General features: G+C 71.5%; 44 protein-coding genes and 1 pseudogene (1 of these 45 running past the window's edge). 18 read left to right on the top strand and 27 right to left on the bottom strand.

The annotated features are described in order from the left end of the window. On the bottom strand, window positions 1–1,450 hold the 5' portion of the coding sequence (locus A3IC_RS0118110) for an ATP-binding SpoIIE family protein phosphatase (protein ID WP_020551459.1). The gene continues 632 nt to the left of window position 1, outside the view; 1,450 of the gene's 2,082 nt are visible here — the first part of the coding sequence; it begins with the start codon at window positions 1,448–1,450; its stop codon lies beyond the left edge, outside the window. A gap of 397 nt (window positions 1,451–1,847) precedes the next feature. After that, window positions 1,848–3,983 carry an MMPL family transporter gene (locus tag A3IC_RS55115; protein WP_020551457.1) on the bottom strand — a complete coding sequence of 712 codons (2,136 nt, stop codon included), beginning with the start codon at window positions 3,981–3,983 and terminating at the stop codon, window positions 1,848–1,850. 233 nt (window positions 3,984–4,216) lie between these two features. On the opposite strand from A3IC_RS55115, the gene A3IC_RS0118095 reads away from it, so the two are divergent. Further along, a complete protein-coding gene (locus tag A3IC_RS0118095; protein ID WP_020551456.1) occupies window positions 4,217–4,435 on the top strand; it encodes a hypothetical protein in 219 nt (72 codons plus the stop codon). Window positions 4,436–4,476: 41 nt separating this feature from the next. Here the strand turns inward: A3IC_RS0118095 and A3IC_RS66760 are convergent, their stop codons facing one another. Next, window positions 4,477–5,724, bottom strand: coding sequence for an SgcJ/EcaC family oxidoreductase (locus tag A3IC_RS66760; RefSeq protein WP_020551455.1), 1,248 nt, complete (start codon window positions 5,722–5,724; stop codon window positions 4,477–4,479). A 449-nt stretch (window positions 5,725–6,173) separates the two neighbouring features. Here A3IC_RS66760 and A3IC_RS0118085 point away from each other — a divergent pair, with 449 nt between their 5' ends. Both A3IC_RS0118085 and A3IC_RS0118080 read left to right on the top strand, forming a co-directional pair. After that, a complete protein-coding gene (locus A3IC_RS0118085; protein ID WP_020551454.1) occupies window positions 6,174–7,109 on the top strand; it encodes a LysR family transcriptional regulator in 936 nt (311 codons plus the stop codon). Window positions 7,110–7,369: 260 nt separating this feature from the next. Beyond that, window positions 7,370–7,726, top strand: coding sequence for a hypothetical protein (locus A3IC_RS0118080; RefSeq protein WP_158695993.1), 357 nt, complete (start codon window positions 7,370–7,372; stop codon window positions 7,724–7,726). Window positions 7,727–7,788: 62 nt separating this feature from the next. Here A3IC_RS0118080 and A3IC_RS0118075 read toward each other — a convergent pair whose 3' ends face one another. Continuing rightward, a complete protein-coding gene (locus tag A3IC_RS0118075; protein ID WP_020551452.1) occupies window positions 7,789–8,979 on the bottom strand; it encodes a serine hydrolase domain-containing protein in 1,191 nt (396 codons plus the stop codon). 418 nt (window positions 8,980–9,397) lie between these two features. On the opposite strand from A3IC_RS0118075, the gene A3IC_RS0118065 reads away from it, so the two are divergent. Next, window positions 9,398–10,573: an epoxide hydrolase family protein gene (locus tag A3IC_RS0118065; RefSeq protein ID WP_020551451.1), complete on the top strand. Its 1,176-nt coding sequence runs from the start codon at window positions 9,398–9,400 to the stop codon at window positions 10,571–10,573. Between the two features lie 643 nt (window positions 10,574–11,216). Here A3IC_RS0118065 and A3IC_RS0118055 read toward each other — a convergent pair. From A3IC_RS0118055 to A3IC_RS0118045, 3 genes are all read right to left on the bottom strand, one after another. Next, window positions 11,217–12,413 carry a M48 family metalloprotease gene (locus A3IC_RS0118055; protein WP_158695992.1) on the bottom strand — a complete coding sequence of 399 codons (1,197 nt, stop codon included), beginning with the start codon at window positions 12,411–12,413 and terminating at the stop codon, window positions 11,217–11,219. A gap of 77 nt (window positions 12,414–12,490) precedes the next feature. Next, entirely contained in the window at window positions 12,491–13,015 is a 525-nt protein-coding gene (locus A3IC_RS0118050; protein ID WP_158695991.1) for a hypothetical protein, read from the bottom strand. Window positions 13,016–13,074: 59 nt separating this feature from the next. Then, on the bottom strand, window positions 13,075–13,545 hold the full coding sequence (locus A3IC_RS0118045; protein ID WP_158695990.1) for a hypothetical protein: 471 nt from the start codon (window positions 13,543–13,545) through the stop codon (window positions 13,075–13,077). 239 nt (window positions 13,546–13,784) lie between these two features. Between A3IC_RS0118045 and A3IC_RS0118040 the strand changes: the two genes are divergently transcribed. After that, window positions 13,785–16,148, top strand: coding sequence for a phosphoketolase family protein (locus A3IC_RS0118040; RefSeq protein WP_020551447.1), 2,364 nt, complete (start codon window positions 13,785–13,787; stop codon window positions 16,146–16,148). An 83-nt stretch (window positions 16,149–16,231) separates the two neighbouring features. Here A3IC_RS0118040 and A3IC_RS0118035 read toward each other — a convergent pair whose 3' ends face one another. After that, window positions 16,232–17,359 carry an acetate/propionate family kinase gene (locus A3IC_RS0118035; protein ID WP_052173581.1) on the bottom strand — a complete coding sequence of 376 codons (1,128 nt, stop codon included), beginning with the start codon at window positions 17,357–17,359 and terminating at the stop codon, window positions 16,232–16,234. 543 nt (window positions 17,360–17,902) lie between these two features. Between A3IC_RS0118035 and A3IC_RS55105 the strand changes: the two genes are divergently transcribed. Further along, entirely contained in the window at window positions 17,903–18,385 is a 483-nt protein-coding gene (locus A3IC_RS55105; protein ID WP_020551445.1) for a pyridoxamine 5'-phosphate oxidase family protein, read from the top strand. Between the two features lie 116 nt (window positions 18,386–18,501). On the opposite strand, the gene A3IC_RS0118025 is transcribed toward A3IC_RS55105, so the two are convergent. Then, a complete protein-coding gene (locus A3IC_RS0118025; protein WP_020551444.1) occupies window positions 18,502–19,353 on the bottom strand; it encodes a hypothetical protein in 852 nt (283 codons plus the stop codon). A gap of 849 nt (window positions 19,354–20,202) precedes the next feature. Here A3IC_RS0118025 and A3IC_RS0118015 point away from each other — a divergent pair. After that, the gene (locus A3IC_RS0118015; protein WP_245599342.1) at window positions 20,203–22,527 is read left to right on the top strand and encodes a HelD family protein; all 2,325 of its coding nucleotides are present in this window, start codon (window positions 20,203–20,205) and stop codon (window positions 22,525–22,527) included. A 314-nt stretch (window positions 22,528–22,841) separates the two neighbouring features. Here the strand turns inward: A3IC_RS0118015 and fxsT are convergent, their stop codons facing one another. From fxsT to A3IC_RS62395, 6 genes are all read right to left on the bottom strand, one after another. Next, window positions 22,842–26,834, bottom strand: a complete 3,993-nt coding sequence (gene fxsT, locus A3IC_RS0118010; protein ID WP_020551441.1) for an FxSxx-COOH system tetratricopeptide repeat protein — start codon at window positions 26,832–26,834, stop codon at window positions 22,842–22,844. After that, window positions 26,831–28,033, bottom strand: a complete 1,203-nt coding sequence (gene fsxC / locus A3IC_RS55100; protein WP_020551440.1) for an FxsC protein — start codon at window positions 28,031–28,033, stop codon at window positions 26,831–26,833. Before fsxC ends, fxsT begins: the two co-directional genes overlap by 4 nt. A 33-nt stretch (window positions 28,034–28,066) precedes the next feature. Next, complete coding sequence (locus tag A3IC_RS64925) at window positions 28,067–30,193, bottom strand: AAC(3) family N-acetyltransferase (RefSeq protein ID WP_020551439.1); 2,127 nt, start codon at window positions 30,191–30,193, stop codon at window positions 28,067–28,069. Further along, on the bottom strand, window positions 30,190–31,338 hold the full coding sequence (locus A3IC_RS0117990) for an FxsB family cyclophane-forming radical SAM/SPASM peptide maturase (RefSeq protein WP_040876779.1): 1,149 nt from the start codon (window positions 31,336–31,338) through the stop codon (window positions 30,190–30,192). The genes A3IC_RS64925 and A3IC_RS0117990 overlap by 4 nt, the downstream gene beginning before the upstream one ends. A 41-nt stretch (window positions 31,339–31,379) precedes the next feature. Next, window positions 31,380–31,568, bottom strand: a complete 189-nt coding sequence (gene fxsA, locus A3IC_RS55090) for an FxSxx-COOH cyclophane-containing RiPP peptide (protein ID WP_020551437.1) — start codon at window positions 31,566–31,568, stop codon at window positions 31,380–31,382. A 126-nt stretch (window positions 31,569–31,694) separates the two neighbouring features. Then, a complete protein-coding gene (locus A3IC_RS62395; RefSeq protein ID WP_158695989.1) occupies window positions 31,695–33,863 on the bottom strand; it encodes a tetratricopeptide repeat protein in 2,169 nt (722 codons plus the stop codon). 222 nt (window positions 33,864–34,085) lie between these two features. Here A3IC_RS62395 and A3IC_RS0117975 point away from each other — a divergent pair, with 222 nt between their 5' ends. Further along, window positions 34,086–34,382: a hypothetical protein gene (locus A3IC_RS0117975; RefSeq protein WP_020551436.1), complete on the top strand. Its 297-nt coding sequence runs from the start codon at window positions 34,086–34,088 to the stop codon at window positions 34,380–34,382. Between the two features lie 173 nt (window positions 34,383–34,555). Here A3IC_RS0117975 and A3IC_RS0117965 read toward each other — a convergent pair whose 3' ends face one another. Next, window positions 34,556–34,942, bottom strand: coding sequence for a pyridoxamine 5'-phosphate oxidase family protein (locus A3IC_RS0117965; protein WP_020551435.1), 387 nt, complete (start codon window positions 34,940–34,942; stop codon window positions 34,556–34,558). After that, window positions 34,939–35,643 carry an NAD(P)-dependent oxidoreductase gene (locus A3IC_RS0117960; protein WP_020551434.1) on the bottom strand — a complete coding sequence of 235 codons (705 nt, stop codon included), beginning with the start codon at window positions 35,641–35,643 and terminating at the stop codon, window positions 34,939–34,941. The genes A3IC_RS0117965 and A3IC_RS0117960 overlap by 4 nt, the downstream gene beginning before the upstream one ends. An 87-nt stretch (window positions 35,644–35,730) precedes the next feature. Here A3IC_RS0117960 and A3IC_RS0117955 point away from each other — a divergent pair, with 87 nt between their 5' ends. Beyond that, window positions 35,731–36,333, top strand: coding sequence for a TetR/AcrR family transcriptional regulator (locus A3IC_RS0117955; RefSeq protein WP_020551433.1), 603 nt, complete (start codon window positions 35,731–35,733; stop codon window positions 36,331–36,333). Between the two features lie 160 nt (window positions 36,334–36,493). Then, the gene (locus A3IC_RS0117950; RefSeq protein WP_020551432.1) at window positions 36,494–37,135 is read left to right on the top strand and encodes a TetR/AcrR family transcriptional regulator; all 642 of its coding nucleotides are present in this window, start codon (window positions 36,494–36,496) and stop codon (window positions 37,133–37,135) included. A gap of 501 nt (window positions 37,136–37,636) precedes the next feature. Here the strand turns inward: A3IC_RS0117950 and A3IC_RS0117940 are convergent. From A3IC_RS0117940 to A3IC_RS68730, 3 genes and pseudogenes are all read right to left on the bottom strand, one after another. Then, the gene (locus tag A3IC_RS0117940) at window positions 37,637–37,978 is read right to left on the bottom strand and encodes a thioredoxin family protein (protein WP_020551430.1); all 342 of its coding nucleotides are present in this window, start codon (window positions 37,976–37,978) and stop codon (window positions 37,637–37,639) included. 266 nt (window positions 37,979–38,244) lie between these two features. Further along, on the bottom strand, window positions 38,245–39,246 hold the full coding sequence (locus A3IC_RS55080) for an NAD(P)/FAD-dependent oxidoreductase (protein WP_052173604.1): 1,002 nt from the start codon (window positions 39,244–39,246) through the stop codon (window positions 38,245–38,247). An 851-nt stretch (window positions 39,247–40,097) separates the two neighbouring features. Continuing rightward, window positions 40,098–40,577: pseudogene (locus A3IC_RS68730) on the bottom strand (TetR/AcrR family transcriptional regulator); the annotation flags it as partial. 142 nt (window positions 40,578–40,719) lie between these two features. Here A3IC_RS68730 and A3IC_RS0117925 point away from each other — a divergent pair. Then, the gene (locus tag A3IC_RS0117925) at window positions 40,720–41,034 is read left to right on the top strand and encodes an Rv3488 family transcriptional regulator (RefSeq protein ID WP_020551427.1); all 315 of its coding nucleotides are present in this window, start codon (window positions 40,720–40,722) and stop codon (window positions 41,032–41,034) included. Between the two features lie 113 nt (window positions 41,035–41,147). On the opposite strand, the gene A3IC_RS0117920 is transcribed toward A3IC_RS0117925, so the two are convergent. Together A3IC_RS0117920 and A3IC_RS0117915 are read right to left on the bottom strand one after the other, a co-directional pair. Continuing rightward, complete coding sequence (locus tag A3IC_RS0117920) at window positions 41,148–42,431, bottom strand: APC family permease (RefSeq protein WP_020551426.1); 1,284 nt, start codon at window positions 42,429–42,431, stop codon at window positions 41,148–41,150. A gap of 114 nt (window positions 42,432–42,545) precedes the next feature. Beyond that, entirely contained in the window at window positions 42,546–42,950 is a 405-nt protein-coding gene (locus A3IC_RS0117915; protein WP_052173603.1) for an SSI family serine proteinase inhibitor, read from the bottom strand. A gap of 787 nt (window positions 42,951–43,737) precedes the next feature. On the opposite strand from A3IC_RS0117915, the gene A3IC_RS0117910 reads away from it, so the two are divergent. From A3IC_RS0117910 to A3IC_RS0117885, 6 genes are all read left to right on the top strand, one after another. Further along, a complete protein-coding gene (locus tag A3IC_RS0117910; protein ID WP_020551424.1) occupies window positions 43,738–45,357 on the top strand; it encodes an ABC transporter substrate-binding protein in 1,620 nt (539 codons plus the stop codon). Continuing rightward, the gene (locus tag A3IC_RS0117905; RefSeq protein WP_020551423.1) at window positions 45,357–46,316 is read left to right on the top strand and encodes an ABC transporter permease; all 960 of its coding nucleotides are present in this window, start codon (window positions 45,357–45,359) and stop codon (window positions 46,314–46,316) included. The genes A3IC_RS0117910 and A3IC_RS0117905 overlap by 1 nt, the downstream gene beginning before the upstream one ends. Beyond that, window positions 46,313–47,212, top strand: a complete 900-nt coding sequence (locus A3IC_RS0117900) for an ABC transporter permease (RefSeq protein ID WP_020551422.1) — start codon at window positions 46,313–46,315, stop codon at window positions 47,210–47,212. The genes A3IC_RS0117905 and A3IC_RS0117900 overlap by 4 nt, the downstream gene beginning before the upstream one ends. Continuing rightward, window positions 47,209–48,258: an ABC transporter ATP-binding protein gene (locus tag A3IC_RS0117895; protein WP_020551421.1), complete on the top strand. Its 1,050-nt coding sequence runs from the start codon at window positions 47,209–47,211 to the stop codon at window positions 48,256–48,258. The genes A3IC_RS0117900 and A3IC_RS0117895 overlap by 4 nt, the downstream gene beginning before the upstream one ends. After that, the gene (locus A3IC_RS0117890; protein ID WP_020551420.1) at window positions 48,255–49,094 is read left to right on the top strand and encodes an ABC transporter ATP-binding protein; all 840 of its coding nucleotides are present in this window, start codon (window positions 48,255–48,257) and stop codon (window positions 49,092–49,094) included. Before A3IC_RS0117895 ends, A3IC_RS0117890 begins: the two co-directional genes overlap by 4 nt. 104 nt (window positions 49,095–49,198) lie before the next feature. Beyond that, window positions 49,199–50,647, top strand: a complete 1,449-nt coding sequence (locus A3IC_RS0117885) for an amidase (protein ID WP_020551419.1) — start codon at window positions 49,199–49,201, stop codon at window positions 50,645–50,647. 25 nt (window positions 50,648–50,672) lie between these two features. Here the strand turns inward: A3IC_RS0117885 and A3IC_RS0117880 are convergent, their stop codons facing one another. The 4 genes from A3IC_RS0117880 to A3IC_RS0117865 form a co-directional block, all read right to left on the bottom strand. Further along, window positions 50,673–51,263 carry a TetR/AcrR family transcriptional regulator gene (locus A3IC_RS0117880; protein WP_020551418.1) on the bottom strand — a complete coding sequence of 197 codons (591 nt, stop codon included), beginning with the start codon at window positions 51,261–51,263 and terminating at the stop codon, window positions 50,673–50,675. A gap of 127 nt (window positions 51,264–51,390) precedes the next feature. Continuing rightward, window positions 51,391–52,743 (bottom strand): MFS transporter, encoded by a 1,353-nt coding sequence (locus A3IC_RS0117875; RefSeq protein WP_020551417.1) that lies wholly within the window; start codon window positions 52,741–52,743, stop codon window positions 51,391–51,393. An 80-nt stretch (window positions 52,744–52,823) separates the two neighbouring features. After that, window positions 52,824–53,423: a maleylpyruvate isomerase N-terminal domain-containing protein gene (locus tag A3IC_RS0117870; protein WP_026218401.1), complete on the bottom strand. Its 600-nt coding sequence runs from the start codon at window positions 53,421–53,423 to the stop codon at window positions 52,824–52,826. Between the two features lie 129 nt (window positions 53,424–53,552). Next, window positions 53,553–55,211, bottom strand: a complete 1,659-nt coding sequence (locus tag A3IC_RS0117865; protein WP_245599340.1) for an alpha/beta hydrolase — start codon at window positions 55,209–55,211, stop codon at window positions 53,553–53,555. A gap of 243 nt (window positions 55,212–55,454) precedes the next feature. Between A3IC_RS0117865 and A3IC_RS0117860 the strand changes: the two genes are divergently transcribed. Continuing rightward, complete coding sequence (locus tag A3IC_RS0117860) at window positions 55,455–56,795, top strand: type III PLP-dependent enzyme domain-containing protein (protein ID WP_040876811.1); 1,341 nt, start codon at window positions 55,455–55,457, stop codon at window positions 56,793–56,795. Between the two features lie 39 nt (window positions 56,796–56,834). On the opposite strand, the gene A3IC_RS0117855 is transcribed toward A3IC_RS0117860, so the two are convergent. Beyond that, window positions 56,835–57,416 carry an NUDIX domain-containing protein gene (locus A3IC_RS0117855; protein WP_245599339.1) on the bottom strand — a complete coding sequence of 194 codons (582 nt, stop codon included), beginning with the start codon at window positions 57,414–57,416 and terminating at the stop codon, window positions 56,835–56,837. Between the last annotated feature and the right edge of the window lie 255 nt (window positions 57,417–57,671).

The following is a 57,671-nucleotide window of genomic DNA, read 5'->3' as shown; positions in this document are numbered from 1 at the left end:
CGGCGATCTCGAACGGCATGCCGCCGACCCCCAGCGGCGGGCCGGCCTCCAACTCCACGAAGCGGGCGCGTCCGTCCGGTCCCAGGACCGCCGGCGGCGGATGACCGGCGGAGGCGATCCGGCAGCGGCTGGTGACGGGGTCGTATTCCGCGTACAGGCACGTGGCGCCGGCCACGTCGGCGGCGGCGCCCGATCGGTTCGGGAAGCGCTGGACCAGGTCGTCCACATGGGTCAGCAGCTCGTCCGGGGGCAGGTCCATGTCGGCGAGCGCCTGAACGGCGGTGCGCAGGCGGCCCATCGTCGCGCTGGCCTGTAGGCCGTGCCCGGCCACGTCGCCGAGCACGAAGGCCAGGCGCAGCGAGGACAGCGGGATCATGTCGTACCAGTCGCCGCCGATGCCGGCCGAGGAGGAGGTGGGCACATAGGCGGCGAAGGTCTCGGCGGCCGGTTCGTCGGCGCCCTCCTCGGGCAGGAGGCTGCGTTGCAGGGCGAGCGCGAGGCTGCGTTCGCGGGTGTAGCGGCGGGCGTTGTCCACGCTCAGCGCGGCGCGCGAGGCGATCTCCTCGAGCAGGCGGGCATCGCCCTCGTCGAAGGGTTCCCGGCGGTCGGTGCGCCACAGTTGCACGCTGCCGAGCACGTGGCCGCGCGCGAACAGCGGTACGGCCAGCAGGCTGTGCGCGCTCTCCGGCACGACGCTCGCGTCCACGGCGTCGGCGGGGAGCACCGCCAGTCGCGGGATCAGCAGCGTGGCTCCGCTCTCCATGGCCCGGATCTCCGGGATGTCGGGTGGGGCGGGCAGCCGTTCGCCGACCTGGGCCAGTGCCGCGGGCCATGCCTCGCTCGTGTGCGCCACCCCGGCACGAACCTCGGGCGTATAGCCGCTCGTCGGGTCCACCCCGGGTTCCTCGCCGAGCAGAACCGTCTCGGCCAGGTGCACGGCGGCCAGGTCCGCCAGGCGCGGCACGACCAGGTCCGCGAGTTGTTGTGCGGTTTCCGCGACGTCCAGGGACGCGCCGATGCTCCGGGCCGCTTCGCGGACCACGTCGAAGCGGGATTCGGCGCGCACCAGCTCGGTCGTGTCGTTCATCGTGACGAGCAGGCCGAGCGTGCGTCCCGCCACGCGCTCGACACGCAGGATGCCGAGGCCCAGGTGCAGGGGTTTGCCGTTCGCGGCCCGCGCGGTGAGCAGTTGCCACCAGCGCAGGGCCGGGACCACCGGGGACAGCGCCCCTTCGAGTGCGGACACCAGATGGTCGAGGCCGAGGGCGGTGAACACGGCCCTCATGTCGTCCCCTCGGCCCATCGGGGTGCGCGGGAAGTGTTCGGCGGACGCGTTGGTGGCGACGATCCGAAGGTCGGCGTCGACGGCCGCGAGGAGCATCGTGCCCTGGTCGAAGACGGCGTGCGCCAGCGGGCCCGTCCACTCCGCGGGCAGTTCGAAGTCGGACACGCCGTGACCGTCTTGCGTCACCCTTGATCCCTCCGCACCACATGGCAGATTTGCCCAGTATCTACCACTTGGGGCAGTTGTCCACACGGGTCCGGATCGAACCGGATCACGCTCCCGTCCCGGGCGCGTCGAGGCGGCGAGCCGCGGGATCGCACTCGGTCGAGCGGCCGAGTGCGGCGTCCCCGCCGCGCGGGCCGCCGAGGGCGAACCGGCCGCCCTGGTCCACGACTTGGGCATGAACTCGACCCGCCCTCGGCACGCCGCCCCGGCCGTCACCGAACTGAGCCTCGGCACAGGGCCCGCTGTCGCGCCCCGTGCCGAGGCTCCCGCCGGGAACACCCCCGCGCGACTTCCCGCAGAGCTCGGGCCGGCTGAGGACCACCCGCCCCGTTCGTCCTCACCGGCGCCGGTGGGTCGGCGGCGCTTCCGCGGTCCGGGTGCCTCTGCGCCACAGGGCGCTCGGCCACCACGTGCGCTCGCGCAGGTCGAGGATCAGGGCGGTGACGACCACCGAGCGGACCACCAGGGTGTCCAGCAGGACACCGAGCGCCACCGCGAATCCGATTTCGGCGAATCCGACGATCGGCAACGTGGCCAGTGCCGCGAAGGTGCCGGCGAGGACCAGGCCGGCCGAGGTGATCACCCCGCCGGTCGCCGCGAGCCCGGTCAGCGCGCCGGTGCGGGTGTCGGTGCGGATGCTCTCCTCGCGCACCCGGGTGGTCAGGAAGATGTTGTAGTCGATGCCCAGGGCGACCAGGAAGACGAAGACGAGCAGCGGGAACGAGGTGTCCTCGGCGGCGAAGTCGAACACGTGCCGAAATGCCAGTGCGCTGATGCCCAGCGCCGCGGTGAAGGACAACACCACGGTGGCGATCAGCACGACCGGTGCGACCACGGCGCGCAGGAGCAGCGCCAGGATGACCAGCACGACCGCCAGGATGACCGGGATCAGCAGTTTCTCGTCGCGTACCGAGGCCCGGTTGCTGTCGAGTTGGGCCGCGGTGCCGCCGCCCACGAGCGCGTCGGCCTGCGGCACCGCGTGCACGGCGGTACGGGCGTCGTCGACGGTGTCCCGAGCCGCGCTGCTGTCGGCGGCGTCGACCAGGGTCGCCTCCAGGTACGACCGCCCGGCACGCTCCGCCGGCACGCCCGGTGGCACCAGCACGCTGTCGGGCACCACACCGGGCACCGTCGCCAGCGACGCGCGGACCGCGTCCACCGAACGGGCGTTCGCGACCACCTGGAGCGGTTGCCCGGTACCCGCCGGGAAGTAGCGGGCCTGGACCTCCTGGCCGACCACCGAGTCGGGCTTGTCGGTGAAGCTCTCGGCGGTGGTGAGCCCGGTGGCGTTCAGGGCCAACAGACCCAGGGACACGGCGGCCAGGATCGCCGAGGTGCCGATCCACACGGCGCGCGGCCGGCGGGCGATGCGCCGGCCGATCCGGGCCCACCGGCCGGTCTCGGTCGGTTCGGGCGAGCCCAGGTGCGGAATGACGGGCCAGAAGATCCACCGCCCGACGATGAGCAGCACCGCCGGGAACAGGGTCAGCATCGCCAACAGGGCCACCGCGACACCGATCGCGGCGACCGGCCCGAGGCCGTTGGTGGAGTTCATCTCGGCGGCGAGCAGGCAGAGCATGCTGAGGATCACCGTCGAGGCGCTGGCGATCACTGCGGGGCCGGCCCGGTGCAGGGCGAGCGCCATCGCCTCGTGTCGGTCCTCGTGTCGGCGCAGTTCCTCCCGGTAGCGGGCGACGAGCAGCAGCGCGTAGTCCGTGCCGGCGCCGAACACCAGGACGGTCAGGATGCCCGCGCTCTGCGCGTTGACCACCAGGGAAGCGTGCCGGGCCAGTACGTAGATCACCGCTTGGGCGGCGAACAGTGCGCCGACCACGCAGAAGACCGGGACCAGGAGCAGCGTCGGGCTGCGATAGGTGAGCAGCAGGATCACCACGACCACGCCCAGCGCCGCGAACAGCAGGGTGCCGTCGATGCCCGCGAAGGCGTCGCTGCTGTCGGCGGCGACGCCGCCCGGTCCGGTGATGTGGGTTTCCAGTCCGGTGTCGGGGTGGGCGTCCACGATCGCGCGGATGTCGTCCACGCCATCGGCGATGCTGTTCCAACCGTTGTCGCCGAACGTGATCGGCACCAGGACCAGTGCGGCGCGCGGGGCGGCGGCGCGGTCGGGGACGGGGCCCTGCACCTGGGCGCCGACGACCCCGTGCTCGGTGAGGGTTCGCATCCGCGCGACGTCGGCGGCGATCGTCGCCTCGTCGGCCGGGGTCAGGCCCGACGCGCGGGCGTACACCACGACGGCCGTGACGTTTTGCGGCAGGAATGCCTTCGACTGGTCGACGACTTTGGTCGACTCGGCGTTGCCGGGCAACCACGCGGCGGCGTCGTTCTTCTCCGCGTCCATCAACTTGCTCGCCGCCGGCACGGCCACGGCCAGAACCAGGATCCAGAGCACGAGAATGATCCACTTCGCACGCCTGCCGCAGACCAGTCGCGCGGCTCGCCCCGCTCCGCCCATCCCCGACACCTCCACCGCTCGAACGTGTTCTGCCGTCGCCCGGAGCACTCTCCTCAGGATGGCATCGGGCATCGCATCACGCGTCCGCTGAAGCGCCGCCGGGCAGCGCGTGCATGGCCACCGGGCCCGCGTCGACGGCCCCTTTCGGACCATGCGCGCGGGCCGCCTCGGACGTCCCGGATCGGGTGTCGGCGGGGTGGCCGAATCCGCCCCGGTGCGCAACCGTGGAAGCCATGAGCGACAAGGCGCACGGCCGCTTCGACCTCGTGGTCGAGGCGTATCGTCCGGGTGATTCGTATCGGCTGGTGATGCTCGCCGACGGCACCTACCGACAACTGCACGACCGCCGCGAGTTGGACGAACTCGCCGCCCGACTCGGCCTCGACCCGGCCGATCGGGATCGGGTGGCCTGGGAGGGCGGCGACGAATGGCCGGCGGGCGAGGCGGGGTGACGGTACGAACACGACACGGCGGGTGGCCGCACGTGCGGGGCTCAGATCGCCATCAGTGTGGTCTGGGCACTGCTGATCAGCCACCCGGACTCCGCCTCCGGCTCACCCCCCGCACCGGGCGTCCGGTCGGCGCCGGCGCCGGGCCGGCGGGCCAGGACGTAGGTCACTTGTCCCGTCCGGGCGGGCAGTCGGGTGTCCGGGCCCTCTCGCAGCGGCGCGTACCGGTTGTCGAAGACGTGCTCGACGCAGGCCACGATCGCCACGTCGGAGCCGATGAAACGGATGTCGTGGATCGAGGTGCGGCTCGACACGTCCGCCGGTGGCGAGGTTGATGCCCGGGTCATGGTGCGCTCCAGCGTCACCCGGTCCCCCACACGCCGTCCGTTGAAGTTGACGACGCTCACGTCGGGTGTGTGCAGCGGGATGAACCGGGCCGGATCGTTTCGGTACTCCTCGACCCGGGCGACCAGGCGCCGGATGGCGGCCACGTCGCGCCGTCGTTGCGGGTCGTCGTCCACCTGGTGTCTTCCTGTTCGGGGTGCCGAGAGGTGCGTCGGCGGGTCGGGTGTCACCGGGTCGATCGGTGCGTGGCGGGCCGGTTCCGGGAGCGAGCGCCGAGGCGGCCTCGTCGAGTCGGTGCGGCCGGTCCCCGCGGGCGCGGTGGCCGCGGGTTTCGCCGGCGCTCGTCCGCTCCAGCGGTCCAGTGCCGCGTACGCCGCCTGCCACTGCCGGTATGCCCGGCGCGCGGACCGAGGCAGCGCCGCCAGCAGCGCGGTGGCGGTGTGCTCGTCGGCGTCGTCCAGGAGCCAGGGCAGGATGCGGCACGCGTCCGGGGCGATGCGCTCGGCGTGGGCCCGCGCGAAGCGCGCCCGTTGTCGACCGCTCATCGCGGCCCGGATCAGCGGAAGCGCGGCCTCCTCCTCGTGCCGCAGATGTCCCCGAAGTCCCGCCACCAGCGCGCCGACGAGGTCGACCAGCAGGTCCGGACCGCTGTCGTCGGCGGTGGCCTCGTCGATGGCCGCGAGGAGCGGATCGAGCCCGGCGTGCTCCGCCTCCAGCGCCTCCAACACCGCCAGGTCGTACGGCCTGCCCGCCAGCGCCGTGCGCAGGACCGGCCACAACGCGGCGTCCTCGGCCTGCTGGTGGGCACGCAGCGCCGTCTTGAACAGATCCCACCCGGGCGCCGTACGCAGGATCTCCCGGGGGTCGCCGTCGGCGCGGGCGGCGGTGTCGGCGATGTGTCGCAATTCCCGGCGCAGCGCGTCGTGCATGGCGTACATCGCCGTCATGTCCAGGCTGTGGCTCAGGATCTTCCTCTCCTTTCGCTTCGTTGTGTCCCGTCCCGGTGTCCCGGTGCCCCCGGTCGGCCCGCGGGCGCAGCGCGCGGTGGCCGCGCCGCTCCCCTTCGGGCGAGGGGGAGCGGCGCGGCCACCGCGCGGGTCACCCGGGCGGCGGCGATCTGGTCCCACCGCACGTGGGGTACCTCGGCGTGTGGCGGGGTGCCGGCGACGGTCGGCACCGGGGCGGAGTCTGCGCACGGACGGGCATGGTCGTCCTCGGTGGGTCGGTTCGGGCGCCTGCTCGGGGTGCCCTGCTCGGGGTGGGTCTCGCGTGTCCGAGGGCCCGGACCCGGGCCTCGTTCGGACGGTTCCACCCTCCACCCGGCGGTGCGCGCCGATCAACGTAAGCTTCGCGGGCTGATCGATAACTGTGGAGTTATCGCACGGGAGGGACGGCCGTGGAACTGCGTGACATCGAGATCTTCCTGGCCTTGGCCGAGGAACTGCACTTCGGCCGGACCGCCGAGCGACTGCGCATCTCCCAGGCCCGGGTCAGTCAGGCGATCAAGAAGCAGGAACGCAGGATCGGTGCCCCGCTGTTCGAGCGCACCAGCCGGAGCGTGACCCTGACCCCGGTCGGGCAGGTCCTGCGCGGTGAACTCCAGCAGGCGTACGACCTCATCAACAGCGGGCTCGCCCGCGCGAGCGACGCCGCGGCGGGTGTGGCCGGGGTGTTGCGCCTCGGGGTGATGGGCGTACTCGGCAACGAGATGCGTCCGGTCATCGACGCCTTCCGGACCCGGTATCCCGGATGCGACGTCGAGGTCGTGGAGTACCACTTCGGCGCCCCGTTCAGCCGACTGCGCACCGGCGCGGTGGATTTGCAACTGATGTGGCTGCCCATCCACGAACCCGACCTGACGGTGGGCCCCGTCACGCTGACCGAGGGCCGCGTCCTCGCGGTCGCGACAGGCTCGGCACCCGCCGGGCGGAACGGCGTGTCGCTGGAGGACCTCGGGGACGTCACGGTCTTCGACCCCGGTCCCGATGTGCCCGACTACTGGTTCGAGGCCATGGTGCCCCGGCGGACGCCCGGCGGACGGCGCATCGCGCGCGGTCCGGCCGGGCGTACCTTCCACGAGATCCTGGCCCTGATCGCCGCGGGTCGGGCGGTCAGCCCGGTCAACGCCCATGTGCGTCGGTACTACACGCCTCCCGGCATCACGTTCCTGCCGATCCACGACGCGCCGCCCACCGAATGGGCGCTGGTGTGGGCCACCGCCGGCGACAACGCCCGGATACGCGCGTTCGCCCGAACGGCACGCTCGCTCGGCACCCGAGCGATCGAGGACGGTACCCCTGCGCAACCCGCGGAGCCTCGCCCGGCCGGGTGATCGCTCGGGCGCCTCCCGAGAGGCCGATTTCACCCGCCCGGACCGGAATTCGTGGTCCACTCGCGTGGCGATGTGATCCGCCTCCGGCTACGCTTCGGCGGCCGTCGCAGGTGTCGGTGTGGGCCGACCGGCCGCCGCCGAACCCGGTGATGCCCTCGTTTTCGTCTCGTTTGCGTATCGGACCGTACGGGGACTCCCGGCGTGCGGTGGACTCGGGAAAGCGGAACGGCCCGTCTACGGGCGTGTTCTTCGACGTGGGGATGGGGGAGGCAGTGACCGACACCTGGAACTGTGAGTGTCTGGTGGAGCAGGGCCGTGCGCGGGTGATGGTGCCGAGGGTCGTGGACGCCTCCGTCGCGCACCGCCTGCGCAAGGACCTCGTGGCGCGGATCAACGCCCTGAGCGACGACGTCGGTGAGGTGACGTTCGACCTGATGGACACGGAGGTACTGGACGAGGCGGGCGCGACGGCGATCGCATCCGCGTACCGGCACGCCTTCCTGCTCGGCCTGCGCCCCACCTGGCGGGCCGCGGCACCGGGCACACGCGCCGCCCTGCTCGGGGCGGACGGCGAACTCCGCACCGGTGAACACGCGTTGGACGCCCACCCCGGGTAGCCGGGTGCGCTCCGCCACGCGCACCCGGCCCACCGCCGTGCCGAGGTCGGAGTCGGGGTCGGCTACGAAGGCGACCCGGAGAAGACCTTCGCGAGGATGAGCTTGGTGAGTTCGTCGGCCGGGGCGTTGCCGTCGGGTGACTGATTGAGGTTGGCCAGGACCACGATGGTCGCGCCCGACTGCGGGTTGTACCCCACGAAGCTGTTGTAGCCGGGCAACTGGCCGTCGTGGCCGAGGAAACCGGAGAAGTCGGCGATGGCGAGACCGTAGCCGGGCGCGCCGGGTCGGTCGGAGGTGGGCACGAAGGTCAGCCGCTCGCGCTGGATCTCGGGGCTGAGCAGGGTGCCGGTGGCCAGTGCCGGGGCCCAGCGCAGCAGGTCGTCGACGGTGGAGACCGCGGCGCCGGCCGCCCAGGCCCACGAGGGGTTCGCGTCGGTGACGTCCTTGGGGTTGCCGGCCGACCAGTCGGCCCAGGCCGCGTCCTTGTCGGTGAGCACAGGTGCGGTCAGGCTCTCGACGTTGCCGATGAACTCGTAGCCGTGCGCGTGCGGCAGGGGCAGCCGGGTGTCGTCCGCCAGGCTGCTCTCGGACATGCCGAGCGGGCCGAAGATCTGTTGTTGGAAAAGCTCGGCGAGCGGGCGGCCGGTGAGCTTCTCGGCGATCAGGCCGAGCAGGACGGTGTTCGTGTTGGAGTAGTGGAACCCCCCTCCGGGCGGGAAGTACGACGGATGCTTGAACGCGATCGCCGGCAATTCGTCGGGGGTCCACGGGGCCTGCGGGTGCTCGTCCAGCGCGCGGTTGAAGTCGGGATCCTCGGTGTAGTTGTACAGCCCGCTGGTCATCTGGAGCAGCTGACGGATGGTGATGTGCTCCCCGTCGGGCACGTCCGGCCGGAACTCGGCCACCGGGTCGTCCAGCGACAACTCTCCCGCCTGGACGAGTCGCAGGATGATCGTCCCGGTGAAGGTCTTCGTGATGCTCCCGACCCGCATGTGGTCCTCGGTCCGCATGGGTGTCCCGTCGGCCAGGTTGCCGGTGCCCAGGGCCGTGGTCCACGTACCCCATTCGGGGGTGCGGATGGAGACGATCGCACCGGGCACCCGCAGCCGCTGCATCAGGGCGATCAGCTCGGGGGTCAGGGTCTCGGCGAAGGGCGGCACCGACTGCTCGGATTCGGCGGGTGCGTCCGATCGCACCGAGGTGGCCGGCGCCGGCGCGGCGGCCGTCAGGCTCAGCAGTAACGCCGCCGGCACCGCGACGAGTCGGACACGACGCCGAGGCGACCCGGTGTGGCGCGCGCGTCGTTCGGGAATCGGGAGCGGACGCGGCAGTCGGGTTCGCACAAGGGGTCCGTTTCGTTCGGGAACGAGGGGTCCCACAGATACCTCGCTCATCCGGCTCGCGGCCGATGTTGCGCCACCGGTGGGCGTGTTCGCGCCCGGTCCGCCCGGCGTCGGGAGGCGGGAGCGCACGGGTCGTGGCCGCGATCCGGTCGTCGTCGCCGTCCACGATCCCACCCGCCCGGTCGGCCGGCGGCCGGCCCGATGAGCGCATCGGCCCGCGCGTCGAGCAACCGAGCCGCCCCGGGCGCGCCTTCGTCGGCCGCGCCGGCGCGCACGCCGAGCGCGTCGCTTGCGATCCGGTGGTTGGCGCCGCGCTAGCATCCGTGCCATGTCGGATGACCCGCCTCGTCCCGAGCCGTTCACCTCACGGACGGCGCCCGCCGCGCTGGAGGATCTGCGGCAGCGGCTGCGTGCGACACGCTGGCCGGACTCGCCCGAGGAGGCCGGGTGGTCGCTCGGGACCGACCTCGACTACCTCCGCGAACTCGTCGCCTACTGGGCGGACGGGTTCGACTGGCCCGCACAGGAGGCGGCGCTCGCCCGGCTCCCGCGCTTTCGTGTCCCGCTCGGCGGCCTCGGGATCCACTTCGTGCACGCCCGGGCCGTCGCGCCGACCGGGCCCGTGCTGCCGCTGGTGCTCGGACACGGCTGGCCGGACTCGTTCTGGCGCTACACGAAGGTCGTTCCGCTCCTCACCGACCCCGGCGCGCACGGCGCCGATCCCGCCGACGCGTTCGACGTGGTCGTACCCGACATGCCGGGCTACGGGTTTTCCGATCGTCCCACCGGTGCCGCGCTCGACTCGATCGCCGTCGCCGGCCTGTGGGCCGAACTCATGGGTGTCCTCGGCTATTCGCGCTTCGGCGCGGCGGGCGGCGACATCGGCAGCCATGTGAGCCGCTACCTCGCCCTCGACCACCCGGACCGGGTCGTGGCCGTCCACCGTACGGACGCGGGCGTTCCCGTGTTCACCGGCGATCCGGCGGACCTGGCACCCGAGGAGCGCGCCTGGCTCGACGACGCCGTGGCCTGGGGCGGTACGGAAGGCGCCTACGCCGCCATGCACCGCACCAAGCCGCAGACCGCCGCCGTCGGGCTCAACGACTCGCCGGCCGGTCTCGCCGCGTGGATCGTCGAGAAACTCCGGGCCTGGAGCGACTGCGACGGCGATGTGGAGCGATCCTTCACGAAGGACGAGATCCTCACCAACCTCACCCTGTACTGGTTCACCGGGACGATCGGCTCGTCGATGCGTATGTACCGCGCGAACGCCGCGATCCCACTCACGCAGCTTGCCCGCCGGGTGGAAGTTCCCTCCGGCTTCGCGCTCTTCCCCGGTGACATCGTGCGCCCGCCACGGGCGTGGCTCGAGCGCACGACGAACGTCGTGCGGGTGACCGAGCCCGCACGCGGCGGGCACTTCGCGGCGTTCGAGGAACCCGAGCTGTACGCGGAGGAACTGCGCGCGTTCTTCCGGCCCTACCGGGCGGCGATGTCGCGGTAGAGCCCGGCGGTGTCTCGACAGCCCGGCGGAACGCGGCATCGAGGGGCCGACTCGCCTCCTTGGCCCACGGATGCCGCGCACCGGCTGGGCGGCCGACGGCCCCGGTGGTGCGCGCTACGCGATCCGGGGCGAGTCCGTGCGCCGGTGGGTCGGATGAGCGACCGGGGTCCGCGTCACCGGATCGCGCAAGCACCGGGCCGGCGCGGACCGGCTCATCCCCACAACCCCGGCCCCGGGCACCCGTCGGCCCACGGCGCGGCGTCGATCGAGCATGGGGTATCGGGCATGGGGTATCGGGCATCGATCCTGTGCCGTCCGGCGTTCCCATGCTCGATCCCCGCGAGCGAGGGACCTTCGCCCGGCCCGGCCGGGCCGAACGGCCCTGTCCGACACAGCGCGCCTGGAGCAGAGTCGGGCTTGCGCGCCGGCGCAGCAGGTCGACCCCGCGGAGATGGTGGTCGAACCCGACCGGCGTACCCACGATCGGCCCGGCCGCCCCACCCATCGCCCGGGTAAGCGGCCGGGCACTCGCCCCGGCCTTTGGCGCCGGTACGGAGCGAACTCGTGTCCGCATCCACTGCGTTCGCCATGGCCGCGACACGCGCCCGATCGGTCCTGAGCGACGCACCGATCCGGGTGCGGACTACGCCACCGGCGCTCGACCGGCGAGGACGCGCCGCCACAGCGGTGCGATCAGGGGCCACGCCAGGATCAGCGCCGCCGCCGCGAGCCACGTCGAGCGGTTGGCCTGCGCCCAGATCGCGATGTTGTGGCGCTCGGCCCGCAGGATCTCCCCGACATCCATCCGCAGTTGCCCGTATACCGCTGCGGCGGCGACCAGCTTCCAACCCAGTTGCAGCAACCAGGACGCCGGGAAGACCAGGGTCGCCACGAGCAGTCGCCGGGTACTCCCGCCGGCCACGAGCGCTTGGCGAAGCGCGTTCGGCGGATGGGTGATGCGTCCGCGTAGCCAACCACTCGGCGAGCCGGCCGAAGGCCCGGACAGGGCCCTGCGCACGGCCGACGCGTCCGCGGCTCGCACCGCGCAATGATCGGCGACCAGTTCCGCGCTCCATGACGCGGCGATCGGCAGGGTCACCGCCGCCAATACCTGCGCCGTGGCGGCCAGTACGAGGAACATCAGGTCGGGTAGAACCAGGGTCCAGAACTGGGACGCGGTGTGTCGTGCGCCCTCGACGCCGACCGCACGCAGGAAATCGGTGGCCTGCGCGACCCATGCCACCGAGACCGGAACGACCGCGAAGACCACCACGATCGTGATCCAGCGCCGCAACACGCCCTCGAACGGGCTTACCGCGCCCAGTGTCAGTGCGTCGCCCTCGTTGCAGTGCGAGAGTTCGTGGCGCAGGACGGCCTCGGCGGCGGCCCGGTCCCGACGCCACAACGGGACGAGTCCGCCGCAGATCGCGAGCCTGGATCCGACGACTCCGCGCGGGTAGACGAACGCGCGCACGTTCAGCCGACGCGTGTTGGCTCGTACCTGTACCGCCGGGGCGACCGTGTGCACGAACGCGACCATCTCGACCACCGCGCCCGGGCGTTCCGCCGCACCCAGGCGGTATCGACGCTCCACCACGCGCCGGCGCAGCGGCGCGCCCAGGAGGCTCGCACCGGCGGCGATCAGCAGCAGTGGCGGGACCAGGTCGACGACTTCCACGAGACGGATCACCGTCGCTCCGGAGCCCCCCGAGGAAGGCGGCGACCGCACCGCCAACAGGTCGAGCAGCGCGGTTCTCCAAACGGTGAAGTTGTCCGTGACGGCGAAGACGCACGCGTTGACGAGCCAGAACAACATCCAGGGCGGGGCACTCGTGTACACCGGTGCCCATCCTCGTTTCGTGGCGCGCGTGCGCGCCACGTGATGCGGCATGTCGGCGTCGATCGGCGGGCCGAGGCTCACGGTTCGGCGACCGGGTCGACCGTGTCCAGGAACGTACGGGTGCCCCGAGGATCGTCCAGGAGCGCCCGAAGCACGCGCCCGGCGATCAGTTCGCCGCGCTCGGGCTCCATGCCGGAATCGGCCAGCTCGGCCACGATCGTGTCGAACGTGCGGCTCAGTTCGGCGTGTTCGGAGCGAGCCGGTGATGCGTCGCCCTCGTCGGGGCGCCCGGTGTTCCCGCGTCGTCGATCCCGAAGCTCGATGACGTCGCGGACCAGCGACGGGAGGCTCGCGACGCCGCTGTCCAGCAGCCACCGCAGGAGTTGGCCGGAGGCGACCACGGCCGAGAGCACGAACGGAAAGGCCACCATCATCGCGCCGGGGTCGAACCCGCCGGGCACCGAGGCTGAGGAGCGGAAGAGTTCGTCCCGATCGCGCCCGCCCGCGATGTAGGCGTCCGCGACGTCCGCGGCCAGTTCCGCCTCGTCGGGAACCGCCGCCTCGGCCAGACGTGTGGCCCATTCGTCGATTGCGTGCCGCATCGCGATTTCCCCTCCCGCGTCCCGCCGTTCGGACGCGCTTTCGCTCATCGAATCCGGTGTCAGGGCAACTCGCTTCGGAACTCGATCGACAGCGCGCCCGGAACATACCTGTCCGTACTGATGACTTGGCCGGTGGCCACCTGCCCTGCGGGCACGGACGTGACATATCCGCGCAGGGTTGCCACGGTCGCTCCGTTCAGGCCGACCGTGAGTGTGAACAACCCGTCCCGCGTCGACTCCGCGCCGTTGAGCACCGTGACCGTGCCACCGAACGCGCCGAGCGGATCCGGGGTCGGCGTGTAGTCGAGCAGCGTCCACGCCCCATCGACCGGATGGTCCGTTCGGGACGAGGCGGGTGCGGCGGACGGTGTCGGCGGTACGGACGGTGCCGGAGGTGCGGACGGTGCGGGCATGCTCGGCCGGTCCGGCGACGCGAGGATCGGCTGCCCCGACAGGGGCGTGCCGCCCACCGGGTCACCTGCGGCAAACGAGAGCGCGACCCCGGCCACGATCACACCCGACACAGTCACCGGCGCGAGGAACCTGCCCCGACGCCACCATGGCTTCGCCACAGTCCGGCTCATACGGACCATCACACCGCACTTCGCCGCCCGATACCTCACTTTTCGGCAGATCTCCGTAGCTCACCGGGCCGGCGTCGGCCCGTGAGGGCCCGGTCCCCGTAGGGCCGTTCGGCCCTTCACGGTGCGCGTGAACGGCGCGAGCGTGGGAACGAAGGCAGTCCCGACGTCCCACGAGAGGTAGACCGATGACGATGGCGATTCCCGAAGTTCCGGATCTGACGGCGGTGGACGCCTGGTGGCGGGCGGCGAACTACCTCGCGGTGGGCCAGATCTACCTGCGCGGCAATCCGCTCCTGACCGAACCGCTGCGCCCCGAGCACATCAAACCGCGCCTGCTCGGCCACTGGGGCACCTCCCCCGGCCTGAACCTGATCTACGCCCACCTGAACCGGGTGATCCGCGAGCGCGGCACCCATGCCCTGCACGTCACCGGCCCGGGGCACGGCGGCCCGTCCGCACTCGCCGCGTCGTGGCTGGACGGCACCTACAGCGAACGCTATCCGGACGTGCCCCGGGACGCGGCCGGCATGGCCGCGCTGTTCCGCCAGTTCTCCTATCCGGGCGGCGTGCCCAGCCACATCGCCCCCGGCGTACCCGGCTCGATCCACGAGGGCGGCGAACTCGGCTACAGCCTCTCGCACGCCTTCGGCGCCGCGTTCGACAATCCGGACCTGGTCGTGGCATGTGTGATCGGCGACGGCGAAGCCGAGACCGGACCCCTCGCCGCGTCCTGGCACGGCAACAAATTCCTCAGCCCCCGCACCGACGGAGCGGTACTGCCCATCCTGCACCTGAACGGCTGGAAAATCGCCAACCCGACACTCCTCGCCCGCATGCCACGCGCGGAACTGGACGCGCTGCTCACCGGATACGGATATCGACCCATCCACGTCGAAGGCGACGAACCCGCCCGCGTACACAACGCGTTCGCCGCCGCCCTGGAGGAGGCACTCGACGACATCACCCGGCTCAAGGCGACCACGCACGGGCGCCCGAGGTGGCCGATGATCGTGCTGCGCACCCCCAAGGGTTGGACCGGACCACACACCGTGGACGACGTGCCCGTCGAGGGCACGTGGCGCTCGCACCAGGTCCCGCTGGCCGGCGTGCGCGAGAACCCCGAACACCTGGCCCTGCTCGAAACGTGGATGCGCTCCTACCGCCCCGACGAACTCTTCAACCGGGACGGCCGACCCACCCCCGTCGTGCTCGCCGACGTGCCCACCGGCGACACCCGCCTGGGTGCCCTGCCCGAGGCCAACGGAGGCACCCTGCTGCGGGAGTTGCCACTGCCCGACCCGAACACCTTCGCCGTCAAGGTGGTCGAACCCGGCGCCTCCTCGTCCGAGCCCACCCGGGCACTGGGCGAATACCTGCGCGAGGTCTTCGCCCGCACCGCGAGTCGCCGCGACTTCCGCCTGTTCGGACCCGACGAGACCGAATCCAACCGGCTCGGCGCGGTCTACGGCGCCACCGCCAAAGCCTGGCAGGAACCGATCACCGACCTCGACAGCCACCTGGCCCCCGACGGCCGAGTCGTGGAAATCCTCTCCGAACACACCTGCCAGGGCATGCTGGAGGGCTACCTCCTGACCGGACGACACGGCGTCTTCTCCTGCTACGAGGCGTTCACCCACATCGTGTCCTCGATGTTCAACCAGCACGCCAAATGGCTGCACGCCTGTCGCGAGATCGACTGGCGGCCACCCATCGCCTCGCTCAACTACCTGCTCACCTCCCACGTGTGGCGCCAGGACCAGAACGGCTTCTCCCACCAGGACCCCGGCTTCGTCGACCACGTGATCAACAAACGACCCGAGGTGGTCCGCGTCTACCTGCCACCGGACACCAACACCCTGCTGTCGGTGGGCGATCACGTACTGCGCAGTCGCGGCCTGGTGAACGTCATCGTCGCAGGCAAGACACCCAACCCCGACTGGCTCACCATGGACGAGGCGACCCTGCACTGCAACCGGGGTGCCGGCGTGTGGGAATGGGCCTCCAACGACGACGGCGACCCCGAGGTCGTCCTGGCCTGCGCCGGTGACGTCCCCACGCTGGAGACGCTCGCCGCCGTCGACCTGATCCGCCGTCACCTGCCCGAACTACGCGTACGCGTGGTCAACGTGGTCGATCTGATGCGGCTGCTCCCGGAGAGCGAGCACCCGCACGGCATGCCCGACGCCGAGTACGACGCGCTGTTCGGCACCGACGTCCCGGTGATCTTCGCCTACCACGGCTACCCGTGGCTGATCCACCGCCTCGCCTACCGCCGGCACAACCACGACCAGCTGCACGTGCGCGGATACAAGGAATACGGCACCACGACCACCCCGTTCGACATGGTCGTCCTCAACGACATGGACCGCTACCAACGGGTGATCGACGTGATCGACCGTGTCCCCGGCCTGGGTGCGCACGCCGCGACGGTCCGCCAGAGCATGCTCGACGCCCGCACCCGACACCGCGCCTGGATCGTGGAACACGGCGAGGACATGCCCGAGGTCCGCGACTGGACCTGGTCGGCCGACCCCTCCGATCACCGCTGACCCACGGGACACCGCGCCATCCGTTCACGCCGTCGCACGCCGGCGTGCGACGGGTGGCGCGTCTCCCGTGGCGGATCGGGCGTTCAGCCCACCGTCTCGCGGGTTTCACGGGCGATCCCCACGTCCTCGCGCGCGGTGACGACCACGGTTCGCACCGATGCGCCCGGGGCGCCGATCCGCGCGTCGGCCCGTGCCCGCGCGTTGGCTTCGGGATCCAGATCCACTCCCAGGAAGCCCAGTTCGGCGACCGCCGCGGCCCGCAGGGTGTCGTCGTGTTCGCCCACTCCCCCGGTGAAGGCCAGCACGTCCAGGCCGCCCATCGCGGCGGCCATGCCGGCGATCCGGGTGCGCACCCGGTAGGCGTAGATCGCACGTGCCGATCGGGCGCGCGGGTCGCCCGCGTCGGCGTCCGCTCGGATCGCGCGCATGTCACCGTCGTGCCCGGCCAGCGCGGCCAGACCGGCCTCGTGCTCCAACACCCTTTCCAGGTCGTCCGGTTCGATGCCGTTGCGCAGCAACCACACGAGCATGCCCGGGTCCAGGTCACCGGCGCGGGTGGCCATCACCAAGCCCTCCGCGGGGGTGAAGCCCATGGTGGTGTCGACACAGACCCCGCCCCGGACCGCGGCCAACGACGCCCCCGCGCCGAGATGGCAGCTGACCACACGCGCCGACGACGGTCGCAGACCGGCCAGTTCGCTCGCCCGCGCCGACGCGTAGGCGTGCGACAGCCCGTGGAAGCCGTACCGCCGCAGACCCCATCGGGCGCGCCACGCCTCGGGGAGCGCATAGGTGTGCGCCTCGGTCGGGAGCGTGCGGTGGAAGGCGGTGTCGAAACAGGCGACCGCGGGGAGGTCGGGACACAGGGCGCGGATCGCGTCGATACCGGCGAGCGCCCGGTCCTGGTGCAGCGGCGCGAGCGGGCGCAGCGCGGTGATCCGCGCGTACACGTGCGGGTCGAGTCGGGCCGGGCCGGTGAAGTCGGCACCACCGTGCACGACGCGATGTCCTACTGCCTCGACGGGTCCGGCCGCGTGCACGAACTCGGCGAGCGCCGCGGACGGGAACGCATCGGCCCAGCGCAGGTTCGAGGTGCACTCGATCGTGTCGTCCGGCTCGACCACCGACACCTTCAGGCTCGACGAGCCCGCGTTGACCACCAGGACCCGCCCGGAGCCGGCTGCCCGCGGTCGGGGTGCGTCAGCGTTCATCGCGCACCACCATGTCGGCCGGGACGCGCCACGGTTCGCGGCCGGCTGCGGGGCCGGTGGCGCTCGAACGACCATACGGCCTGCCCGGCTTCGCGCGGCGGCCCGGAAAACGATGGCAAGCGGGTGGGCGGGGGGTCTGAGGATGGGTCAAGCGGAACACGGCGACGGCCTCCCGAGGGTCCATGCGTCGATGCGGCTTTCAGGACACCGCATCGCGCTTTCGCGCACCCGGGCCGAACGGCCCGGGTCCTGGGGCCGTGCGGCCCTGACGCGTCCACGATGCGCCAGTCGGAACCATACCGATGCTCATCCGGCGACGGGGAGTCACGATCGCGCGGCAACCGGCTGTTGGTCCTGCCGGATCGGGCCGGTCGGCCCTGGTGCGCGCGTCGGGCACGCGACACGCTCGAACCACGGCCCCGCAGAGCACGCGCGTGGCCGAGCGCGCCGGCCGATCGGGCCCGGCGTCGACAGGAGGCGAACCGACCGACAAAGGGCCCTTCGGCCCTGGTCTGCGCCCGGTCGGGATTCGAGGGTTGAGGAATGAGCGAACATCCCGTCACGAAACGTGCCCTCGGCCGCCGGGAGACGTTGGATCTGATGGCGAGCGCACGGGTGGGCCGCGTCGTCGTCAGCGAGGGCGCGCTCCCGGCCGTCCACGTGGTGGCCTTCGCCCTGGACCGGGAGTGCGTGGTGTTCCGGGCTCCGATCGACTCCCCGCTCGCGAGGGCCGCGCTCGACGCGGTGGTCGCGTTCCAGGCCGACCGCATCGACCCGGCCGCACGAACCGGGTGGACCGGTACGATCACCGGCCACGCCTCCCGTGTTCGCGACCCCTCGGCCGTCGTGCGTCTGGATCGTCTGCTCCCCGAGGTCGACGGCGACGACGGGGAGCAGGCGTGGATCCGGGTCAGCTCGGAGTTCGTGACCGGTCTCCTCAGCCAACGCCGGACAACCGCCGGACCGTCGCCGGAACCCGACGCGCAAGGGGCACGCACGCCCCCGTTCACCCGGTACACGCGGTAGAGAGCGCGCACCGCGCGGACGGTCGGGCCGGCCCGAAGGCCGGCCCGACCGTCCGGACCACGGCGCCCGTCCGCGTCGGCTCACCCGACGCCCGGCACGCGGTGGTCTCGTCCCGCTCAGTCCTGCGGGATGTAGACCAGGCACGTGGAGAACGCGTTCTGTTGCACGCATTGGAACAGCGCGTTCCACCGACTGCTGTTGTCACCGGCCGCCTTGGCCAAGATGTCGGAGCACGACTCGTCGGACAGACCCCAAAGGGATCCCTCCGGCCAACCGGCCTGATTCGTACGCGCGTCGATCGCCGCGAGACAAGCGGCGGACGGGTTGTAGCGCTTGACCTCCGCCAAGAACTCCAGGTACTTGGGGTTCTGCGCCGAGGCGGCCCGGTCGTCCAGGGTCTTCCTGGCCGCGTCCTTCGCCTGCTGCGGCGCGTTCGGATCCTGGAGAGTCGCCAGCGCCGTGCCGGCCTCCTGCAGGTTCTTCTGGATCTGTTGCACATCCTGCGCCTTCTTCGGCCCCGTCTTCGGATCCTGGGCGGCCAACAACCCGTCACTGAGCCCCTCCAGGACCTTCACCGCGAGTGCGCGCTGCTCCGGCGGCAGTTTGGGGTTCTGGAGCTGCTTCATGGATTTGGCGAACTCGTCCGCCAGTCTCCGGTACACGTCCCGGTCCGCCGGCGCGATCTTCGGGTCCTGACTCAGTCGCACCGATTCGTTGATCCCGCGGATGAGTTTCGTGTACGTCGCCTTGTCCGCCGGCGATGTCGTGGGACTCTGGATGATCTTCAGTGTGTCGTTGATCGTCGACACGACCCGCGCGTACTGGTCCTTCGCCGCCTGAGGTGTCGATGGGTCCCGAATGGCGTTCAACGCCTGGTTCAGCCCTTCCCTCAGCCTCTTCTTCACGTCCTCCGGTACGTTCAGCGCCGCGATCCGCGCCTCCGCCTCCTTCTTCACATCCTGCGGCACCAGGCTTTGTGGCGCCTGGGGCGTGGTCGGCCCCCCCGTAGCGGGCCCGCTCGGCCCACCCGGGCTCGGCGTGCCCGGCGAGTTCGGCTGCCCCGAACCGGGCGTGTTCGGTGCCGGTGTGTTCGGCGCCGGTGTGTACGGCGCCGGCGTATTCGGCTCCGGGGTGTTCGGCTTGGGCGCGGGTGGTGTGTACGGCGGCGGAGGCGGTGCCGGAGTGCCGGCGGGCGCACCGGTCTGTCGAGCGAGGGTGTGAGGCGCTGCCGCGGCAGCGCTGGGCAAGGCGAGGGCAGCCGCCAGGCAGGACGTGCCAACGATGCGGGTGACCTGTCGCCGCGCGATTTTGGACATGATGATTCCAGGTGTGTTCCGAGGTGCTGGCTCTGCCGTTTTCGGCTCGGCTCTGCCACTGAGACGGCCCACGTTCACCGGAGACCAGGACTCAACGGTGCACACGTATCGACAAGGACAACTCTTCGCCCCCCAGCCGTCCGTCGCAACTCAGGCACCACACCGATCCCGGGTATTCCAAACAATGTCCGAAGCGGACGAGAACACGTCGTGGTAATCGCAGGAACAAGAATCGCCGGGCTTACCCGCGGCAATTTTCCCGCTACGCGGTGGGATCGATTGCGTCGTCATGAAGAAGCGCATTCGTATATACCTGGGGCAACGACAGCGTCCCGGACCCGCGAGCCGTGCCGCTCGCGGCGTTGCGCGGCTCTACGAGAAAAACCCCGGGCGTCTTGACGGCCGGGGTTTAGCGCGAGGTATAGTTGGTGGTTCTGAATATCGGTGTTCTCACGGTATTCAGGAAGCGTTATGGGACATAGTAGCCGCCCGGGAGTCGAATTGTCAAACGCCGAATTGCGACACGAGCAGGAATTCGTCGACGTGCTGTACGCGCGCCTCGCGGACCTGCGTACCGAGGCGGAGGCCGCCGTGACGAGCGCGCTCGGGCGCGAGCACGACGGCACCCGGCAGGCGCGCGTCGAACGGGACATCGCGGTCTTCGAGCACGCGGGCCTGCTCGCGGCATTCGACGCCGGCGCGAACGGCCTGTGCTTCGGGCGACTGTTGTTCCGCGACGGCGCCGACCACCACATCGGCAGGATCGGCATCCGCCGCGACGACGCCGAGCACACCCCGCTGGTCATCGACTGGCGCGCCGACGTCGCACGGCCGTTCTATCTCGCTACCGGACACACCCCGATGGGTCTGCGGCGCCGCCGGCACATCACCACGTCCGGGCAGCGGGTCACCACGCTGCACGACGAGATCCTCGACCTCACGGACGACAGCCGCACCGGCTTCGAGGGCTCGGACGCTGACGCGGTCCTGCTCGCGTCGCTCGACGCGGCCCGGACCGGGCGCATGCACGACATCGTGCAGACCATCCAGGCCGAGCAGGACCGCATCATCCGCGCGCCGCACCGCGGCGTCCTCGTGGTCGAGGGCGGCCCGGGCACCGGCAAGACCGTCGTCGCGCTGCACCGCGCGGCGTACCTGCTGTACGCGAACCGCGCGCATCTGACCCGCCGCGTCGTGCTCGTGGTCGGCCCCAACCCGGCCTTCCTCGGGTACATCGAGGACGTCCTGCCCTCGCTCGGCGAGACGGGCGTGCAATTCGCCACCCCCGGCGAGTTGTTCCCGGGCGTCACCGCGACCGCCGTCGACACGCCGGAGGCCGCCGAGGTCAAGGGTCGGGCCGCGATGGCCGAGGTGCTCGCCCGCTTCGTGGCCGACCATCAGACGGTGCCCGAGACGCCGTTGGTGATCGGGCACGACGACGGTGACCTGTTCCTCGACGCGGGGATCGCGAAGGCCGCCCGGAGCAGGGCGCGCGCGACGCTGCTGCCGCACAACCTCGCCCGCGCGGCGTTCGCGGCGCGGGTGATCGACGGCCTCGCGGAGCAGTTGGTCGACCGGCTCGGCGCGGACCCATTCGGCGGGCCGAACTTCCTCGGCTCGGAAGAGGTCGCGCAGTTGGCGATGTCGGTCGCCGAGAGCCCGGCCGTACAGGCGGCCGTCGACGAGTTGTGGCCGCGCCTGACTCCGCAGGGGCTGCTCGCGGACTACCTCGCCGAACCGGTGTACCTGTCCGACGAGGACGCCGCGGTGGTCCGGCGTCCGGCCGGGTATGACCCGGTCTTCGGGACGTGGACAACCGACGAATGGACGGTGGCCGACGTTCCGTTGCTCGACGAGGCCGCCGAACTCCTGGGTGAGGACGACTCGTTGGCGCGCGCCGCGGCGGCGGCCGAGCGCCGGCGGCAGATCGCGTACGCGCAGGGCGTGCTCGACCTGTCGTACGGCTCGCGCACGCAGGAGTTCGAGGACCGCGACGACGAGGACTCCGAGGTGTTGAGCGCCCACGACCTCGTGGACGCCGAGCGCCTCGCCGAACGCCAGGAGGAACTCGACCACCGCACCTCCGCCGAACGCGCGGCGGCGGACCGCACCTGGGCGTACGGCCACATCGTGGTCGACGAGGCCCAGGAACTCTCGGCGATGGCCTGGCGGTTGCTGATGCGACGCAGCCCCACCCGGTCGATGACCCTGGTCGGCGACCCGGCGCAGACCTCGGAGCCGGGCGGATGCGGGTCGTGGGAGCGCATCCTGGTGCCGTATGTCGAGGGCCGCTGGGAGCGGGTCCGGCTGGGCGTGAACTACCGTACGCCGACCGAGATCATGGAGGTCGCGGCCGACGTCATGCGGGCCGTCGATCCGGGGTTCGAGCCGCCGGAGTCGGTGCGCTCGACCGGCGTGAAGCCGTGGTCGCGGCACACCGCGGATCTGCCGGCGGCCGTGGCGTGGGCGGTCGCCCACGAGGGGATCGCCCAGGAGTCGGGCATCCGGGAAGGAACCGGCGGCGATCCGGAGGCTCCGGTCGACGGGCGCCTCGCCGTGATCGCGCCGCGCGAGCTGATCGATGCGGTGGCGACGGCGATCCCGCACGCCGAACGAGGCGTCGAGCCGGACCTCACGCGGCCGTTGCTGCTGCTCGACCCCAAGCAGGCCAAGGGCCTGGAGTTCGACGCCGTGATCGTCGTGGAGCCGGCCGCGTTCGCCCTGGCCGACCTGTACGTGGCGCTGACTCGGGCGACGCAGCGCCTCGGCGTCGTGCACACCCGCGATCTCCCGCCGGGACTCACCGGCCTCGTCCAGGCGGGGTGACCGGGGCGAACTCGGCTAGGGGACCACGGTGGACCGGGCGAGGAGACCGCGGCGGTCCCGGCGAGGTAGGCGCGGCGCGCGCGAGGTGACCGCGGCGCGCGGGCGAGGTCCGCCCCGCCCGTGCGGCCGCGCCCTCCCGGCCCCCTGCGCCACGCACCCTTCCGCGCTCGGACAGGGTCCGGTCGGGACGGAGCCGACCCTGTCCGGCGGGGCCCTGGCGAGGCCCGGTCGCGATCGACCTCGCCGCCTCCCCGGGGCCCGCGCTCCCGGGCGCGGCGCGACCACACCGATCCGCCCCCGCGCCGCGCGGGTGGTCAGATCGGGGGGATCTCCACGTCGAAGTTGATGCGCCGGCCCCGAAGCATCTGTTGGTACGTGGGGTGTCGGCTACCCGAGTGGGACTCGACGCGTGCCATCGCGTCGCTGACCTCGCGTTCGGCTCCCGGTGCTCCGGACAACCGGCGTTCCAGCGCCGCGTTGTAGGCGGAGCACAACACCCGCGGCGGATGGTCGGGCGCGAAGATCCGGCGAAAACCGGCGTTGGCGAGGGCGTCCTCGGCCGCCGCCTCCTCGTGCCGGCCCAGGACCGAGAGAGCGCCCGCGCGCGTGGTCCGGCAGGCCAGCGTCATCGGGTGGTCCGCGCCCAGGACTTCCTCCATCGATGCCAGCGTGACCGTGCTCGACCGCAGCGCGAGGGCGGCTTCGCCGTACAGCGTGTTGAAGATCGCCAGGTTGCCGGCGCAGGCGAGCGAGAACGGATGCCCGTCCCCGAGCCGAACGCGGTACCGCTGGTAGGTCTCCGTCGCGATGTCCACCGCCTCCGCGTAGTTGGCGGGGTGCTCGCGCCCCAGCGTGGCCAGATCGCACGCGTACCCGATCGCGCACGCCAACGTATCCGGGTGCAGTTCGCCGAAGCGGCTGCGCAGCGTGGTCAGGATGCTCCGACTGAGCGTCAACGCGGCCTCGGCATCGCCCATCCGCCGATGCGTCACGGTCAGGAATCGGTCGGTGACCAGGACCACGTCCCCGCTCTCGCCCTCCTTGGCGACCTGCCGCTCGCGCGTGTCCAGCAACAGGCTCAGCGATCCCTGGTAGTCGCCGGTCTCCCGGCGGTCCAGGGCCAGCCGGTTCGCCGAATGCCAGGTCGCCGGGTGGTTGTCTCCGAAGATCTGACGACGGCGACGATAGTTCTCCTCGTTGAGTCGAAGGGCTTCCACCGGGCGGCCCACGAGGTTGAGCGAAATGCTCAGGTTGTTCGCGGCGCGCAGGGTGTCCGGATCGTTCGGGCCGAACGCGCGCTTGCTGAGTTCGTACGTGCTCTGTTCCTGCTCGAAGGATTCCCGGTACAGGCCCAGGGCGCGCAGGTCGGCGCCGTAGTTGCGGGCCGTGACCAGGATGTGGCGTTGGTTCGGCTCGACCAGCAGGCGCTGCTTGGTCAGGGTGTCCTTGTCCCGGTCGTGCGCGTCCGCGTAACGGCCGAGCGAGCGCAGCGGGTTCGCGACCTGTGCGGCGAGCCGCAGGGTGTCCGCGTCGTCGGGAACGATCCGCTCCCGCCATCGGGTCAGCACCTCGTCGCCGAGGTCGACCGCCGCCTCGTGGTCGCCGGTGCGCCACATGTGCCGAACCTGGCCGACGATCCATTCGCGCACGGCGGGAGCATCGCTGTCGATGGCTCCGGAGACCTGGAGGTGCGGCAACAACTCGGCATACTGCGCCCGCACTTCGGGGCTCTCCTCGTTGACCCCGGTCATCGGTCGGGCCGCGGCCAGCGCCTCGTGCACCAGTTGCCGGGTCGCCTCGTACGTGTAGGCGTCCTCGGCCAGCCACTCGCGCACCGCGGCCTGGAGCAGCCGGTGAACCTGCACCGTCTCGCGTTCCACGCGGGCCAGTCCGTAATGGCCGAGGTCGCGGATCAGGTCGCCGAGCACCATCGGGTCCCGCACCGCCGGTTCCAGGTCCGCGAGGTGGCCGCCGACCACGTTGCCGTACAGCAGTCGGGTGGCGATCGGCTCGGGTGACAGGAACGCGCACAGTTCCAGCAGGCGTGCGGCGGCGGGCCGTTCCGCCTTCAGCCGGTTCACCGAGAGCCGCCAGATCGCGGTCAGCGGGGTGCGGTCGGAGGTCGCCGTGCCCTCCCCCGTGCTTCCCAGCGCGGCCAGCGTGCGGCCCACCTGGCCGCGAACCTGCTCCAGGTAGGTGTCGACCGGCATGCCGGTCTGCCGCAACCAGGCCGCGGCCTGCTCTACGGCCAGCGGAAGGTCGCCGAGCTCGGCGGCCACCGCTGACGCCTCCCGCGCGGACAGGTTCGCGACGCGCCGCCGGAGCAGTGCGATGCTCTCCGGGCGCGAGAAGACATCGACCTGGAAGGGCTCCGACTCGCCGCGGGCCGCCGCGTCGCGGGAGGTGATGATCACGTGTCCCGGGCCCCGGGCGGGCAGATAGCGGCGGAGCCCCTCCGGATTCTCGTCACTGTCCGCATTGTCGTAGACCAGCAGCCACGGCCCGTTGGCTTCGCTCGCCAACGCGGTCAGCACGGCCTGGCTGCGCTCCGCGACGGTCGAGCCCGCCACGTGCAGGTGATCGCCCAACTCCGCCAGTGCGGGCGGGATCCGACTGTGCTGGTTGGCACCGATCCACCAGATCACGTCGTACTGCGCGCCGTAGCGGTGCACGTACTCCAAGGCGATCTGGGTCTTGCCGATGCCACCGAGGCCGTACACCAGGGCCACCCCGGGTGGGCTCGCGCCGTCGAGGGGGTGCGCGCCCAGGAGGCCGCGAAGGTTTTCCAGGAGTTCGTCGCGACCGGTGAAGACGCCGTAGCGGGGCTGGGCGTTGGACACCTTCGCCCCCCGGCCCGGGAACCTGGGATCGGCCGGCACCGCCGTATCGGGCGGGGACAGGGCGAAGGCGCCCAGGATGACCGCCCGCGCCTCCTCCGCGCCGAGGTTGTTCAGCGCGAGCAACGTCGCGCCGGGCAGGTTGAGCAAGACCGGTTCGTCGAGCACGGGTTCCAGCGGTTGCACGCTGATCACCCGCGGCGCGTCGGTCCTGGTGTCGCCGGCGAGTTGCAGCACCTCCCGGGCCAGGGGAGTGAGCGCGAACTCGTGCGACAACAACGCGATCACCACGTCCGGCGCACCGCCGGCCGCGGCGGGTCCTGCCGACAACGGCGGCGGTTCGACGGAGACGCTGGCGGCCCGCAACGTAACCGTCATCCCGACGGCACGCAATTGCACGGCGATCCACTTCGCCCACATCCGGTCCCGCTGGGCGTACTCGATGCGGACCCTGGCCAGGGCCGGTTCGGCCTCCTGCGGGCGAACCCGTTCGAACCGCGAGAGCAGTGTGCGCCGTTGCTCCTCCGGGATCGCCACGAGCGACTCGACCCGGCCGCGGCTGATCACCGAGGTCAGGCGTTCGTACGCGGCCAGCAGACTGGTGTCCTGGCGCGGGCGGTCCCCGATGGTGGCGAGGATCTCCTCGTAGGAGTAGAAGGGCTTGTACGGAATCTCCACGTCCGCCCAATACTTCTCCCGCCCCGCGGCGGAGAGGTGGGCGAGGAAGGGCTCGAACCTTCGGCGGGCGTAGTCCCGGCTGACCTCCAGTTTGATCATTTCCGAGTAGTCGACCCGCATCGGCACGGGCAGGATCCGCACCCGAGGGGCCGCCTGTTGTACGTCCCGGGCCACGCTCGCCGCGCCGTCGACGGCCTGGGTGCTGAGCGTGAAGCAGTTCACCAGGACGTCGGGGAGCAGCAGCGTCGTGATCCCGGAGGTGTCGCTGAAGCCGGTGCGGCTGTCGATCAGGACGTAGTCGTAGTGCTCGCGGATGTCCGCGCCCAACGCGAGCAACAGGTCCTTGCCGTCGCGCCGTTCGTAGAAGCCGCGCCAGTCGTAGGTGTTGACCGTCTCGGAGTATTCCGGTGTGCGCTTGCCCGAGGAGACGAAGTCGATGTAGCCGCCGTCGGCGAAGTTCCAGCGCAGCGAGGACGCGTAGCGGTCGACCCGGGCGTACTCGCGAAGGTGTTCGGGGGCCGGTTTGGGTTCGAGCATGTCGAAGGTCCGCACCAGGTCGATGACGCCGGGCGTGGAATCGAGTCCGCGGTCGCCCAGGAACGGGCCGAAGTAGGGGTGTAGACCGGGTGCTTCGAGATCCCAGTCCATGGTCAGCACCCGCAGGCCGTTTCCGGCCAGGATCCACGCGACGTTGGCCAGCGCCATGGTCCGGCCGGTGCCGCCCTTGAAGGAGTAGAACGTCACCACGGTGCCGGGGGCCGAAGGTCGGGGAGCGGCCGGGTCCTGGTTCACGAGGAGGAACCTCCAAGCAGGGGGAGCCTGTCGAAACTTCCGGTCGGCATGACGGGGGATCGTCGGTGCGTGTCCGCCTTCATCGCGTCGTTCTGTGCCCGTGCCAGCGTCTCACGCAGGGCACGAGTGAAGCGATCGCGATCGGGCACCGCCCAACAGCCGCTTTGTACGGGGTACTTGCCGCGCAGTCGGGGCAGACATCGGTCCAGGGCGGCGTCGAGCACGTCCGCATGGGCGGCGGACTCCGTGTCGTCGTGCGGTCTGGGCTCCAGCACGGCGGCCGAGACCACGACGTCGTCGACGGATGTCAGCAGCGAGCGCAGGGCCGCCGTCCTGGTGATCCAGGCGTCCAGGAGAAGCACGGTCAGCTGTCTCGGATGCGGGCGCCGGTCGGTCAGCGCGGGCAGGGTCTCGTCGAGAAGCTGCACGGTCGAGGTGAACTCCAACTCGCCCGCGGTCTCCCGGGCGAGCGCCACCAGGGACCTCGTCTCGGTGGGATCGTAGGGCGCCCAGTCGAGCGGATCGGCTCCGTAGAACCTTCGACTCGTGCGTTCGGGCGGGAGTTCGTCCGCCCCGAGGACGGACAGCACGAAATCCACCGTGTGGCGCGGCGCGGCGACCGGAGCCGGCCGGGCCCGCCCGTTGAGGCCGTGACCCAGCGGCGCGACCCGGGCGCGGGCGGATGTCGACGGGGACAGGAGGCGGTCGGCGACGGCGTGCAGGACCTCCTCGTACTCCCGGTGGTAGCGCGGCTTGAACCGCAGCAGGTGCAGCAGTCCTTCCTGCTCGTAGATCGGCGACGAGACCCGGATTTCGGCGGGCCAGTCGCCGCTGGGTGCGATGCGCTCCATGCCCGGCGGCATCGGGGTCCAGATGATCGGGACGATCACGTCCATCGAGCGTTTGGTGCGCGACCAGTGCACCTCCGTTCGCTGCTGGAAGAAGGCCCACTCCCGGGTGCAGTCCTCCCGGGTGAAATAGCGTGACGAATGCAGTACGACCAGCTTGAGGCAACGGTCCATCAGGTCGGCCGACGGCGGGCCCGGGCGCCGGTCGGGCAGCACGCCCACCTGCCCCGTGGGCCGTTCGGTGCGTTCGGCCACCACGAGCGACAGATCGCCGAAGAACTCGCGGACCCACAGATCGTCCGTCCTGCGGACGTGGCTCAGGTAGAAGTAGTGGCTCGTCGTGTCCCCCATGCGTCCCCCTTCACACATCACACGATTCCAGGATCAGCGATCCGGACGGTGCTCGCGCAACCACTTCGTGGCGAAACCGACGGCCTCGTCCAGTCGAAACAGCCTCGTCGGCCGCTGCCCGGCCGTCGCCACGCGCACCGCCCCGGTGCGTTCGAAGGCCTCCCCCAGTGCCGCGAAGTCGTGGTCGCGCAGCCGCATGTCCACCGCGTCGACCCATCGTCGGTCGCCTCGGGCGTCGCGAACCAGGCTGCGGTACCCGGTCGTCGGCGGTCGACCGACGCGGTATTCGGCCAGGTGGAAGGCGATGTTGGCGGCGAAGCCGACATCCCACAACAGCACGTGCGCGCCGGCCTGCTCCATGCGGCCCAGCGGTGAGCGTTCGCCGTAGGGGCAGTCGGGCGCGTGGTCGCGCATCAGGGCCCGGGCGTGTGGCCCGATCCCGGCGAACGAGGTCCTGGGATGGTCGCTGCGCACGGCTTCGGGCAGTCGGCGTACGTGCTCGGCGAGCGCGCCCATCCGGTGGCTCGGCGTGTGCGCGGGTTCGAACGGCGGCATCTCCGCGCGCAGTCCCGGCCACCAGTCGGCGGGGACCGGGCTGCCACACGTGCGATGCCAGGTCGAGGGGTCGGTGTTGTCGCCGGTGGCCGTCGGAACCACCAGGGTTCCACGCTCGCCCAGCACCTTGCGCAGCGCGCGGATCACCACGTCGGGGCCGCCGTCGACGCCGTCGAGCGGGGTCGACGGTGCCAGCACGAGCAGCACGGACCCGCTCCCGAGCCCCAGTTCCGCCAGCGCCGCGGCCGTCTCGCGGGCCGGGTGCGCGACCCGGCGGCTTCGCACGACGCCCGGTCGCGGCGGGCGCGCCCGGACCCCGTCGCGGCCATCGCGGGTCCGGTCCGCGGCCTCCTCGGCCATGTGGTCGACGAATCGCCGTCCCGGTTCGGTCAGTTGCCGACAACCGCCGAGCACCGCCAACGCTGCGTCCACCTGGTCGCGGTAGCGCACGAACCGCCGTTCGGCACGCGCCCGGGCGACCGGTGGCACCAGGTGTCGGTAGTGGCCCCACAGACCGGTCAGCGCGAGGTGTGCGTAGGTGCCCTGGAGCACGGCCTCCAGTGGGCGCCGATCCGGCCGCCAGCCCACCGTGTACCGCTCGGTCGCGTCCCATTCGTGCAAGTCCACGAGATCCGTCAGGGCGCCCAGGGCGATGTGGCTCGCCTCGTGGACCAGTGCCTCGGCCAAGCGCACCGGATCCGCCGCCTCGGTGATCCCGATCGCGCCGTGGGCGTCGCGCACCGTGACGCTCATCGCCCGGCCGGACCGCGAGGCGAGCGGCACCACGCTCGTGCACAGGCTCGCGCAGATCCGGGCCCGATCCGGGAAGTGCTCGCACAGCACGGCCCATGCCCGGCGCAGCGCGGTGTCCCATCGCGCGGCTCGTTCCGGGGTGAGCCGCGGCGCGATGTCCTCGCGGTGCGCGTCGCGATAGGGGTCGTTGTCCTCCAGGACCACGCGCAGCACGGGACCGGCGTCGGGTGCGCGGGCGATCACGATGCGCGTCGGCTGCCAGTACGCGAGCGGGTCCTCGGCAGTGCTCGCTCGCGGGTCGCGGGCGGTGGTGTCCGTGATCGGCACGCAGGCGTTGCCGCCGGGGAGGTGAAGCGCCCCGTCCTCGAACCGCACCACGGCGACGTCCGTCGGCACCCGCATGGAACCCAGTGTGGGCAGGGACACGATCCCCGCACGCACCGGCAGTTCGAGCCGCACGGGCAACCCGGCGCGGGTGGCCGCGGCGGCGGCGACGGCGGTGAACCAGGCGAGTTCGTCCCGGATCCGGAATCCGGGCGACCTGTCGTACAGTCCGCGCAGGCAGCGGGTGGCCCAAACGCCCAGGTGGGGGTGCATCAGGACGGACTCCAGGGCCGCCCGGTCGTGCCGGGTGACCTCGGTCAGCACCGCCTGCGCGTGCTCGGCCCCCGATTGACGCCAGGGCGTGGGAAAGCGCGTTCGGGCCGTTCGGGCCAGTGCGTGGATCAGGAGCAGCCGACGGCTGAGCTGACCGGTGCGCAGCGCGTGCAGGGCGGCGGGCCCGGGCCGGCCGCGGGCCAATTCGGCGAACTCCTGTGCGGTCAGGCGCACATCGGCGAGTCGGGGCGTCACGGCAGGCTCCGCAGGAGTTCGCGGGTGTCGGCGCGGACCCGATCGCGGATGTGGGCGGTCAGCTTTTCGAGGTCGGCGCAGTAGACGGAGGGGTTCGCGAATCCGGTGGCCGGCAGGTAGCGATGCGCGCGGATCCCGCCACCGCACAGCTTCATCACCTCGCACGCGCGGCACGCGTCCGCCAGCCCCGCCTCGCCCAGGCGCCATTGCACGATCTGCGGGTGGCGGGCGGCGGCGTCGAAGTCGTGCGCGAAGACGTTCAGGCCGGTTGCCGCCGCTCGGTCGTAGCTGGAGTGCAGCGAGTCGGCCTGCTCGATGGCCCCGTCGGTGGCCACCACGAGAAATCCGGGTACCGAGAGCCCGACGGCTTCCGAGCGCGAGGAGCCGCCGAGGCACACGGCCATGATGTCGTCGAACAGCCGCACGGACGTCTCGCGTACGGGGCTTTCGTACCACCGGGTGAAGACCGCGAGCAGCCAGCGCGCGTAGGGCGTGCCGAGCGGGTCGTGACCCGGGGGCGGGAACTGCCGGTTGGCGTGCGGGAGCAGGAAGTCGATCCGGGCGGGCTCGTGCGCGAGCAGCGCCTCGTAGGTGCGGACCGGGTCGTTGGCGAGATCGACGGTGCACAACAATCCGGCGTACAGGCGGCGGTGTTCGGGGCGACGCAGCAGGGCGATCCCGGCGGTGACCGCGGCGTGGCTGCCGGTTCCGTCGCGCCTGCGTCGGTGCCGGTCGTTGGCGTCCGCGTCGCCGTCGAGGCTGACGCCGACCCGGATGCCGTGGCGGTGGAACAGGGCCATCCACTCGGGGTCCAGGAGCGTGCCGTTGGTCTGCACGGACAGATGCAAGGCGGTGTCGGCCGGCAGGGCCGTGCGCAGCGTGCGGGCCAGGGTGTCGACCCGGTCCCGACCGGCCAGCAGCGGTTCGCCGCCGTGCAACGCGACATGTACGACGGGCAACTCGTGTCGGTCGGCGTGCCGGGCGATGCGTTCCGCGAGCCGGCGCATGGTCGGTGCCGACATCGCGCGCGGCCGGCTGCGCCAGCTCGTGTCCCGCGCCTCGTAGACGTAACAGTGATCGCACGCGAGATTGCAGCGGCTGTGCAGCTTGACCACGAATTGGCGAAAGGGCGGTGGTTGCGTCATCGTGCCTCCCCGGGACCCGAGTCCGGGCGCCTGGGCATCGTTCAGTCCTCGAACGCCGAATCGAAGGCGCAGAAGACGGATTCGTCGCTCAGCGCGTCCCGCAACACCCGCCGCAGTGCCGACGCCAATGCGGTGTCCGGCAGTGCGTCCAGATCGCCCGGTGCAAGGCCGGAGAGATCGAGTACGTCCGATCGCACATCGTCCGCCGCGGTCTCGGTATGCGTGCCCATCGGCGGTTCCTCGGCAGGGGACACGCGGCCAGGCCTCCGTCCACGTGGCAGCCGACGACGTCGGTCCCTGCCGAATCACTGGGTCGATGAACTGCGTTGTCCAGCCTAGCCGATTGTCGACGTCGTTCAGGCGGACTCGCTGCCATAGCGCTCGACGAAGACACGTTGTGCGTGCAGCGTGCCCGGGTCTGATGCGCCCAGGTGGATCCGGTGCAGTTCGAGCACCTCGCCGAACCGGGTGCGGGCGGCGGCGAGCCCGTGCGCGCCCGCGGTCGCGAGGGCCAGGTTCAACGCGGTGCGCAGGGTGTCCGGGTGGCCGGCGCCGAGCAACCCCTGCTGTCGACGGAGCACTTCCTCGTACAGCGGCAGGGACGCGCGCGGATCGGGTGACTCGTCCGTGACGACCGCCAGGTTGTGCAGGGTCCGCAGGGTCGCCCGGTGATCGGAGCCCAGCGTGGCGCGCTGGCGATCGAGCACCCGGGCCAGGATGGGCAGCGCGGCCGAGGGGCCCTCCAGCGCCCGGACGACCATCGCCAGGGCATGCCAGGTCTCCAGCGCGGTGGGGTGATCGCGTTCGAACGCGCGCTCCTGCCGCACCAATACGTCCTCCAGCCGGGCGCGCGCCGCCTCCGGGCCCTCGGACTGCCAACTCGACAGGGCCAGCCGGTGCAGGGTCGCGAGCGTGGAGGGGTGTTCGGCGCCGAGCACACGTTCGCGATCCTCGTGCACCCGCTCCAGCGCCGCCGCGGCGGCCTCCACGTCGCCCAGCTCGTGGATCATCAGACAGCGGTTGTGTCGGGTGCCCAGGGTCGACGGGTGGTCGGATCCCAGCACCCGGCGCTGCCGTTCGAGTACCTCGTCGAGCAGCCGCAGTGCCGGCGCGGGCCCTTCGAGCCAATTGAGGACCAGGGCGAGGCCGTGCCGGGCGCCGAGCGTGTCGGGGTGGTCCCGGCCCAGGTTGTGTTCGCGGGCTTCGGCGACGTCCAGGAACAGGCGTCTGGCCTGCTCCGGTTCGGTGTCCGTGCACAGGACCGCGAGCAGGTGCAGGCTTTCCAGGGTGCCCGGATGCTCGGCGCCCAGGGCCCGCGCGCCGTCCGCCGCGACCGCCTCCGCGAGTCGGACCGCCTCGGCCTGGTCGCCGGCAGCCCAGGTGAGTGCGGCGAGCGAGCGCCGCAGGCCCAACACGGTGGGATGATCCGGGCGCATGCCCCGGGTGGCCCGCTCGACGAGTTCCACGAGCGACTCGCGGGCCGACCGTATCTCGCCGGTGTCCCCGACGGCCAGCGCGTACGCCCCCTCGGTCTCGAGGGTCGCGGCGTCATCCGTACCGAACACGGCCCGGAAATCGGGCACCAGGTCGGCCAGCATGTCGCGGGCGGAGAACCAGTCGCCGCGCGCCCTGGCGACCATGGCACCGCCGCGCCGCGCGGACAGCACGATGCGGTCCCGGGGGCCGTGCCGGGCGGTGTCGGTGCGGATCAGCCGGGCGTACTCGGCTCGGGCGTCCTGCAACCAGCCGCAGCGCCAGGTGAGTTCCGCGCGGAGCAGGCCGGCTCGACGGGTCAGCGGGTGCTCTTCGCCGAGTGCCCGGACACAGTCGTCGAGGACCTTGCCGGTCAGGTGCAGGGCTGCGGCCGGTGCGCGCACGTGTCGGGCGAACAGTGCCACCGCGTAGCGGGCGGCCAGGCTCGTCGGATGGTTCGGGCCCAGTTCGGCGCGTGCCCGCCGTTCGAGGAGTTCGGCGCTCGTGCAGGCGAGTTGTGGTGCGCCGACCTCCTCCGCCAAGCCGATGATCACGAACAGCTTGCCCAGGTGCTCCAGTTCGCCCGTCGGGCCGAAGCCCGATTCCGCCCAGGGCACTCCGAGCAACGAACCGTCGGGTGGGGTCCGGTCCCACGCACCGAACGGCTCGGCGGGAACCGGCGCGTCCGGCCGTCGCGGCGATCGTCCTCGCGGCGCGGAACCGTCGACGAGCGACTGCCAGCCGCGTTCCCACCACACCAGGTCGTCGAGTGGTGGTTCCACCGGCAGTTCGCCCTCGCGGGCATGCCGCAGGAGGCAGATCAGGACCGACCGCACCGGGTCCCACTGGGTACCCACCGGAGTGTTGCGATTGTCCATGTAGTTCTGGGCCGTGCTGTGCGAGAAGGGCCGCATCGGCGCCGACGGGTTCCCGGCAGACCGCTCGGAGGATTCGGCCAGGGATCGAAACGTCGGGTCGCCCGCCATGGCCCGCAGCCGGCGCAACGACGCGCGGAACTCCGTCCACGATTGCGGCATCCTCGCCTCGGACACGCCCCACCCCCTCGCGCACTGCGCGTCGGGTCCGCGACCGCAGTTGTCCTGGACACCTGGACAAGACACGTGACCGCCAGGCTTGGACACCCGAACACCGCACCGTGGATGTCTTTTTCGTCCGGATCACGTATTGGATCCGAACTCCCGGCCCCGGACCGGGCTGTACTCGAAGCCTAGCCGGGACGAGGTGCCCGGGAGGGATCAAGAGGCGAGGGTCCGATGAACACGATGGCGTTGAACCTGTCCGAAGTCCCGCACCTGGCAGTGCTCTCGGTGATCCTGGTGCGCGCCGTGATCGCACTGGTCGCAACCGTGCGGTCGACCGACCGGGCCGGCGGACGGCCCACTCCGGCCGACCCCGCCGGCACCCCCCGGCCCGCGGGCGAGGACGTCACCCCGCCGGACGCCGACGACGCGACGGCGGAGCCCGTGCGCCGCCGTCGCCGGACGGGAGACGCCACGCTCGACGTCCTGGCGCCCCTGGCCGACCTGCTGCAACTCCTCGTCCGACGCTGAGTCCGTCCGTGACCGGCCGGGGCAAGGAGAGCAGGCCGAGACGTCGATGCCTGCCCGACATCACCCCCTGCGGCGTTTCGGCACCGACCGCGGGAAGCCGGCGTCCGTACGGTCGTGTGCCCGGGAGCGGCGCGAGCCGGCGCCGAACCGGGTCGTGTGCTCCGGACGGCGGCTCAATGGATCCCCAGAACCCGGTCCACGGCGATCTCGACGACCACCCGCCCCGGCGGGGCCGGCGGTGGTGATCCGTAGCGAGCGAGGTACCGGCGGACACCCTCGTGGACGCGGTGCGGGTCGGCGGACAGTGTGGCCGTGCCCTCGAGAGTGATCCATCGGGCGCCCTCCGGTTGGCAGATCGCGGCCCGGCTGCCCGGGGCGGCGAGCAGGTTGTGTGCTTTGCGCGTCGTGTCGATGGTCAGGACGCGGGCCAGTTCGGCGTCGGCGTCCCAGGTGAAGCGGACGGTGACGACGTGCGGTGAGCCGTCGGGACGGACCGTGCTGAGCGTCCCGACGCTCGGCAGCGCCAACAGGGCCTCGGCGGACGGCTTGAGCGGCTTCACTTGCCCGCCGCCTTCCGGGCCTTGACCTGCTGCCGGATCAGCTTCGGGATGCTCATCTCGACGTCCCGGGTCGCGACTCCCATGGCCTTCCGGACGAACCGGCGGTCTTCCAATTCGCTCAGCATGGCGGCGGCGAGGTCGGTCCGCGCGGTGTAGAGCCCGTCGACGCTGTGTTCGCCGAGTTCGTAGTCCGTCACTTCCGGGTGTTCGAACAGGCCACCCGGCCGGACGACGGTCCAGTCCAGGCCGCTCTCCCGCATGAGTGCTTCCATGCGGCGCATGTCGTCGTGCGCGGTCCTCGCCACCTTGCGGTTGACCAGGGGGTCCATGACGAGGTTGAAGAAGTGCTCGCCGGTGGGCCGCCAGTTCGGGTCCGCCACGCTGGAACTGACGGCCACGAGGCGCTTGACGCCGTGCTGTTCCATCCCCGCGAGGATGTTCCGCACTCCGTCCGAGTAGACGGTGACCCGCTCCCGGGTCGGCGGCACGCCCAGCGCCGAGACGACCGCGTCGCTGCCCGCGACCGCCGCCGCGACGGCGGCCGTGTCGGCCACGTCCACGGCGGCGACGGTGAGCCCGGCGCGAAGAGGCAGGGCGTCCACGCGGCGGGAGACCGCGGTGACCCGGTGTCCCGCGGCGAGGGCCTGGTCGGTGAGCCGGCGGCCGGTCGGTCCGGTGGCTCCGAAGACGGTGATGCGCATGAGTTCGCTCCTTGTTCCTGCCCCGGACGTTCGGCGGGGCTCGACAACGAGGACTCTGCCGATGCGAGAGCGTGGTATTCAAAGACGATGAATAAAACCCGGGGCCGTCCGCGGGGCAACCCGCCGACCAGAGCACTCGTCGCCGAAGCCGCCCGCGGCCTGTTCCTCGAACACGGATACCGCCGCACCACCCTGCGGGCCATCGCCGCCGCGGCGGGCGTGGACCAGGCGCTGATCAAGTACCACTTCGGGTCGAAGCAGCAGCTGTTCGGCGAGGTCACAGAGCTGGAGTGCGCCCGGTCACTCGGACTTGCCCAGGCGCTGCACGGTGACCCGGCGGGCGTCGCCGACCGGATCCTGCGGGCCGTCACGGACTTGTGGGACGCGACGGTGGTCAACCGCGAAGCGCTGCAGGACGAGGACGTCATGGGCGTGCTGCGGGAGTACCTCGACGGGGAGGTGTTGCCGCAGATTGCTGAATATCTCGGCGGTACGGACGCGACCGAGCGGGCGACCGCCGTGGTCACCGTGATCGGCGGACTGATCTTCACGCGGTACCTGCAACCGCTGCCCGCGTCCACGCGCCTCTCGGCGGTCGAGGTGCGCCGGATCCTGGCCCCGACGCTCCGCGCGGCACTACAGGGCGGCAGCCGACCGCGGACCGCGACGCGCCGAGGCGTCGCGGCCTGAATCCGCGCCGTTCGACGTGGTGAGCAGCGACCGAAGCGACTGAGATTCCGGATCATGGCGCCCGAAGCCGTGCGGGCGGGTGGTTGCCGAAATTCCCACACTCTGCCGACCACTTCATCTGACGTACTCCGATTGATCCACTTCAATTGACGTGCTTCAGATGAAGTGGTTCACTCTCGATGTACTTCAGAGCGAGGAGGGGGTGTGCGAGATGCGTCAGAACCCGGCCCGTCGGGCCGCGCTGCTCGACGGCGCCATCGAGGTGCTCGCCCGCGAGGGGGCGCGCGGCCTGACCCAGCGCGCCGTGGACAAGGAGGCGGGGGTGCCCATCGGCACCGCGTCCAACTACTTCCGCAACCGCGACGAACTGCTCGTCCAGGCCGGCGCCCGGGTCTACGAGCGGCTCAGGCCGGAAGAGGGCGCACTCGCCGAGATGTTCGATCAGGCGCGGGACGCCGCGTCGTACGGTGCGATGTTGCGGGAGAGCCTCGGTAGGATCACCGCTTTCCCATCCGGGCATCTGGCGCTGCTGGAGCTTCGGTTGGAGGCCACCCGACGGCCGGAGCTGCGCGCCCTGCTCACCGAGCGGGTCCGTGCCGACATCGACGAGAACGTCACCCGGCACGAGGCCGCGGGCCTGCCCGGCGGCGCGACCGCCGTCCTGCTGATGTACCTGGCCATGAACTGGCTGGTCGTCGAACAACTCACGCTGCCGGGCGTGTTCACCGACGCCGAGCGCGACGAACTCGTCATCCGGGCGGTGGAGCGCATCGTCGCCCCGTTCCCCGGCACCACGAACTGACGCCGCGATGCCGCCCGCCCCCGGGCGGCACCCACCGGCACCGTGAGCCGAACAGGGCCCACGCCGGACACACCCGCGCCGGCCCGTGCGGCCGGGTCGGGCGGGCCGTCCGGTCCGGGTGACGCGTCCCGAGACCGGCAACGAGGTGGCCCTGCCCGCGCACGGCCGCAGCACGCCGGGCGGGAAGAATCCTGCGCAAGGACCCGCGCGCCGCACACCACGACCGAGGCTCGGCCCACCGGGCATCGGAGGAACGCCCCGAGCGTTTCGATGCCCTCGATTAGCATCGATCAATGGCGAACAACGACGGGCGCGACGACGACCGGCGGGACGGCGGACGGCAGGTCCGCGGCCGGGAACCCGGGCCTGCGGACGAGGGCAACCCCTGATAGACGCGGCGAAGCAGTAGTGCCCGCCGCCGGGACCCGCCGCCGGGCGGGTCCCGGCGGTACCGGGTGCCGACCTCGGCCGCGCGGGTGTGCTGCCCGCCTGGCCGGGGGCTCAGCGGAGGAAGTCTCCGAGGTGTCGTTCCAGCACGGGCTTCGGGGCGGCGCCCGTCCACGACTTCGCGGGTGCGCCGTCGGCGTAGACCACGAACGCGGGGATCGAGGAGATGCCGTGTTGTGTCGCCAGTGCGTGCTCCTCGTCGACGTTGATCTTGACGACGTCCAGGACGCCCGCGTGCTCGGCGGCCAACTGCTCGACGATGGGGGTGACCCTGATGCACGGCCCGCACCACTCGGCCCAGAACTGGATCAGGACGGGCCGTGTCGCCTGCAACACGCGTTCGGGGAACGTGCGTTCGGTGACGCTGTCCACGGAACGGGTGGACTTCGCTGCCATGGTGGGATTCTCCTTGTTCGTGGGTGACGTGCGGGCGCGTCGTGCGCGGGCGCGTCGGGCTGTCCAACCGCGATGGCGCGTCGCTGTGTTCGGGTGCACGGGCGCTCAGGTGTGTTCAAGTGCGGGGGCCGACCGGCGCATTCGAGTGGGCGGGCCCCTCAGTGTGGCCAAGTGCGCGGGCGCGAGTACCTGTTCGGGTGTGGCGCCATTCCCGAGCGATCCGGTCGGACCTGCGTCGGGAGACGGTCGGCGCGGCGGTCGCGGAATCAGTCCGAGGAAACCGGCTGCGGTACCGATCGTGGGGCGTGCCGGGACGCCTGCGCCGACGGGACGTGGTTCCGCATCGCCCGCTCGACGTCCTCCGCGACGAGATCGTGGTCGAGGGCGAACGCCGCCGCCGCGCCCTGCCCTGCGGCGGTGATCACCAGCGCCCTCGGGTCGGTCACATTGCCGACCGCCCACACCCCGGACACACCCGTCCGGCCCGTGGCGTCGGTGTTCACCCAGCCGTCATCGTCCCGCCCGCAACCCAGGTCGGTGAGCAGCGTGTCGTGGGGCACCATGTCCGGGAAGACGAAGACCGCACTGCGCGGGAAGACGTGGCCCTCGACCAACTCGACGCCGCGCAGCCGGTCGTCTTCCGTCACCAGGCGCTTGATCGTTCCTTCGGCGACGGTGATGCCGCGGGCCGCCAGTTGCCGGCGCTCCCGCGCGTCGAGGTCCCGGTCGTGTGCGAAGTAGACGACGTCGTGCGACCACTGGCGCAGCAGGAGTGCGTGCTGCACCGCGCGCGGGTGAGTGCCCAGCACACCGATGGGTCGGTCGCGTACCTCGTACGCGTGGCAGTAGGGGCAGAACAGCACGTCGGTGCCCCACCGTTCGCGCACGCCCGGTATCGCGGGCAGTTCGTCGCGCAGTCCGGTGGCCACCACGATCCGGCGGGCCCTGAGAGTCGCGCCGCCGTCCAGCCGCACCAGGAAACCGGGGTCGATCTGATCCACCCGGCTCTCGAACAGGTCCACCCCGTATCCGGCGACCTCGGCCCGGCCCACGGCGAGCAGGTCGGCCGCGGCCACGCCGTCCCGGGACAGGAAGCCATGCATGTGCGCGGCGACGGCGTTGCGTGCCTCGCCGCCGTCCACGACCGCGACCCGGCGTCGGGCCCGACCCAATACCAGCGCGGCGCTCAGTCCCGCCGCTCCCGCGCCCACGACGACCACGTCATACGCCCCGTCGTCGGCAGGGGTGTTCCAAACATCCTTCGTCATATCGCCCACGGCGATCACCTCCGCCCCGAGCATGCGCCGACCATCGCAGAATCGGCAAACATCTTTGCCATCTCGGCAAATCATCGAGCGGTCCGGCGTCCCGCGCCCGCCCCGTGCGCGTGCCGCCTGGGCTACCCGAGGCCGGCGGCGACATGGACGCCGACAGCGCCCACCGCGTACGCCACCGCGCGCGCGAGTTCGTCGGCGCCCACCGGGCGCAGCACGTCGTCCGGGTCGTCGGCGTCGCCGGCTCGTTGGTCGATGACGTCCAAGGCCAGGCGTTCGGCGAACTCCGTTACCGCCGCCCGCTCCTCGCGGTCCGGATCGGTGTTGCCGGCGGGCGTCTCGAACAGTAGGCCGACCCACAATTCCGGGTCCCGCGTCACCAGGACCTCGCCCACGTGCACCCCACACCCGGGCAGGCTGTCGCCGACCTCACCGATGCCGGGCACCCGACCCCACATCGGCGCACCCCCCTCGTCGGTGGGCCCGCCACACGCGTGTGCCGAGTACGCGCCCAGCGGGCAGGGGCCGTCCTCGTCCAGGTCTTCGATGTGGATGTCGGATGTCATCGCAACTCCTGCGAAACCCGTCGCCGATACGTCGACCGGGCCGCAGACACGTTCGTCCTCGCGCCCACAGCCCGGCACGCCATCGACTCCAGCACGCCCACCCCACCCACGCCCCCGGAGCGCGCCGAACGGGGGGTCACAATGCCACGAATGCCGCAATCCACGCACGGGATGCGGAGCGACCCGGATCGCCCGGAGAAGCCCCGCAGCGGAACGCAGTGGGCACACCCTCCGGCCGCTCCGCCGACGCGAATACACCCAATCGCCGCGGCGGGCGGGCGGCTTGCCCGGCGGTTCCCAGCCGCGCGCGAGGATGTCGAAGACCGCCTCGACGGCGGCTCGGCGATCCTGCCGGCCGCGCGTGAGAGCCGGGATCTCCAGGACGAATCGAGCAAGGGCCCTACATGCGAGGTCGTCGTGCTCCACACCGATCTCGTCGGCGACGGCCGCGGCGAGGGCGTCGGCGTGCCGAGTCCACATGTGCTCGGCGTACGCGCGCAACACCGGCGTCGAGTCGACCGGATCGGTGAACTCGGCGATCTGCGGATGCTCCGAAAGCGGCGGCCAGGTGTCCAGGACGTGCCGTCGGAGCGCGTCGAGGATGCTCAGGTCGGCGGGTCGCCGCCGCACTGCGGCGACCGGTTCCGACTCCCGGTCGTCTTCCCGGTCGAAAACGAGCGCTTCCTTGCCGGTGAAGTGCTTGAACACCGTCGTGGTCGACACGTCGGCCGCGTCGGCGATGTCCCGGATGCTCACCCGGGCCGCGCGGACGACGCTCCTCGGCCGCCCGACGAGGAAGGCCGCGGACCGGCGGGGAAGGTTGTGGCCGGCGGGCGCCCGTAGTATCGAAGTTCGATATCGGGTTCGTCACCTCGGCGGTGGAGCGGGAAGGCGGTTGAGGGTGGGGGAGTTCCAGCGGGGCGCGGTGCGGTTGCACATCCTGCATCACGCGGCCGAGGAGGAGGTCCACGGTGCGTGGATGTCCCGGGAACTGGCCGGCCACGGCTACCGGATCAGCCCCGGCACGCTGTACCCGACCCTGCACCGGATGGAGGCGGACGGCCTGCTGATCTCCGAGCAGCGGGTCGTCGAAGGCCGCACGCGGCGGGTCTACCGGGCGACGGACGCGGGACGGGCGGCGCTGGCCGAGGATCGACGCGCGCTCGCGGAGCTGGCCCGCGAGGTGCTGCCCGAGGCGGACCGGCCGCGCTCGTAGCCGGAGCGTGCCCCCGGCCGGTGGGCACTCATCACCTGTGCGCACCCGTAGCCGGTGTGGGCCCGGCACCGGTTACGGCACCGGCGCCGATCTCGGAGTAAGGGCCCGATCCGTCAGGCGCGTCCGGTCGCCCTGCGCAGGCCGTAGCCGGCGGCACCGACCGCGAGCACCGCGGCGCCCCACAACACCGACGCCGACGGCAGTGCGAAGGCCAGTACCAGGCAGCCTGCCGCACCGAGGATCGGCACGATCCGCGCCGGGCGGCCCTCGGCGGGGGTGAGCGTCCAGGCGGCCGCGTTGGCGACGGCGTAGTAGGCCAGTACACCGAAGGAGGAGAAGCCGATCGCACCGCGTACGTCGGTGGTCGCGGCCAGGACGGCGACGACCGCGCCGACCGTGAGTTCGGCGCGATGCGGTACCCCGAATCGCGGGTGCACGGCGGCCAGTGCGTGCGGCAGATGTCGGTCGCGAGCCATCGCCAGCGTGGTACGCGAAACCCCCAGGATCAGCGCCAGGAGCGAGCCGAGCGCCGCGAGCGCCGCCCCGACGCGGACCACCGGGGCAAGTCCCGCGGCACCGGCGGCGCGCACCGCCTCGGCCACCGGATCGGCGGTATGGGCGAGCCGGTCGGGTCCGAGCACCGCGAGTACGGCCACGGCGACGACCGCGTACACCACCAGCGTGATGCCGAGCGCGGTCGGGATCGCTCGCGGGATGGTGCGCTTCGGGTCGCGGACCTCCTCGCCGAGCGTGGCGATGCGCGCGTAGCCGGCGAACGCGAAGAACAGCAGTCCGGCCGCCTGGAGCACCCCGCCGAAGCCGGCGTCCGCGCCGATGCGAAGGTGCGCGGTGTCGCCGGTGCCGCCGCTCAGGCACGCGGTGACCGCGGCGGCGAGGACGGCGAGGACGACGGCGATGATCCCCCTGGTCAGCCATGCGGACTTCTGTACGCCGACGTAGTTCACCGCGGTCAGCGCCACCACCGCGGCGACCGCGACCGCGTGTGCCTGCGCGGGCCATATGTAGGAGCCGGCGGTCAGCGCCATGGCCGCGCACGAGGCGGTCTTGCCGACCACGAAGCCCCAGCCGGCCAGGTAGCCCCAGAAGTCGCCCAGGCGCTCGCGCCCGTAGACGTACGTGCCGCCGGACTGCGGATAGCGGGCCGCCAGGCGAGCCGAGGAGGTGGCATTGCAGTAGGCCACCACGGCGGCCAGCGCCAACCCGATCAGCAGGCCCGACCCCGCCGCGTCGGCAGCCGGGGAGAGCGCGGCGAAGATCCCGGCGCCGATCATCGATCCGAGTCCGATCAGAACGGCATCGAACACACCCAGATGCCGCTTCAGCCGCCCCGCTTCAGCAGATGCCGCCGACGCCCCCACGGCTCGCTCCTCGAACATGGTCCACGCCCGTTACGGCTCCCGATATCGGCACACGATATAGGACCTCCTCACAGCCGCGCCGTCCCGGTCCATCGAGCAGCCCCCGAACCCGCGGCCGGCCCGGGCTGCGGATCAGCGCGCCTGCGGCAGCACCGGCACGAGGTTGTCCCAGCGGGCGATCTCGCACCCGTTGGTGCGCTTGTAGCGGGCGTCCACCGAACGTCCCGCAAAGGTGCCCGTGATGCGCGCGGTGGCGGGTCCCCCATGGATCATCGTGCACTGCGCGCCGTCGGGAACCGGCGCGAAGGGGTCCCTGTCCCCGGCGGTCGCGGCGTCCAGTCGGTCACATGCCGACGCGGGCTCCGGGTGGCCGCCCCCGGCCGGATGGCACTCCAGGGTGTACGTCCGCGCCCCTTCGGGGTTGTCGGCCACCGTCATGGTGAGGCGGTCCACCGCCCCGGCGACGGCGGAGGAAATCGGGCACTGGGCGGCGGCAACGACCACGGCCGCGACGACGATGAGGCGACGGAACAACATGGGCGACTCCCGGAACGGGCGCACGGCATCGCGCGCGAGGGTGACGAAGGTGGCGAAGCGGATCCGCACGCACCCGCCCCGCAGCGCGGAGTCGACGGAACGCGACCCCCGAGCGGCATCCGGTCGATGAACCACTCACGGAACGAAGGCGTCCCGCATGGATGACCCGGCGTCGGGCTGCGGGCGTCGGCCGCGCCGTCACGGATCCGGACGATGACATCGCGGATCGATGAGCCATGCACCGAACAGTTCCGGCACAGCACGCAGTTCCCAGGACGAACCGGACCCGCTCATACCGACAGAGTAGTCAATCAGGCACGCGGAGTGCGTACATTCCGACGGCCCGAGCCCGGTCCGCCATCGCCCGCGCCAAACGGCGCAACGAGCCCAACCGGCACGCCGCCCTCCCCCCGGCGTCGGCCACCAACGCCGACGTCCGGCAACCCACCCCGGCCGCCGCGTCCCACCCCACCAACCTCACGGTTCGCACAACTCCCAACCCCAACCCCGGGGCCCGGCGCCCGGCGCCTCACGCGCCGTCCCACCAGCCGCTCCCCTCCACCCGCCACACCCCGTCCCGGTCTCGTGACGGGTCGTCAAAAAGCCCCGCCGCACCCTCCCGTCACGTGTTGGAAACCTCTGCGCCATGCGTGAGATACCTGCCGGCAAACCCTTGCGCGGGAACGTTCCCGCGTCAATACTCACCGGCACCTGTCCCTGACGCGTGCCACGCCGCATCCGTCTCCGTGCCTTCGCCGTCCCTCCGAAAGAGGTGGGTTACTTGCGCATGCCCAAAACCGCCGCCCTCGCCGCCGTCGTGGCCCTGACCGCCGTCGGGTGTTCCGGCGGAGGCAGCGACAACTCGTCGGCCTCGGACCCCGGCTACCGAATCACCACGGACAGTCCCGCCGCGAAGGGGCCGCTCGACAAGGTGAAGTGGTCGCTGTACGCCGAACCGCAGACGCTGGACTACGCGTACGGCTTCGACTACCCGATCAACACGGTGCTCGCGAACGTGTGCGACCAACTCCTGCGCATCAACCCGGACCTGACGATCACCCCCGGGCTGGCCGCCAAGTACACCAACCCGGATCCGCTGACCTGGGTCTACACCCTGCGTGAGGGCGTCAAGTTCCACGACGGCACCCCCATGACCGCCAAGGACGTGGTGGCAAGCCTCAAGCGCCAGATGGATCCCGCGGTCGGCGCCGTGTACAGCACCGCCTTCAAGGACGTCGAGTCCATCACCGACTCCGGCCCGCTCGAGGTCACCATCAAGCTCACCCGCCCCAACGTGCTGCTCAATCAGCAATTGGGCGCGTCGGCGGGCACCATCGAGAGCGCGGCGTTCCTCGCCAAGGCCGGCAAGGACTACGGCAACCCACAGGGCGGCGTGAACTGTACCGGCCCCTTCTCCGTCAAGGAGTGGAAGCCCGGCACGTCCATCACGCTCAAGCGCAACGACGCCTACTGGGACAGCAAGCTCATGCCCAAGACGGGCGAGGTCGAGTTCGTCTTCATCCAGGACCCGGCCGCCCGCGCGAACGCGCTGCTGACCGGCGAGGTCGACGGCGGCTACCTGCTGCCCACCAATTCCTACGACAAGCTCAAGACCGGTGACGGCAAGCTGTACTTCGGTGACATCACCGGCAGTTACTCGGCCGCCGTCACCAACCTCAAGGGCGCCCTCGGTGACGCGCGGGTGCGCCGCGCCCTGTCCATGGCGATCGACCGCGAGGGCATCGTCCGGGCGGGCCTGAACGGCTACGGCTCCGTCGCCAAGGCGCCCGTCCCCGTCTCCGGCTGGGCCACCATCCCCGCGGAGCAGGCCCAGAGCATGTACAACGCGCTGCCCGCCGTCACCACGGACGTGGCCGCCGCCAAGAAGCTCGTCGCGGAAGCCGGCGCCGCCGGCAAGAAGGTCGTCGTCGCGACCAGCAACCTGGCCCCGGAGATCAGCGTCGCCACCAACGCCATCCAGGCCGCCGGCAAGGCGATCGGCCTCGACGTCGAGCTCAAGACCATCGCACCGGACGCGTACACCGCGCTGTTCACCGACCCGTCCGCCCGCGCCGGCATCGACCTGCTGGTCACCAGTGGCTACGACGTCACGCCCGATCCGCTGGAGTACTACCAGAGCCTGCAGACCGGGGAGTTCGCCAACTACGGCAACTGGTCCGACCCCGAGTACGACACGATCGCGCAGCAGGCACTGGGCACCACCGACCCGGCCGCCCGCGCCCAACTGACCATCAAGCTCCAGGAGATCGCGCTGCGCGAGCTGCCCGGCATCCCGCTGTGGGACTCGCCGCTGTCGCTCTACCAGGGCAAGCGCGTCACCGGCGCCACCCCGAACATCACCCAGCTCTCCTTCCCCTGGGCCGCGACCCTGGGTGCCGCGAACTGATGAACCGTCCTCTGCTCCGCTTCCTCCTGGGCCGCCTCGTGGGCCTGGTGCTCGTGCTGCTGGCGACCTCGTTCGTGGTCTTCAGCGCCGTGCACCTGGCCCCGGGGGACCCGGTGTCCTTCCTGATGCGCGGCCGCCCGGTCACCCCACAGGCCCGCGCCGCGCTGACCGCCCAGTACCACCTGGACGAACCATTCGCCAGGCAGTACCTGCTGTGGCTCGGCGACGTGCTCGGTGGCGACTTCGGCCGCTCGGTGCAATTCCGCCAGGACGTCGGCGAGTTGATCTCCCAGAAGCTGCCGACCACCGTCTTCCTGGTCGTGTACGCGATGGTGCTGGTCACCGTCGTAGGGCTGATCCTGGGCATCGTCTCGGCGCTGCGGCCCGGCCTGGTGGACAAGCTCGTGCTGGCCTGGACCGGCACCTCGATCGCCATCCCGTCCTACATCGCCGCGACCGTGCTCACCTCGGTCTTCGCCGTCAAACTGGGCTGGTTCCCGCTCTACGGCGCGGGCGAGGGCTTCACCGATCAGTTGTGGCACCTGACGCTTCCGGCCATCGCCCTGGCACTGACCTTCGCGGGCCTGCTGGCCCGGGTCACCCGCTCCGCGATGCTCGACGAACTCTCCCGCGAACACGTCGAGGTGGCCCGCTCACGCGGCGTACCCGAGAGCCAGGTCATCCGCAAACACGTCCTGCGCAACGCCCTCGGTCCGATCGTCACCGTCGTCGGCACCATGGTCGCGAGCATGCTGGTGGCCACCTCGATCGTGGAGACCGCGTTCAGCGTCAAGGGAGTCGGCTCCCTGCTCATCAACTCGGTCACGGTCAAGGACTTCCCCGTGGTCCAGGCGCTGACCCTGCTGGTGGTCGCCGCGTTCCTGATCGCGAACCTGATCGTCGACCTGCTCCAACCACTGATCGACCCGCGCGTCGCGCTGGGAGGTGACCCGAAGTGAGTGCCTCCGCCCCCGCGTCCGTCAAGGACGCGAGCACACCGACGCCGCCCCTCCGGCGCGGCGCACCGGCCCGGATCCGCAAACTCGCCGCCCAGGGACCGCTGTTCACCGCAGCCGTGCTGGTCCTGGTGCTGCTCGTGCTGCTCGCGGTGTGCGCACCGCTGCTCGCACCCTACGAACCCGACGCCATCGACCTGAAGAACTCGCTGGCCGGCACCGGCCCCGACCACTGGTTGGGCACCGACCAGTCCGGCCGCGACATCCTCAGCCGAATGCTGTACGGAGCCCGCACCGGGCTGCTGGGGCCGCTCGCCGTGGTCGGCGTGTCCACAGTGCTCGGGATCGCCATGGGCGTGGTGGCCGCATGGCGCGGCGGCTGGGTCGACTCCCTGCTGTCCCGCTCGATGGACCTGCTGTTCGCGTTCCCGGCGATGCTCCTGGCGATCCTGTGCGTCGCGGTGTTCGGCGCGGGACTGACCGCGCCCGTCATCGCCATGATGATCGCCTACACGCCCTACGTCGGCCGCCTGGTGCGCTCCATCGCCCGCCAGGAACAGACCCGGCCCTACATCGAGTCCTACCGGGTCCAGGGCTGGTCCGGCTGGTCGATCTGCACGCGGCACCTGATCCCCAACATCACCCCGACCGTACTGGCCCAGTCCGCGATCAACTTCGGCTACGCCCTGATGGAACTCGCCGGCCTGTCCTACCTCGGCTTCGGCGTCCAGGCACCCACCGCCGACTGGGGCGTCATGGTCAGCGAAGGCCAGAACCCGCTCCTCAAGGACGTCATGCTGCCCGCCCTCGCCCCCGCGACCGCCATCGTCATCGCGGTCGTCGCATTCGGAATCGTCGGCGAGGGCCTCGCCGACCGTGTCTCCAAGCGGGAGAGGTGACCGCCGTGTTCGACAAGACGACGGCCGGTGACACGGAAGCCCGGCCGGCCACATCCGGGACCGACACCGCCGGGCGCGACGTACCGCTGCTCGACATCGCCGGCCTGACCCTGCGCCTGCCCGACCACGCCGCCGCGCGGCCGATCCTGGACGGGGTCGACCTGCGGGTCGACCGCGGCGAGACCGTGGGTCTGGTCGGCGAGTCCGGCTCGGGCAAATCGGTGGCCTGCCGCACTGTCCTGGGCCTGCTGCCCAAGGGAGCGCGCGCCGAGGGCACCGTCCGCGTCGAGGGCACCGACGTGCTCGCCATGGGCGCGGCCGGACTGCGCGATGTGCGCCGGAACAAGGTCGCGATGGTGTTCCAGGACCCGCGCGCGTCGGTCAACCCGATGCGCCGGGTCGGGGACTTCCTCACCGAGGGGCTGCGGGTGCGCGGCGTGCCCAAGGAGCAGGCGCTGGCCCGGGCACAGGAGTTGCTGACCGAGGTCGGCATCCGCGACCCGCACGGCGCGCTTCGCCGCTTCCCCCACCAGTTCTCCGGCGGCATGCTTCAGCGTGTGGTGATCGCCGCCGCGCTGTCCGGCGACCCCGCGCTGCTGCTCGCCGACGAACCCACCACCGCCCTCGACGTCACCACACAGGCGGAGGTCGTCGGCATCCTGCGGCGCCTGCAACACCGGCACGGGACCGGCATGTTGTTCGTGACCCACGACCTGGAACTCGCGGCGGCGATCTGCGACCGCATCTACGTGATGTACGCCGGACGCATCGTCGAATCCCAGCCCGTCGCCGACCTGTTCGCCCGCCCCCGGCACCCCTACACGGCCGCGCTGCTGGCCTCGACGCCGCGTCTGGAGGCGGACGCCGCGGCGCCGCAACCGATTCCGGGACGGCCCGTGTCACTCGCGGAGGCGCCCCCCGGCTGCGCCTTCGCGGCCCGTTGCGCGTTCGCGATCGAGCGGTGCCGAAGCGAGGCCCCCGCACTGGTATCCGACGGCCCGGCGGCCGTGGCGTGCCTGCGCGCGGACGAAGGGATCCTGCAGTGAGCACGTCCACCGAACCGACCCCGGTCGCCCTGGAAGTCCGCGGCCTGTGCCGCACGTTCGGCGACCACAAAGCGGTCGACGACGTCGGCTTCACACTGCCGCCGGGCGGCTCGCTGGGTATCGTCGGCGAATCCGGATCGGGCAAGACCACCACCGCCCGTATGCTCGTCGGCCTGGAGACCCCGGACGCCGGCAGCATCACGGTCGACGGCCACGAACGCGCCCACCGGCCACGCACCCGCGCGGAACGCCTGGCCCGGGCACGGGAGATCCAGATGGTCTTCCAGGACCCCTACCTCTCCCTGGACCCGCGCATCACCGTCCACGACAGCATCGACGAGGTCCTGCGCCTGCACGCACCCGAGGCCGACCGGCCCGGGCGCGCCGCGCGCTTGGCCGAGCTTCTCGACCAGGTCGGCCTGGGCACCCGCGAGGCCGGCGCCCTGCCGCGTCGACTCTCCGGCGGCCAGCGCCAACGCGTGGCCATCGCCCGCGCGTTGGCGGCCTCGCCCCGAGTGCTGATCCTGGACGAGGCGGTCGCCGCACTCGACGTGTCCATCCAGGCGCAGATCCTGGATCTGCTGGCCCGCATCCGTCGGGAGCAGGGCATCGGCTACCTCTTCGTCAGCCACGACCTGGCGGTCGTGCGGCACATCACCGACGACGTCGTCGTGTTGCGCAACGGCCGGATCGTCGAGTCGGGCCGCACCGCGGACGTACTGTCCGCACCGCAACACCCCTACACCCGGCTGCTGATCGACTCGGTGCCGGGCGTGGGCTGGGACCCGGAACGCATCGCCGAAAACAGAAGGGCCCTCGCCGCACCGGAAGCGTGACAGTCGGGCGGGTCCGGCAGATCCCACGGACCTGCCGAGCCCGCCCGATCCGCCCGGGCCGCCGCTCCATCGCGACCATCCACCGATCCTGCTTGGGAGTCACCGTGTCCGCAGGTACATCCACCGACCTCGCCTATCTCACGGCAACCGAGGCACTCGCCGCCTTCCGCAGCCGTGAACTGTCACCCGTCGAACTGCTCACCGCCGTCCTGGACCGGGCAACCGCCGCCGAACCCGTTGTCAACGCGGTCGTGGAATCCCTTCACGACCAGGCGTTCGCGGCGGCCCGCGAGGCCGAACAGCGCTACCTCGGCAAGGGCCGCGGCGAGATCCGGCCACTCGAGGGCGTCCCGGTCGCGGCCAAGGAGGAGCACCCCATCGAGGGACACCCGCTCCAGCAGGGATCGTTGTTGCTCGCGGACGAGGTCGCCACGGAAACGCACCCGGTGCTCCAGCGGATCGCCGACGCGGGCGGCGTCATTCACATCCGCACCAGCACACCGGAGTTCTGCGCCGCCGCGTTCACCCGATCGAAGCTGTGGGGCGTGACCCGCAATCCGTGGAACCCCGAGTACTCGTGCGGCGGTTCGTCCGGCGGCTCGGGGGCCGCGCTGGCCGCCGGATACGCGCCGCTGGCCACCGGATCCGACATCGGCGGCTCGATCCGCATCCCCGCCTCGTTCAACGGCGTCGTGGGATTCAAGCCGCCGTTCGGCCGGGTCCCGGCAATGCCGCCGTACAGCCTCGACCAGTACTGCCACGACGGTCCGATGGCACGCACGGTCGCCGACTGCGCGCTCCTGGAGAACATCATCGCAGGGCCGTGGAAGGGCGACGTGGTGTCGCTGCGCCCGAAGTTGGTACTGCCCGAGCAGTACGCCGGCGCCCGCGGCGCGGAGGGCTTGCGCATCGCGCTCAGTGTCACACTCGGCGACCACCCGATCGACCCCGAGGTGGCGGCCAACACGCGGGCCGCCGCCGAGGCCCTGCGCACCGCGGGAGCGGTGGTCGAGGAGGTCGAACTCGGCTGGACCCGGGAAATGGTCAACCGGGCCCTGATGGCCCATTTCGCCGCGATCATGGGGGCCGAGGCGGGCGAGGCGATCAACGCCGCGCCGGACCTGGTCAACCCGTACCTGCGGGTCTTCCACGAGAAGGCGGCGGCCACCCGGACCTCGTTCGCCGAGGGACTCGCCCTGGAAGGCGCCATCTACGCCGAACTGGGCGAACTGCTGGACCGGTACGACGCGTTGATCTGCCCCACCACGGCCATCCCGGCGTTCCTGGCCGACGACGACTACACCGAGACCAAGGTCGTCGTGGACGGCAAGGAACTGGACTTCTATCTGGACGCCGCGCTCACCCCGCCGTTCAACATCTGCAGCCGGGTACCGGTCCTGGCGGTGCCGTCGGGCTTCGCCTCCAACGGCGTGCCGACCGGTGTGCAGATCGTCGGCAAGACCTACGACGACGAGATGGTCTTCCGTATCGGCGCGGCCCTCGAAGCGGTCCTCCCCTGGTCCTACACAGCGGACCACCGCCCGCCCTGCTGAACCGCCGCCGCCCCGGTGGGCGTCCTCACCGGGGCGCGGCGAGGGCCGAGCGCAGGGTCGCGGCGATGGTGTCGCCGGCCGCGGCGCGGTCGAGCCTGCCGGCGTCGACCTCGTCCGCCGCGGTGTGGATCACGCCGTAGTAGGTCGCGGCCAGCCACGTGGCCGGGAGGTCGGTACGGATCACACCCTCGCTCCGGCCGCGCGCGACGAGTTCGTCCACCCTGGTCAGGACCCGGGCGTGGTGTCGACGCAGGCTCGCCTCGCCCAGCGCCTTCAGGGCGGCCCTGCGCAGGCCGCGGGTGCGGTCCAGCACCTGCCATCCCTCGCGGGCGAGTCGGACCAGCGCCTCGTCGGCCGGTCCGACGGTGACCTCGGCGTCGTCGAGGAGCAGGTCCACTTCGCCCAGGACCTGCCCGATCGCGGCCGCCAGGAGCACGTCCCGGGAGCCGAAGTGCCCGTACAGGGTCACCCGTCCCACCCCGGCCGCCCGCGCGATGTCGGTCATCGTGGCCTCGGGATCGCGCGCGAAGGCGCCGAGCGCGGCGGCGAGGATGGCGGCGATGTTGCGTTCGGCGTCGGCCCGTCGCCGTACGCCCGGTGGTGATGTCGCACCCATGGTGGTCAACCCTACTGTCGGAATCGCCGCGCCGGTCGTGGAGGCGTGGCGATGACTGAGGCGCGCCGGCCCGGCCGTGGAGGCACGTTGGACGGGCCGGCCGCGCCGATCGTCGAGGTGGCGGTGCTCAGTGCACGTGCCGCGGTCCGTCGGACGCCGGCGGCCTGCCCGCCGGCACGAGTACGGACGTCACGAGTGCCGCGACCACGGCCGTGCCCGCGCAGGCGAGGAACGCGTCGGTATATCCGCCGACTCCGCCGCCGTCGACCCCGCCCGCGAGGCCGGCCGCCGCGATCGCCGACACCAGGGCGACGCCGAGCGCGCCGCCGAGTTCATGGAAGGTGTTCACCACGCCCGAGGTGATGCCCGCCTCGTCGTGCCGCACATGGGACATGGCCGTGGTGGTCGCCGCGACGAAGGCCGGGCCCAGGCCCGCCGCGCCGAGGGCCAGTCCGGGCACCACGTCGGACATGCCGCCGCCGTCCCCGGGCAGCCGGCTCAACCACAACGCGCCCGCCGCGGCGATCACCAGGCCGCCCGCGCCCACCGCCCGGGTGCCGAGGCGGCCGACCAGCAGGCCCCCGACATGCGCCCCGACGGTCACCGCGACGGCGACCGGGAGGAAGGCCAACCCGGTCCGCAACGAGCCGAAGCCCAGGGTGTGTTGCATGTACAGCGAGCCGAGGAAGAACAGCGGGATCAGCAGTCCGCTCGCCACCAGCATCACGAACGCGCCGGAAATCACCGGCCTGCGAGTCAACAGGGCCAGGGGCACCAGGGGATCGCCCGCCCTGCGCTCGACGAGTACGAAGAGCGCGTAGCAGAGCACGGCGCAGGCCGTCGAGGAGAACGTCCAGGGCGACGCCCAGCCGACGTCGCCCGCCCGGGTCACCCCCAGAATCAGCGCCGCGGTGCCCGCCGTGGCCGCGAGTGCTCCGGGCAGGTCCGGGCGAGCGGGCGAGGCGGTACGCGGCTCGCTCGGGATCACCGATGCGGCCACCACCAGTACGACCACGCCGATGGGCACGTTGGCGAAGAAGATCCATGCCCAGCCCGGCCCGGCGGTCAGCAGTCCGCCGACCAGGACGCCGGCTGCTGCCCCGGTGCCGCCGATCGCCGCCCACACGCCGAGTGCCCGGTTGCGCTCGGGGCCGTGGAAGGTGACCGTGACGAGCGCGAGCGCGGCCGGTGACAACAGCGCTGCCGCAGCGCCCTGCGCAACGCGGGCGGCGAGCAGTACCGCGCCGTTCGGGGCGAACCCCGCGGCCAACGACGCGGCGGTGAAGACGGCCAGGCCGAGCAGGAATCCGGTCCGCCGGCCCAGCGTGTCCGCGATCCGCCCGCCCAGGATCATCAGGCCGCCGAACGCGAGCGCGTAGGCGGTGACCACCCAGGTCAGGGATTCCCGACCGAGGTCCAGATCCGCGCCGATGCTCGGCAGCGCGACGTCGCTCGGCCGCAGTCGAGACACGCCGCACATTCCCGGAGGCAGCGCTGCTCGGGCAGGCTCACGGTCAGGCGGGGCCGAGCCCACGGCCATCGCACATCCGCGTTACGACGTCACGCCGACGGGATCGTGCCGTCCCACTCCTCCAGCGGCGCGCAGTGCCATCGCCAACTCGTCTGCCGGGCACGACCGGGCAGGTCCAGGCGGCCGTTCGCCCACAGCAGCGTCTCCCAGGGGGCGGTGTGCGTCGGGGCCCAGGGGAAAAGGCGTCGCACCGCGGCCCGCGCGAGGTCGGCGGGTGGCGTGAACTCCACGTCCAAGCCGCGCAGCGCGTCGTACGTATGGACCAGCACCTCGTCACAGGCCATCGCGGCGAACCCCGACGCGTCGGCCGAGCCGTAGGGGTGAAAGCCCCGCGCATCGGCGGCGGCGCCGTCGATCACGCGACCCAGCACGGTCGCGAAGGTGCCCAGGGTGCGCGCCAGTTCGGCGGGGGGCGTGTCCGGGCGGACCCCGAGGTCCATGGTGCTCAGTTCCCGGGTCCCGCCGGCCAGATCCGTGGCGTACCACAGGAAGGTGTCACCGACGTGCGCGACCGTCCGGGCAACCGTCCACGTCATCTCGGGAATCGGCCGGGTCCAATCCCGCTCGACGTGGGCTTCGAGGGCCGCCCGGCAGGTAGCAGCCGCGGCCGCGAGAGTCTTCGCATCCATGGCGCGATTATCCCGGCCCGGCGCCCACGCGATGGCCGAGCCGGACTGCCGGGGCCGGTGACGCCGCACCGGCCGTGACCAAAGGCGCATGGTCACGGCCGGTGCGGCTGGAGTGGGCGGGTTCGGTGGCTACTTGCCGTCGGTGCACTGCGTGCCGGCGGCCGGCAGTTTGCCCTCGATGATGTAGGCGGCCACCGCCGCGTCGACGCACTTGCTGCGGCCGAACCCGCCGTGGCCTTCCCCCTTGAGGGTCAACAGGCTCGCGTGCGCGAGGTCCTTGGCCAGCTTCTCGGACGCTGCGTACGGCGTGGCCGGGTCACCGGTCGTGCCCACCACCAGGATGGGTGCGGCCCCCTCGGCCCGGATCACGTGCGGCTTCTCGGGAGTCTTGTACGGCCAGAACTCGCAGCCGGGGCCCTCGATATCGGATGCGACGGTGTCCTTCGAGAACAGCGGAGCTTCCGCCTTGAGCTTCGCCAGGACCTGCTCGATCCGCTCCGGAGAGGGCGCGGGAGCGGCACCGTCGGCACAGCGAATCGCCGAGCGCGAGTCCCCGCTGTTGTCGTAGTGCCCCTTCTCGTCCCGGCCCATGTAGTTGTCGGCGTAGAACAACAGGGCGCTGCCGTCCTTGTTGTTCATGGCCCGCGCGAGTGCCTCGCGCAGGTACTTCCACGCGGTTTCCTTGTCGCCGTACAGCAGGCTGTTGGCGCCCGACCAGCCCAGGGCGGAGGTCAACTTGCGGCCGTCGTAGGCAGTACGCAGCGGCTTGTCCTGCAACTTGTCGAGGAAGTCCGTGCCGATCTCGGCGGCCTTGCCCGGATCGCCGCCCAGCGGACAGCCCGCCCGGGCCGCGCAGTCGGCCGCGAACGCCCGGAACGAACGCTCGAAACCTATGGTCTGGTCGATGCTCGCGTCGAGCTTGTCGGCGGCCGGGTCCACCACCGCGTCCAGGACGAGCCGGCCCGCACGGTCGGGGAACTCCTCCGCGTACAACGACCCGAGGTAGGTTCCGTAGGAGATACCGAGGTAGTTGAGCTTGTCGTCTCCTACCGCGCCGCGCAGGACGTCCATGTCCCGAGCCGCGTTGCGGGTGCCCACGAAGGGCAACAGGTCGCCGGACTTCTCCTGACACGCGGCGGAGAACTCCTTGCCGCTCCGCTCGCCGTACGCCTTGCGCTCGACCGGATCGCGCGGCGAGTCCCGCGCGTTGCGCTCGTCGCGGGCCTTGTCGTCGAAGCAGCGCACGGGCGCGCTGTCGGCCACACCACGCGGGTCGAAGCCGAGGATGTCGTAGCGGTCGTGCAGGGGGCCGTCGAACTCCTCGAACCCGTACTTGACGAACTCCTGGCCGGAGCCGCCGGGTCCGCCCGGGTTCAGCACGAGCGAGCCGATGCGCTGATCGGGCTTGGCAGCGGGGTGTTGCATGACGGCGATGTCCAGCGATTTGCCATCGGGAGCGGTGTAATCCAGGGGTACCTTGAAGGTCCCGCACCGGAATTCGCTTTCATCCTTCTTTTTCGTCTTCGGGTCGTCTTGGCACGCTTTCCACGAAATCTTCTGTTCGTAGAACGAACGCAGCCCGGGGTCCGCCGCCCCCTTGGGCTTCGGCGCTGCGGGCGGCGGGGTGACCACGGCCGGTGCGGTCGTCACGTGCGTGGGAACCGGCTTGGCATCGGCGGCATTGGACGCTCGACCGCCGGAGCCCCCGGTACACCCGGCGGCCAACAGCAGGGCCATCGCCGCAGGTATGGAACGGCGGAAGGACGCCGCCTGGAAGGGAGTGATCACGCGCCAAGGAATACCACTCGCGGATTCGGCGTCGCACACCGATATCCCCACCATCAAGATGGGGTGAAGGTCCGGGTCGGAGTCCGGGTTCGGCCCGGGTCCGGACCCCGGTCCAGCGTCCCCGGCACCGAGATCGGTTGCCCCCTTCGTCCGTCACGACAAAGACCCGCGCGCCGAGCCGGGCAAAGCTGTCCCTGTGGTGCGAGCGTGGTGACGACCGAACGACGAGAGGATCTGGTGCACGTGACTTCCGGTACGGCTCGGCAACGGCGGGTGGCTCGGGACGCGGCGGTGGCGGCAGCCGTACGCGAAGGGCTGCTCGGTGCGACGGCTCCGCTGGTCGGCCTCCTGGACGTGGACGGGATGCTCGGCTCCGTCGCCGACCTGCACGCGGCCTTCGAACACGCCCCGGCAGAGCACACGTTCGCCGCCAAGGCGTGCTCGCTCGTCCCGGTCATGCGGCTCATGGCACAGGCCGGAATGGGCTGTGAAGTCGCCTCGCCCGGCGAACTGAGGCTCGCGCTGGCGGCCGGCTTCACGCCCGACCGGATCGTGTACGACGGCCCCGTCAAGACCGTGGCGGATCTCGAATCGGCCCTCGACCACGGCGTCGCCCTCAACGTGGACAATTTCCAGGAACTCGCCCGCGTCGACGCCCTGCTCGGCGGGCGGCCGGCCGCCGCCCCGATCGGGATCCGGGTGAACCCACAGGTCGGCGCCGGTTTCGTCGACGGCACGAGCACCGCCACCGCGACGTCGAAGTTCGGCGTACCGTTGCGCGACGCGGGGGCGACCGACGCGGTCGTCGCGGCGTTCGCCCGCCACCCGTGGCTGACCCGCGTGCACGTGCATGTCGGTTCGCTGGGTTGCCCGTTGCCCCTGATGGCCGAAGGGGTCGCGGCCGCCTACGCCCTCGCGGAGCACATCAACACCACGCTGGGCCGGCGCCAAGCCACCAGCCTGGACATCGGCGGCGGCCTCCCGGTCGACTTCGCCGCCGACGACGACACACCGACCTTCACCGACTACGCCGGCGAACTGCGCCGAGCCGTACCGAACCTCTTCGACGGCCGCTACAGCCTGGTCACCGAGTTCGGCCGCTCGATCTTCGCCAAGAACGGCACCATCGCGACGGTCGTCGAGTACACCAAGACCATGGGCGGCCGCCGCATCGCCGTCACGCACGCGGGCGGCCAGATCCTCACCCGCGCGATGTCGATGCCGCAGGCATGGCCGATCCGCATCGGCGCCTTCGACGCCAAGGGTCGCCCCAGGTCCGGGCCGACCGAGCCGCACAACGTCGCGGGCCCGCTCTGCTTCGCCGGCGACATGACCGCGGTCGACCGCGACCTACCCGTCCTGGAGCCGGGCGACATCCTGGCCCTGTACGACACGGGCGCCTACTCGCTGTCCACCCACTTCTCCTACAACTCCCTCCCCCGCCCGGCCGTCTACGGCTACCGCGGCACCCCCACCGGCGCCGTCACCTTCGCCCTCGTCCGCACGGCCCAGACGATCGACGAGGTCATCGCCGACAGCGGCGCCGCACACACCGAAGCCCTGGTCACCCTCGTACACCCGTAGCCCCGCCGGCCATGAATCGTGCCCCCGGCCGCTCCCGCCTCATCGGGCCTGGAATCGGCCGGTCGCAACGAATTCGCGGTACATGTCCAACACGACCCGAGTCGGAGGATGCAGGGGCTGCGGCGGCCGATCCCGTGGAAAAAACGCCGCCTCGACCACCTCCTCTTCCTCCGGCCGCACTTCACCGGTCCATCGATGGGTGGCGAAACACATGGCAAAGCAATGGGTCAGGTCGCCGTTGGGATATCTCACGATGTGCACGGCCGGGTCGGAAAGCGAACCGAACGGGATCAAATCCTCCGGCTGCACGGAGAGCCCGGTTTCCTCCTTGAGCTCCTCGATCGCGGTGCCCGCGAAGGTGCTTCCCTCCTCGCAGGCGCCGGCCGGAAACTCCCAGGCGCCGGTGTCCCGCCGGCGTTGGAAGAGACACTCCCCCCGCTCGTTCAGCACCATGACCTGGGCCCCGGGAACCAGCAGCAGTCGGGATCCGAGCTTTTGCCGGATTACCCATACATACGAGCCGATATAGCCCACAGCTCTCCCAGGATCGAAACCGATTCCGCACCTGCCGGGGCCGGGGCCGGGGCCGGCGCAGCGCAGCGCAGCGCAGCGCAGCACCATGGTCGCTCGCGAAACCCGGCCGGTCTCGCGAACGCGAATTCCCGTGCGCGGTCTTTGCCGGCAGGCCCGGGCCGCGCGAAGGTGCGATTCGGCGGCGCGTACCCGCCTGGGCGCGTCGGGGGCGGGTGGGCGTCACTCGTTGGAGGCACCCGGCTCGCCGGAGGCGGTGGGCTCGGGTCTCCTGAGGGGTGGACGGTATGCCGTCCTCGGTTCCGGTCCGGGTGCCGGGTCCCATGCCCGGGTCGATGCGGCCGG

Source organism: Embleya scabrispora DSM 41855 (assembly GCF_000372745.1).
Lineage (GTDB): Bacteria > Actinomycetota > Actinomycetes > Streptomycetales > Streptomycetaceae > Embleya > Embleya scabrispora.
The sequence above is the reverse complement of the archived record's forward strand: the minus strand, read 5'-3'. Positions and strand labels throughout refer to the sequence as shown.

Bases quoted from the DNA above. Each gene is read 5' to 3' on its own strand.
- A3IC_RS55115 (WP_020551457.1), bottom strand. From the start codon at position 3,983: ATGGGCGGAGCGGGGCGAGCCGCGCGACTGGTCTGCGGCAGGCGTGCG.
- A3IC_RS0118095 (WP_020551456.1), top strand. From the start codon at position 4,217: ATGAGCGACAAGGCGCACGGCCGCTTCGACCTCGTGGTCGAGGCGTAT.
- A3IC_RS66760 (WP_020551455.1), bottom strand. From the start codon at position 5,724: ATGACGGCGATGTACGCCATGCACGACGCGCTGCGCCGGGAATTGCGA.
- A3IC_RS0118080 (WP_158695993.1), top strand. From the start codon at position 7,370: ATGGGGGAGGCAGTGACCGACACCTGGAACTGTGAGTGTCTGGTGGAG.
- A3IC_RS0118065 (WP_020551451.1), top strand. From the start codon at position 9,398: ATGTCGGATGACCCGCCTCGTCCCGAGCCGTTCACCTCACGGACGGCG.
- A3IC_RS0118050 (WP_158695991.1), bottom strand. From the start codon at position 13,015: ATGCGGCACGCAATCGACGAATGGGCCACACGTCTGGCCGAGGCGGCG.
- A3IC_RS0118040 (WP_020551447.1), top strand. From the start codon at position 13,785: ATGACGATGGCGATTCCCGAAGTTCCGGATCTGACGGCGGTGGACGCC.
- A3IC_RS0118035 (WP_052173581.1), bottom strand. From the start codon at position 17,359: ATGAACGCTGACGCACCCCGACCGCGGGCAGCCGGCTCCGGGCGGGTC.
- A3IC_RS55105 (WP_020551445.1), top strand. From the start codon at position 17,903: ATGAGCGAACATCCCGTCACGAAACGTGCCCTCGGCCGCCGGGAGACG.
- fsxC (WP_020551440.1), bottom strand. From the start codon at position 28,033: ATGGGGGACACGACGAGCCACTACTTCTACCTGAGCCACGTCCGCAGG.
- A3IC_RS0117990 (WP_040876779.1), bottom strand. From the start codon at position 31,338: ATGACGCAACCACCGCCCTTTCGCCAATTCGTGGTCAAGCTGCACAGC.
- fxsA (WP_020551437.1), bottom strand. From the start codon at position 31,568: ATGGGCACGCATACCGAGACCGCGGCGGACGATGTGCGATCGGACGTA.
- A3IC_RS0117975 (WP_020551436.1), top strand. From the start codon at position 34,086: ATGAACACGATGGCGTTGAACCTGTCCGAAGTCCCGCACCTGGCAGTG.
- A3IC_RS0117960 (WP_020551434.1), bottom strand. From the start codon at position 35,643: ATGCGCATCACCGTCTTCGGAGCCACCGGACCGACCGGCCGCCGGCTC.
- A3IC_RS0117955 (WP_020551433.1), top strand. From the start codon at position 35,731: ATGAATAAAACCCGGGGCCGTCCGCGGGGCAACCCGCCGACCAGAGCA.
- A3IC_RS0117950 (WP_020551432.1), top strand. From the start codon at position 36,494: ATGAAGTGGTTCACTCTCGATGTACTTCAGAGCGAGGAGGGGGTGTGC.
- A3IC_RS0117940 (WP_020551430.1), bottom strand. From the start codon at position 37,978: ATGGCAGCGAAGTCCACCCGTTCCGTGGACAGCGTCACCGAACGCACG.
- A3IC_RS55080 (WP_052173604.1), bottom strand. From the start codon at position 39,246: ATGACGAAGGATGTTTGGAACACCCCTGCCGACGACGGGGCGTATGAC.
- A3IC_RS0117920 (WP_020551426.1), bottom strand. From the start codon at position 42,431: ATGTTCGAGGAGCGAGCCGTGGGGGCGTCGGCGGCATCTGCTGAAGCG.
- A3IC_RS0117915 (WP_052173603.1), bottom strand. From the start codon at position 42,950: ATGTTGTTCCGTCGCCTCATCGTCGTCGCGGCCGTGGTCGTTGCCGCC.
- A3IC_RS0117910 (WP_020551424.1), top strand. From the start codon at position 43,738: ATGCCCAAAACCGCCGCCCTCGCCGCCGTCGTGGCCCTGACCGCCGTC.
- A3IC_RS0117905 (WP_020551423.1), top strand. From the start codon at position 45,357: ATGAACCGTCCTCTGCTCCGCTTCCTCCTGGGCCGCCTCGTGGGCCTG.
- A3IC_RS0117880 (WP_020551418.1), bottom strand. From the start codon at position 51,263: ATGGGTGCGACATCACCACCGGGCGTACGGCGACGGGCCGACGCCGAA.
- A3IC_RS0117875 (WP_020551417.1), bottom strand. From the start codon at position 52,743: ATGTGCGGCGTGTCTCGACTGCGGCCGAGCGACGTCGCGCTGCCGAGC.
- A3IC_RS0117870 (WP_026218401.1), bottom strand. From the start codon at position 53,423: ATGGATGCGAAGACTCTCGCGGCCGCGGCTGCTACCTGCCGGGCGGCC.
- A3IC_RS0117855 (WP_245599339.1), bottom strand. From the start codon at position 57,416: ATGGTGCTGCGCTGCGCTGCGCTGCGCTGCGCCGGCCCCGGCCCCGGC.